This is a genomic window from Xanthomonas hortorum (assembly GCF_024339125.1).
Classification (GTDB): domain Bacteria; phylum Pseudomonadota; class Gammaproteobacteria; order Xanthomonadales; family Xanthomonadaceae; genus Xanthomonas; species Xanthomonas hortorum.
This window is the reverse complement of sequence record NZ_CP101417.1, coordinates 5089596-5147266: the sequence shown is the minus strand read 5'-3', so window position 1 is coordinate 5147266 and position 57671 is coordinate 5089596. Positions and strand designations below refer to the sequence as shown.

General features: G+C 63.8%; 47 protein-coding genes and 1 pseudogene (2 of these 48 cut by a window edge). 23 read left to right on the top strand and 25 right to left on the bottom strand.

The features are described 5' to 3' along the window. On the bottom strand, positions 1-638 hold the 5' portion of the coding sequence (locus NMB96_RS22190) for an IS5 family transposase (protein WP_183086593.1). Its footprint begins 343 nt before the window's first position; only the first 638 of its 981 coding nucleotides appear in the window; it begins with the start codon at positions 636-638; its stop codon lies off the left edge, out of view. A gap of 2 nt (positions 639-640) precedes the next feature. Here NMB96_RS22190 and NMB96_RS22185 point away from each other — a divergent pair, with 2 nt between their 5' ends. Together NMB96_RS22185 and NMB96_RS22180 are read left to right on the top strand one after the other, a co-directional pair. After that, the gene (locus tag NMB96_RS22185; protein WP_255087006.1) at positions 641-3580 is read left to right on the top strand and encodes a hybrid sensor histidine kinase/response regulator; all 2940 of its coding nucleotides are present in this window, start codon (positions 641-643) and stop codon (positions 3578-3580) included. A 411-nt stretch (positions 3581-3991) separates the two neighbouring features. After that, positions 3992-7474 (top strand): hybrid sensor histidine kinase/response regulator, encoded by a 3483-nt coding sequence (locus NMB96_RS22180; protein ID WP_225970200.1) that lies wholly within the window; start codon positions 3992-3994, stop codon positions 7472-7474. A 75-nt stretch (positions 7475-7549) separates the two neighbouring features. Here NMB96_RS22180 and mdtD read toward each other — a convergent pair. From mdtD to NMB96_RS22155, 5 genes and pseudogenes are all read right to left on the bottom strand, one after another. After that, positions 7550-8971 (bottom strand): annotated as a pseudogene (mdtD, locus tag NMB96_RS22175) (multidrug transporter subunit MdtD). Positions 8972-9531: 560 nt separating this feature from the next. Beyond that, positions 9532-10596, bottom strand: a complete 1065-nt coding sequence (gene hemE, locus NMB96_RS22170) for a uroporphyrinogen decarboxylase (protein WP_115040620.1) — start codon at positions 10594-10596, stop codon at positions 9532-9534. Positions 10597-10605: 9 nt separating this feature from the next. Then, positions 10606-10857 (bottom strand): WGR domain-containing protein, encoded by a 252-nt coding sequence (locus NMB96_RS22165; RefSeq protein WP_006449079.1) that lies wholly within the window; start codon positions 10855-10857, stop codon positions 10606-10608. Between the two features lie 192 nt (positions 10858-11049). Continuing rightward, positions 11050-12162 (bottom strand): 3-dehydroquinate synthase, encoded by a 1113-nt coding sequence (aroB, locus tag NMB96_RS22160; protein WP_255085736.1) that lies wholly within the window; start codon positions 12160-12162, stop codon positions 11050-11052. Beyond that, on the bottom strand, positions 12159-12701 hold the full coding sequence (locus tag NMB96_RS22155) for a shikimate kinase (protein ID WP_043889342.1): 543 nt from the start codon (positions 12699-12701) through the stop codon (positions 12159-12161). Before NMB96_RS22155 ends, aroB begins: the two co-directional genes overlap by 4 nt. A 206-nt stretch (positions 12702-12907) precedes the next feature. On the opposite strand from NMB96_RS22155, the gene pdxH reads away from it, so the two are divergent. From pdxH to NMB96_RS22110, 8 genes are all read left to right on the top strand, one after another. Further along, entirely contained in the window at positions 12908-13507 is a 600-nt protein-coding gene (gene pdxH / locus NMB96_RS22150) for a pyridoxamine 5'-phosphate oxidase (RefSeq protein WP_023904673.1), read from the top strand. Positions 13508-13779: 272 nt separating this feature from the next. Further along, entirely contained in the window at positions 13780-14196 is a 417-nt protein-coding gene (locus NMB96_RS22140) for a YjfI family protein (RefSeq protein WP_006449074.1), read from the top strand. Between the two features lie 12 nt (positions 14197-14208). Continuing rightward, entirely contained in the window at positions 14209-14979 is a 771-nt protein-coding gene (locus tag NMB96_RS22135) for a PspA/IM30 family protein (protein WP_255085733.1), read from the top strand. Positions 14980-15004: 25 nt separating this feature from the next. Next, a complete protein-coding gene (locus NMB96_RS22130) occupies positions 15005-16087 on the top strand; it encodes a potassium channel family protein (RefSeq protein WP_023904669.1) in 1083 nt (360 codons plus the stop codon). Next, on the top strand, positions 16084-16761 hold the full coding sequence (locus NMB96_RS22125) for a YjfK family protein (RefSeq protein ID WP_043889341.1): 678 nt from the start codon (positions 16084-16086) through the stop codon (positions 16759-16761). The genes NMB96_RS22130 and NMB96_RS22125 overlap by 4 nt, the downstream gene beginning before the upstream one ends. Before the next feature lie 37 nt (positions 16762-16798). After that, positions 16799-17203, top strand: a complete 405-nt coding sequence (locus tag NMB96_RS22120) for a DUF350 domain-containing protein (protein ID WP_023904667.1) — start codon at positions 16799-16801, stop codon at positions 17201-17203. 12 nt (positions 17204-17215) lie between these two features. Then, positions 17216-17791: a DUF1190 domain-containing protein gene (locus NMB96_RS22115; RefSeq protein WP_023904666.1), complete on the top strand. Its 576-nt coding sequence runs from the start codon at positions 17216-17218 to the stop codon at positions 17789-17791. 1 nt (position 17792) lies between these two features. Beyond that, a complete protein-coding gene (locus NMB96_RS22110) occupies positions 17793-18959 on the top strand; it encodes a glutathionylspermidine synthase family protein (protein ID WP_255085729.1) in 1167 nt (388 codons plus the stop codon). 383 nt (positions 18960-19342) lie between these two features. Here NMB96_RS22110 and NMB96_RS22105 read toward each other — a convergent pair whose 3' ends face one another. Next, positions 19343-20713 (bottom strand): MFS transporter, encoded by a 1371-nt coding sequence (locus tag NMB96_RS22105; RefSeq protein ID WP_255087005.1) that lies wholly within the window; start codon positions 20711-20713, stop codon positions 19343-19345. Between the two features lie 112 nt (positions 20714-20825). On the opposite strand from NMB96_RS22105, the gene soxR reads away from it, so the two are divergent. Then, on the top strand, positions 20826-21272 hold the full coding sequence (gene soxR, locus NMB96_RS22100) for a redox-sensitive transcriptional activator SoxR (RefSeq protein ID WP_255087003.1): 447 nt from the start codon (positions 20826-20828) through the stop codon (positions 21270-21272). Between the two features lie 592 nt (positions 21273-21864). Further along, positions 21865-23871, top strand: a complete 2007-nt coding sequence (locus NMB96_RS22095) for a M1 family metallopeptidase (RefSeq protein ID WP_255085728.1) — start codon at positions 21865-21867, stop codon at positions 23869-23871. Here NMB96_RS22095 and NMB96_RS22090 read toward each other — a convergent pair. Beyond that, the gene (locus NMB96_RS22090) at positions 23868-24221 is read right to left on the bottom strand and encodes a hypothetical protein (RefSeq protein WP_152025570.1); all 354 of its coding nucleotides are present in this window, start codon (positions 24219-24221) and stop codon (positions 23868-23870) included. The genes NMB96_RS22095 and NMB96_RS22090 overlap by 4 nt on opposite strands. Before the next feature lie 445 nt (positions 24222-24666). On the opposite strand from NMB96_RS22090, the gene NMB96_RS22085 reads away from it, so the two are divergent. The 4 genes from NMB96_RS22085 to NMB96_RS22070 all read left to right on the top strand — a co-directional run bounded on the left by NMB96_RS22085 (position 24667) and on the right by NMB96_RS22070 (position 31661). Beyond that, positions 24667-27825, top strand: a complete 3159-nt coding sequence (locus NMB96_RS22085) for a TonB-dependent receptor (RefSeq protein WP_255085727.1) — start codon at positions 24667-24669, stop codon at positions 27823-27825. Positions 27826-28287: 462 nt separating this feature from the next. Continuing rightward, complete coding sequence (locus NMB96_RS22080; protein WP_255085725.1) at positions 28288-29049, top strand: SapC family protein; 762 nt, start codon at positions 28288-28290, stop codon at positions 29047-29049. A gap of 4 nt (positions 29050-29053) precedes the next feature. Next, positions 29054-30103 (top strand): cupin-like domain-containing protein, encoded by a 1050-nt coding sequence (locus NMB96_RS22075; protein WP_255085724.1) that lies wholly within the window; start codon positions 29054-29056, stop codon positions 30101-30103. Positions 30104-30143: 40 nt separating this feature from the next. Next, positions 30144-31661, top strand: coding sequence for a tryptophan halogenase family protein (locus NMB96_RS22070; RefSeq protein ID WP_255085723.1), 1518 nt, complete (start codon positions 30144-30146; stop codon positions 31659-31661). 15 nt (positions 31662-31676) lie between these two features. On the opposite strand, the gene NMB96_RS22065 is transcribed toward NMB96_RS22070, so the two are convergent. The 5 genes from NMB96_RS22065 to NMB96_RS22045 all read right to left on the bottom strand — a co-directional run bounded on the left by NMB96_RS22065 (position 31677) and on the right by NMB96_RS22045 (position 37294). Next, on the bottom strand, positions 31677-32684 hold the full coding sequence (locus tag NMB96_RS22065; RefSeq protein WP_255085722.1) for an MBL fold metallo-hydrolase: 1008 nt from the start codon (positions 32682-32684) through the stop codon (positions 31677-31679). Positions 32685-32742: 58 nt separating this feature from the next. Then, positions 32743-33506 (bottom strand): IS5 family transposase gene (locus NMB96_RS22060; protein ID WP_095574585.1). Its coding sequence is split into 2 segments (ribosomal slippage): positions 32743-33191 and positions 33191-33506, totalling 765 coding nucleotides; the frame shifts between segments, so codons are not numbered across the junction. 82 nt (positions 33507-33588) lie between these two features. Then, on the bottom strand, positions 33589-33993 hold the full coding sequence (locus tag NMB96_RS22055; protein WP_023904652.1) for a hypothetical protein: 405 nt from the start codon (positions 33991-33993) through the stop codon (positions 33589-33591). Between the two features lie 127 nt (positions 33994-34120). Beyond that, positions 34121-35518: a trypsin-like serine peptidase gene (locus NMB96_RS22050; RefSeq protein WP_023904651.1), complete on the bottom strand. Its 1398-nt coding sequence runs from the start codon at positions 35516-35518 to the stop codon at positions 34121-34123. Between the two features lie 390 nt (positions 35519-35908). Continuing rightward, positions 35909-37294 (bottom strand): APC family permease, encoded by a 1386-nt coding sequence (locus tag NMB96_RS22045; RefSeq protein ID WP_023904650.1) that lies wholly within the window; start codon positions 37292-37294, stop codon positions 35909-35911. A 194-nt stretch (positions 37295-37488) separates the two neighbouring features. Between NMB96_RS22045 and NMB96_RS22040 the strand changes: the two genes are divergently transcribed. The 7 genes from NMB96_RS22040 to cydB all read left to right on the top strand — a co-directional run bounded on the left by NMB96_RS22040 (position 37489) and on the right by cydB (position 47144). Beyond that, positions 37489-38253 carry a LuxR family transcriptional regulator gene (locus NMB96_RS22040; RefSeq protein ID WP_006449226.1) on the top strand — a complete coding sequence of 255 codons (765 nt, stop codon included), beginning with the start codon at positions 37489-37491 and terminating at the stop codon, positions 38251-38253. 185 nt (positions 38254-38438) lie between these two features. Then, on the top strand, positions 38439-39380 hold the full coding sequence (locus NMB96_RS22035) for a proline iminopeptidase-family hydrolase (RefSeq protein ID WP_255085721.1): 942 nt from the start codon (positions 38439-38441) through the stop codon (positions 39378-39380). 620 nt (positions 39381-40000) lie between these two features. Then, positions 40001-41062, top strand: a complete 1062-nt coding sequence (locus NMB96_RS22030) for a pectate lyase family protein (RefSeq protein WP_255085719.1) — start codon at positions 40001-40003, stop codon at positions 41060-41062. A gap of 277 nt (positions 41063-41339) precedes the next feature. Further along, complete coding sequence (locus NMB96_RS22025) at positions 41340-42728, top strand: amino acid permease (RefSeq protein ID WP_046932764.1); 1389 nt, start codon at positions 41340-41342, stop codon at positions 42726-42728. 333 nt (positions 42729-43061) lie between these two features. Beyond that, the gene (locus tag NMB96_RS22020) at positions 43062-44291 is read left to right on the top strand and encodes a membrane dipeptidase (RefSeq protein WP_255085716.1); all 1230 of its coding nucleotides are present in this window, start codon (positions 43062-43064) and stop codon (positions 44289-44291) included. A gap of 439 nt (positions 44292-44730) precedes the next feature. Continuing rightward, entirely contained in the window at positions 44731-46128 is a 1398-nt protein-coding gene (locus tag NMB96_RS22015; protein ID WP_255085714.1) for a cytochrome ubiquinol oxidase subunit I, read from the top strand. After that, a complete protein-coding gene (cydB, locus tag NMB96_RS22010; RefSeq protein ID WP_023904641.1) occupies positions 46128-47144 on the top strand; it encodes a cytochrome d ubiquinol oxidase subunit II in 1017 nt (338 codons plus the stop codon). Before NMB96_RS22015 ends, cydB begins: the two co-directional genes overlap by 1 nt. Positions 47145-47178: 34 nt before the next feature. On the opposite strand, the gene NMB96_RS22005 is transcribed toward cydB, so the two are convergent. From NMB96_RS22005 to lptA, 12 genes are all read right to left on the bottom strand, one after another. After that, on the bottom strand, positions 47179-48039 hold the full coding sequence (locus NMB96_RS22005) for a carboxylesterase family protein (RefSeq protein WP_183086694.1): 861 nt from the start codon (positions 48037-48039) through the stop codon (positions 47179-47181). 54 nt (positions 48040-48093) lie between these two features. After that, positions 48094-49455, bottom strand: a complete 1362-nt coding sequence (gene mgtE, locus NMB96_RS22000; protein WP_023904639.1) for a magnesium transporter — start codon at positions 49453-49455, stop codon at positions 48094-48096. 291 nt (positions 49456-49746) lie between these two features. Continuing rightward, the gene (ptsP, locus tag NMB96_RS21995) at positions 49747-51477 is read right to left on the bottom strand and encodes a phosphoenolpyruvate--protein phosphotransferase (protein ID WP_023904638.1); all 1731 of its coding nucleotides are present in this window, start codon (positions 51475-51477) and stop codon (positions 49747-49749) included. A 58-nt stretch (positions 51478-51535) separates the two neighbouring features. After that, the gene (locus tag NMB96_RS21990) at positions 51536-51805 is read right to left on the bottom strand and encodes an HPr family phosphocarrier protein (protein ID WP_005913389.1); all 270 of its coding nucleotides are present in this window, start codon (positions 51803-51805) and stop codon (positions 51536-51538) included. Further along, positions 51798-52190: a PTS sugar transporter subunit IIA gene (locus NMB96_RS21985; protein WP_006451266.1), complete on the bottom strand. Its 393-nt coding sequence runs from the start codon at positions 52188-52190 to the stop codon at positions 51798-51800. The genes NMB96_RS21990 and NMB96_RS21985 overlap by 8 nt, the downstream gene beginning before the upstream one ends. A gap of 250 nt (positions 52191-52440) precedes the next feature. Then, positions 52441-53313: an RNase adapter RapZ gene (gene rapZ, locus NMB96_RS21980; RefSeq protein ID WP_023904637.1), complete on the bottom strand. Its 873-nt coding sequence runs from the start codon at positions 53311-53313 to the stop codon at positions 52441-52443. Further along, positions 53310-54260, bottom strand: coding sequence for an HPr(Ser) kinase/phosphatase (gene hprK / locus NMB96_RS21975; protein ID WP_006451268.1), 951 nt, complete (start codon positions 54258-54260; stop codon positions 53310-53312). Before hprK ends, rapZ begins: the two co-directional genes overlap by 4 nt. After that, complete coding sequence (locus NMB96_RS21970; RefSeq protein WP_006451269.1) at positions 54257-54715, bottom strand: PTS sugar transporter subunit IIA; 459 nt, start codon at positions 54713-54715, stop codon at positions 54257-54259. The genes hprK and NMB96_RS21970 overlap by 4 nt, the downstream gene beginning before the upstream one ends. A 21-nt stretch (positions 54716-54736) precedes the next feature. After that, positions 54737-55054 (bottom strand): ribosome hibernation-promoting factor, HPF/YfiA family, encoded by a 318-nt coding sequence (gene hpf, locus NMB96_RS21965; RefSeq protein WP_006451270.1) that lies wholly within the window; start codon positions 55052-55054, stop codon positions 54737-54739. Between the two features lie 87 nt (positions 55055-55141). Then, the gene (locus NMB96_RS21960; protein WP_349775759.1) at positions 55142-56581 is read right to left on the bottom strand and encodes an RNA polymerase factor sigma-54; all 1440 of its coding nucleotides are present in this window, start codon (positions 56579-56581) and stop codon (positions 55142-55144) included. A 40-nt stretch (positions 56582-56621) separates the two neighbouring features. Next, positions 56622-57341 (bottom strand): LPS export ABC transporter ATP-binding protein, encoded by a 720-nt coding sequence (lptB, locus tag NMB96_RS21955; protein WP_023904635.1) that lies wholly within the window; start codon positions 57339-57341, stop codon positions 56622-56624. Beyond that, on the bottom strand, positions 57341-57671 hold the 3' portion of the coding sequence (gene lptA / locus NMB96_RS21950; RefSeq protein WP_255085708.1) for a lipopolysaccharide transport periplasmic protein LptA. 218 nt of this gene lie beyond the right edge of the window; the window shows 331 of its 549 coding nt (coding positions 219-549); its start codon lies beyond the right edge, outside the window; it ends in the stop codon at positions 57341-57343. The genes lptB and lptA overlap by 1 nt, the downstream gene beginning before the upstream one ends.

Below are 57671 nucleotides of genomic sequence, written 5' to 3'. Positions count from 1 at the left end.
TCTTTGCCATGCAGCAACGTGTGCATCACCGTGACATCGGCGACGTTGGCGGCTGTGCAATGGACGTGGTGCACCAACCCGGAAAATTCATCCACGCCGATGTGCGCCTTCATCCCGAAATACCACTGATTGCCCTTCTTGGTCTGATGCATCTCAGGGTCGCGCGCGTTGTCGGCATTCTTGGTCGAACTGGGCGCCGCGATCAGCGTCGCATCGACGATCGTGCCCGACCGCAGGCTCTGGCCCTTGCGCGCCAGATGCGCGTTGACCGCTTCCAGCATCCGCGCGGCAAGGCCATGGGTCTCCAGCAGGCGCCGAAAGTTGAGAATCGTGGTCTCGTCCGGAACGTTGTCCAAGCCACCGAGCTGGGCAAACCGCCGCAAGGTCGGGATCTCGTGCAGTGCTTCTTCCATCGCCGGATCGCTCAGCGCATACCACTGCTGCAGCAGATGAATCCGCAACATCGTCGCCAGTGCGTACGGCTGCCGACCTGGCCGGCCCGATACCGGATAGTGCGGCGCGATCAGACCGAGCAGTTGCTGCCACGGAACCACCTGCTCCATCTCGGCCAGAAAGATCTCGCGCCGGGTCTGCTTGCGCTTGCCCAGGCCCTCAGCGTCACCGAACGTCAGTTGCATGGATCACTCCTCAACATCAGGCGGGTAGTGTCGCGTATCTGTGGTGCGTTGTTCAGAGGTTCCCTAGTGGAACTTTATGGGTAACTGACGGTAACTATAACCTCTATCGGCTCGACTCCAACGGGAAATTCATAGCGCAGCCTTGGCAGGAACGTGACGGAGATAAGCGTGTTATAGGTATGCTTTTGCGCGATCGCGCGGGGCGTTATTGGCTGGATACGATGTCCGGTTTGGGCATCTCAAATGGAAATGAAGTTCGTAACGTGCCAGTTTACAGTCTATCCGTTCGCGGACTGGTTAAGCCAAACTGGGCCAGTGCATACGAGGATCGTGAGGGCGGCCTTTGGTTCGCAGGCCTTAATGGTGGTCTATGGCATTTGCGGCCTAATTGGGACACTTTCGCGGTTCTTTCGTATCAAATTGATGATCCGCAGTCGATGGCCAATCCATCCTTAAAGGTTGCAGCAGCTTCATCATCCGGTGGATTTTGGATTGCAGGAACCCGTGGTGCACTGGAGCGTTTGGATCCCGCCAGCGGCAAGCTGGAACGTCATATGCGGCCGATTTATGAATTGCGCTGGCCAACATCCTTGATCGAAAGCCAAAGTGGCTACGTTTGGATAGGTCTTCCTAAATCGCTGGTCCGCTACGATCCTCGTACAGCACAAAGTAAACGCTGGCCTCTCTCTACCGGAGCCTCTCCTGACGGTTACGACACACCTGAGCGCATCGCACTGGATACGCTGAATCAGTTGTGGATTTACATGACAAAAGCAGGTTTTCAGATTAGGGATGGCAATGGCCGGTTTATTCGGCAGATAGCACATGGCAGCCACGGCTTGGATACTTCAAACGTGTATGACCTGAGGTTGGGACCGGATGGGCAGATGTGGCTCGCCAGCTCAACTGGTCTGAGACGCTGGGACGCGCAAATGGATAGTTTTGTGCCTATCCCGGGTGCACCGTCTTCAACCAATTATGTTTTTCGCTTTACCGACGCTGGCATCGTATGGATCGGGTTAATGGGTGAGCTAAGGCGTTATCTATGGGATGGTACGCAGCTAAAACATCTGGATACCATCGACGGTAAACAAGAGTTTCCGATGGTGGCTCCAAATGGACTTGTAGTGGATGCTGACGGGGTTGCTTGGGTTTCGAGTTCTCGTGGTTTAATTAGAGTGGATCCAGCCAGCAGGATGGTGCGGGTTTATGGAATGCATGACGGGCTTCCCAATCAGCAATTTCAGGAAAATACACTGGTACAAGCAATTGGAGGGCAGATCCTAGGCGGGACGCCGGATGGTGCGGTGCTGTTTGATCCAAATATCATGCGTCCAAACACGCGCCGGCCGCCACTGCTGATTGAACGCGTGGGGCTGCGTCGTGGCGAGCGCGGGCTGGATGTCACTGGCATGGAGCCATTGCAGATGCAGGACGACGATCGTGATCTGCACATCGTTGCACGCCTGCTCAGCCTTTCCGACTCCGACTCCAACAGCTACCGCTTTCGTTTGAGCGGCTACGACCCGGACTGGATCGATGTCGGACCAAGCGGGGAGCGGCTGTTTTCGCGGTTGCCGGCCGGAAAGTACACCCTGGAGGTACAGGGGCGCACCGGAGATGGAATCTGGTCCCAGAGTCAATCCCTACGCTTTCAGGTGCTACCGCCATGGTGGTTGGCGCCATGGGGACTGGTCTTTCTGGGTCTGCTCACACTATGCGTCATCGCCGCGGCGGTGCTGTTGTATCGCCGTCGCCTGCGTCGTTTGAATGCCTGGCAATTGGCCGTGCACAAGCAGGAACTGGCCGAGCAGGCGTCACTTGCGAAGACCCGTTTCCTGGCCACGCTCGGCCACGAAGTGCGCACGCCGATGACCGGTGTGCTGGGCATGAGCGAGTTGTTGCTCAAGACTTCGCTGGACAACAAACAGCGTAGCTACACCGAATCGATTCGCCGCGCCGGTGCGCATCTGTTGCGGCTGGTCAACGATGCGCTGGACTTGGCGCGGATCGAGTCGGGGCGTCTTGAGCTGGATCTGCAGCCGTTCTCGGTACGCCAACTCGTGGCCGAAGTAGAAGGCTTGATGGCGCCACTGGCGCAGGAGCGCGGCCTGCGTTTCAGCCTGGAAGTGGGCATGCTCGGTGATATCACGGCCAGCGGCGATGTCACCCGCATCCGCCAGATTCTGCTCAATCTGCTCAGCAACGCGATCAAGTTCACCGAGCGCGGCGTTGTCGGGCTCAAGCTGACCACGCTTGGCTCGTATCAAGGTCTGCGTTTCGAGGTGGCCGATACCGGGCCGGGCATCAATGCCGAGCAAAAGGCGCGTCTGTTCCAGCGTTTCGAACAAGGCGACGGCGCCAGGACCACCTCGCGCTATGGCGGCAGTGGCCTGGGCCTGGCGATCTGCCAGGAGCTGGCGCTGGCGATGGGGGGGCATGTCGAAGTGATCAGTCGCCTCGGCGCCGGCACGCGCTTCGTGGTCGATCTGCCGCTGCGCTGGGTCGCCTCCAATGCCACGCTCGACAGCGAGGTGGAGCGCGTTAGCGCTGCAATCGATCCGCTGCGCATCCTGCTGGTGGAAGACGACCCGACCATCGCCGAGGTCATCGTTGGCCTGCTGCGTTCGCAAGGCCACTCGGTAGTACATGCGCCGCACGGGCTGGCCGCGTTGACCGAAGCGGCCGACAACACCTTCGACCTGGCGTTGCTCGATCTGGATCTGCCTGGCCTCGATGGCTTCGCGCTGGCGCGTCAGCTGCGCGTGTTCGGCTACGACATGCCGCTGGTTGCAGTGACCGCGCGCGCCGACGAAGCGGCCGAACCGACCGCCGAGCAAGCGGGATTCGACAGTTTCCTGCGCAAGCCACTCACCGGCGAGATGCTGGCTAACACCATTGCCGATACGTTGCGACGCAAGCTTCCGCGCGAGGACGGATAGAGCGGGTGCCCAGTCAGCGCAGTCAAGCGGGATTCGGGCGTCGTGCGGCGCCTTCGTCGGGTAACGGGCAGCTTGAACAGCGATGCGTAATGCCGGCGATCTTGCGGGGCATCCGGATCCTTTCGGCTGGACGCAGTCCTGTGCGCTGTGTTCGTGACCACTGCGGCAGACAGCGGATTGGTCTGTGACGCTGCCCTACGCGTCGTAGGCATGGGAAAGATGAGCGGCAGTAGCGGTACGAGCGGGCTCGGGCTTGCCCGCACAGCGCGCGGCCCGCACTATGCGCCGACTTGTCGTGAAGCTGATCCAGTGCGCTTTCTATCTCGCTTCGCCCATTGGCCGCTTGTTGCTCTCTGGGTGTGCCTCTGTTTGGTAGTGCTTCCTGTGCGGGCGCGTACGCCAGTGACACCGGTGCCCATCCAGCTGACGATTGCCGACGGACTTCCGTCCGACACGATCAATGAATTGGCCGAGGACAAGCAGGGCTATCTGTGGCTTGCCAGCGATGACGGATTGGCCAGATTCGATGGCCGCAACTACCGCATCTGGCGGATGGAAGATGGCCTGACGAGCAACGTGGTCTGGACCATCTGTGTCGATGCCAACGACCGGGTGTGGATGGGTTTCGAGGATGGCGGCGTTGGCTATCTGGAAGCGAACACGCGCACATTCAAGCGGCTGGAAGATCCGCACTTTCCGGAACTGCGCGACGCCACGTTGTGGGCATTGGCACAGACGCCCGACGGCGATGTCTGGATCGGGACCGCGAAGCAGGGTGTGTATCGGTATCGTCCCGACGGGAGCATGCAGCACTTCTCTGCCACGGCCGGTGATCCCGCTAGTTTGCCGTCCGACAACATCGTCGGTTTCGAAGTTGCGCCTGACGGCTCCTTGTGGATCGGCACCTGGGGCGGGCTTGTGCACTGGGATGGCCGACGCCTGGAGCGGGTGCCGCTCCCGGGTCCGTCACAAGCAGTCAACAGGCTGTATATGGAACCGGACGGCAAGGTGCTATGGGTTGCCGATATCGAGGGCAATACGTTCCAGTTCAGCGCTGTTGGGCGGTCCGTGCCTCGCCCCTGGCAAAGCGTCACGGCCACGCCGCAGGTCAAAGGTGTGCTGCTGCGCGATCGACTCGGGCGCTACTGGCTGGATACCGATGTCGGCCTTGGCATGAGCGCCGGCGGCGCGCCCATCAAACGCGTGCCGATCTACAGTTTTTCAGCGCACGGCCTGGTCAACCGGAACTGGATCACCTCCTACCAGGACCGCGAAGGAGGGCTGTGGTTTGCCAGCCTGGAGGGCGGGTTGTGGCATCTGCCCCCGCGTTGGGACACCTTCGCGCTGTTCTCGCGCCGCGCAGATGATACGCAGTCCCTCGCCAACCCATCGGTCGTTGCGACAGCGCCTTCGATCTCGGGCGGGATCTGGCTGGTCGGTACACGAAGTGCGCTTGAGTACTTCGATCCAGTCACCGGCCGAGTGAAGCAACATCTGGCGCCGGTCGATCCAGAGCGCATTCCCGAGACCATGATCGAAAGCAGACAGGGAATTGTCTGGATCGGCGTACAGGAAACGCTGGTGCGATACGACCCGCGGACGCGGGAAGTCAGGCGTTGGCCGCTGCTCCAGCACAGGGATCCGGCAGCCGATCCGGAAAATGTGGGCAGACCCGGCAGGATGGCCGAAGATGCGCAGGGACGCATCTGGGTCGCGCTGCTGACGCATGGGGTGCAGCTCTGGAGCAGCGAAGGGCAGCTGCTCAGGACGATCGACTATGGAAGCCATGGACTGAAGGCGCTGACCGTCCTGGACATGCGTATTGGGCCAGATGGACAGATCTGGCTGAGCAACAATGCCGGACTATGGCGATGGGACCCGGCTGCCGACCGCTTCGTTCCGGTACCTGGCGCGCCGTCCCTGCCAACCTACGTGTTTCGACTGGGAGAGGGCGGCATTGTCTGGGTTGGATTGGCAGGAGAGTTGCGGCGGTATCTTTGGAACGGTACGCAGCTTACGCATCTGGATACGGTGGGGAAGGATCAGGAGTTTCCGAGGGTGTCGCCGACCGGCCTGGTGGTCGATGCTGCCGGCGTGGCCTGGGTCTCCAGTCATCGTGGGCTGATTCGAGTCGACCCCGGCAGCAAGCTGGTGCGTGTGTACGACGTGCATGACGGGCTTCCCAGCTCGCCCATGCAGGTGGCCACGCTGGTGCAGGCAAGCACGGGACAGATCCTGGGTGGTACATCCGACGGAATCGTGGTGTTCGATCCGGCCATGATGCGTCCGAATTTACGCCGGCCGCAGCTGTTGATCGAGCGTGTCAGTGTGCGACGCGGTGAGCATGAACTGGATGTCACCGGCAGAGCACCGCTACAGATGCAGGACGGCGATCGTGACCTGCATATCGTCGCGCGCATGCCCACTTTCACCAGTCCCGAGTCCACCAGTTACCGCTTCCGTCTCAGTGACTACGACCCGGACTGGATCGATGTGGGCGCCACGGGCGAGCGCTTGTTTTCGCGCCTGCCACCGGGTCATTACACGCTGGAAGTGCAGGGGCGCACTGCAGACGGCATCTGGTCGGCGAGCCAGACCCTGCGCTTCCAGGTATTGCCGCCGTGGTGGCTGTCCCCGTGGGGTCTGGTGGCGCTCGGTCTGCTGGCAGTGTGTCTGTTCGCCGCAGCGGTCTTGCTTTATCGCCGTCGCCTGCGCCGCTTGAACGCATTGCAATTGGCGGTGCACAAGCAGGAAATTGCCGAGCAGGCATCGCTCGCCAAGACACGTTTCCTGGCCACGCTCGGCCACGAAGTACGCACGCCGATGACTGGTGTGCTGGGCATGAGCGAGTTATTGCTCAAGACCTCGTTGGACAACAAACAGCGCAGCTATACCGAATCGATCCGGCGTGCCGGCGCGCATCTGCTGCGGTTGGTCAACGATGCGCTGGATCTGGCGCGGATCGAATCCGGGCGCCTGGAACTGGATCTGGAGCCCTTTTCGGTGCGCCAACTGGTAGCCGAAGTGGAAGGCTTGATGGCGCCACTGGCGCAGGAGCGTGGTCTGCGTTTCAGCCTGGAAGTGGGCCTGCTCGGCGACATCACCGCCAGCGGCGATGTCACCCGTATCCGGCAGATTCTGCTCAATCTGCTCAGCAACGCGATCAAGTTCACCGAGCGCGGCGTGGTCGGCCTCAAGCTGACCACGCTTGGCTCGTATCAAGGTCTGCGTTTCGAGGTGGCCGATACCGGGCCGGGCATCAATGCCGAGCAAAAAGCGCGTCTGTTCCAGCGTTTCGAACAAGGCGACGGTGCCAGGACCACCTCGCGCTACGGTGGCAGCGGCCTGGGTCTGGCGATCTGCCAGGAACTGGCAATGGCGATGGGGGGGCATATCGAAGTGATCAGTCGCCTCGGCGCCGGCACGCGCTTTGTCGTCGATCTACCGCTGCGTTGGGTCGCCTCCAACGCCACGCTCGGCGGCGAGGTGGCGCGTGCCGGTGGAGCGGTCGCCCCGCAGCGCATCCTGCTGGTGGAAGACGACCCCACCATCGCCGAGGTCATCGTTGGCCTGCTGCGTTCGCAAGGCCACTCGGTGGTGCACGCACCGCACGGGCTGGCCGCACTGACCGAAGCGGCCGACAACACTTTCGACCTGGCGTTGCTCGATCTGGATCTGCCGGGCCTGGATGGCTTTGCGCTGGCGCGGCAGCTGCGCGTGTTCGGCTACGACATGCCGCTGATTGCAGTAACCGCGCGTTCTGATGAAGCAGCCGAGCCTACTGCGGAGCAAGCCGGATTCGACAGCTTCCTGCGCAAGCCACTCACCGGCGACATGCTCGCCGACACCATCGCAGAGGCGTTGCGAAGCAAGCGCCCGCGCGAGGAGATTTAAGAACTATTGCCGCGCTTGAAATCCCGGGTGGTGATTCGCTCACGTACTGCACCAGGTACTGCCGCACACGCATGGCTACTCGGCAACTTCTTCCACATGTTTGGGGTGCGGCCGCGTCTCGGCCAGCTGCCAGAAGATCAATGTCGACGACAAGGTGATGCCGCCGACGCACAGGAAGGTGGCATGCAGCGCCGCAGTGGCGCCGTGGCTGTCGCCCAGATGCGTGTTGAAGGCGGCCAGCAGACTGCCCGCCGCCGCCGCGCCGAAGCCGGTGGCCAACATCATCACCATCGACAGCAGGCTATTGCCGGGGCTGGCCTGGTCGCGGTCCAGATCACGTAAGGTGACGGTATTCATGACGGTAAATTGCAGCGAATTCACCGCGCCAAAGCACGCCAGCTGCACCAGCCGCAGCCATAGCGGTTGACCGACATCGATCAAGGCGAAGCTGGCCATCGCCAGTCCCACCAATACGGTGTTGAGCATCAGGATGCGGCGGTAACCGAAGCGGCCGACCAACTTGACTGCGGCGCGTTTGGCGGCCATGCCGGCCAGCGCCACCGGCACCATCATCAGCCCCGCATGCATCGGGCTCATGCCCAGGCCCACCTGCAATAACAGCGGAATCAGGAACGGCATCGAGCCGCTGCCCACGCGCGCAAACAGGTTGCCCAAAATACCGATGCGAAAGCTGGCGACCTAGAACAAGGCCAGCGGAAACAACGCCGCCGGCGCGCTGGCCGCATGCAGCCAGTAACCGGCCAACGCCGCCAGCCCGCCGATCGCCAGCAGCATCACGAAGGCGTGGCGCAGGCCGAGTTCGGAGATGCCGTCCAAGGCCAACGACAGCGCCACCATGCCGAACGCCAGCATCAGATAGCCGATCAGATCGAAGCGTTTGCGCGCATCGCCATAGTGATCCGGCATGATCTTGAGTGCAGCGATAAACCCGATCACGCCGATCGGCAGATTGATCAAGAACACCCAATGCCAGGAGGCGACTTCGACCAGGTAGCCACCCAAAGTCGGGCCGATCAGCGGACCGATCAGTGCCGGAATTGCGATGAAACTCATCGCACGCAGGAAGTCGGCGCGCGCCACCGTCTTGAGCACCGCCAGGCGGCCCACCGGCAGCAACATCGCGCCGCCGATGCCCTGCACCACGCGTGCGGCCACCAGCTGCGGCAACTGCTGTGCGGCCGCGCACAGCAACGAGCCCAGCGTGAACACGATGATTGCAGCCAGGAAGGTGCGCCGGGTGCCGAAGCGGTCCGCAATCCAGCCCGATGCGGGGATGAACATCGCCACCGCAAGCGCATAACTGAAAACCACCGACTGCATCTGCAGCGGGCTTTCATGCAGGCTCGCTGCCATCGACGGCAACGCGGTGTTGACGATGGTCGCATCCAGCATCTGCATGAAGATTGCCAGCGACACCAGCCACAGCAACGGCTTGATGCTGTCGTAGGCACGTAAGACGGGAACGGGCTGAGACATGGTGATCGCTGTCGAAGGGACAACGCATTATCCCCGCGCTGATGTGCACGAACTCAGAAAACGTACGCGTTTGATTTAGCCACTGAGCGCGTGCACGCGTGCCAGGTTTTACTTTGGAATCCGCAGGCGTGATGCCGGTTGAATGCATCGCTTTTCGAGCAGCGGCCGCGAATATTGAAGGCGCGGTGCCGTATCCGGGGGCGGGACCATGTAGCGGCATGGATGCCTCTACTGAGCCTCCACGGACGGATTCACGGCGTGTCCCGACACCGGATACGGCACCGCGCTCCGATCGACCGCGCACATGAAGTCTGCCGGTTTTGTGCGAAATGCTCGGTCACTGAGGGCGCTTGCACGCGTGCCGGCGTGGGACACGCCGCAAGTACGTCCGTGTAGCTCTTCTGCGGCATCCATGCCGCATAAGGTCCCACGCCGGTACGCATGAGAGCACCACCGGTTGTTGCCGGTGGCTGTAGGAAAGAGAGCGGCGTCTGGTTGACTGATCGGCTTCTGAGCGAGCCATCGACAGCGCTACTCGCGCGCTGTCGATCGCACCTGGATCAGCGCTTGCTCAACGTCTGCACCGCTTCCACCAACACCCCAACATGTTCGGGATTCATGTCCGGCGACATGCCGTGGCCGAGGTTGAAGACGTGGCCTTCGCGCGAGCCGCCGTTGCCTTGGGCGTAGCTGTCCAGGGTCTTGCCGACCTCGGCGCGGATCGCCTCGGGCGAGCCGTACAGGGTGGCCGGGTCCAGGTTGCCTTGCAGGGCGACGCGGCCACCAGCGCGCTGTGCGGCGTCGGCCAGCGAGATGGTCCAGTCCACGCCCACCGCTTCGGCGCCGCTGGCGGCCAGTTCGCTCACGTAGGCGCCGTTGCCCTTGCCGAACAACACCAGCGGGGTGCGCTCGGCGCCGTCGCCACGCTCCAGCTCACGCGCGATGCGGGTGAGGTAGGGCAGCGAGAACTCGCGGTACATCGCCGGCGACAACACGCCGCCCCAGGTGTCGAACACCTGCAGTGCCTGCGCACCAGCCGCGCGTTGTGCCGACAGGTAGGCGATCACTGCATCGGTGACGGTGCTGAGCAGGTGATGCAGCACCTCCGGCGCGTTGAAGGCCATTGCCTTGATGCGCGCGTATTCCTTGCTGCCGCCGCCTTCGATCATGTAGCAGGCCAGCGTCCACGGGCTGCCGGAGAAACCGATCAGCGGCACCGCACCATCCAGCTCGCGGCGGATCAGGCGCACCGCATCCATCACGTAACGCAGCTCGGTTTCCATGTCTGGCACGCCCAGCCGATGGATCGCGGCGGCATCGCGCACCGGATGGCGGAACTTGGGACCTTCGCCTTCGACGAAGTACAGCTCCAGGCCCATCGCGTCGGGGATGGTCAGGATGTCGGAGAACAGGATCGCCGCGTCCAATGGAAAGCGCTGCAGCGGCTGCAGCGTCACCTCGCAGGCGATCTCGGGGTTCTTGGCCATGCCTAAAAAGCTGCCGGCGCGCGCGCGGGTGGCGCGGTATTCCGGCAGATACCGGCCGGCCTGGCGCATCAGCCACACGGGGGTGCGGTCGACGGGCTGGCGGTTCAGGGCACGCAACAGGCGATCGTTCTTGAGCATGGGTGTTCCTCAGCGCGGCGCGTCGGCGCCGCCGGTGATGAGTTGGAAGCCGCGTTTGAGGTGGGTGTCGCGCGCCTTGTCGAAGGCCCGGTCCGCCTCATCCTGCAGCAGATATTGGTCGCGTCGCAGCTGCGAGCGTCCACCGATCTCGCCGCTCTCGCGCAGCAGCTCCCAGCCACCGAACAGATCCGGTTGCAGGGTCAGCTGGACATAACGCAACGGCGCATTGCCGCCGGGATCGTGTTGCAAGTGGATACGCATGGCGCCGATTGTAGCCGGGCGGTGCTGAAGGCTGGGAGCAGTGGGCGCGCCGGGTTGCTCCGCTTGCGAAGGGAGCGTTGGCAGGCAGTGCATAGGAGCGCACCTGGGCGCGATGGGATTTATCGGGAAGGCCCTGTCGCGCCCGGGGGCGCTCCTACGAATGCGCCGGAGACTAGTGAGTGATGGCGTTGCTCAGCTCGCCAGAATCTCCAGCACCGCGGCCTCGTCCACATCGGGCACCACCTCGGCCTTGCCGATGCCGCGCCACAACACCAGGCGCAGGCGGCCGGCGATGTTCTTCTTGTCCAGACGCATACGCCCCAGCAGCGCTTCCGGCGACAGACCGGCCGGGATCTCGGTGGGCAGGTCGAAGTCGTGCAGCAGGGCGCGCAGCGCCTCGGTGTCCTGCGCAGTGCTCATGCCCAGCGCGGCCGAGAGCCGTGCGGCCAGCACCATGCCCACCGCCACGGCTTCGCCATGGTTGAGGTTGTCGTTGCCGGGCGCGCCGTAGCCTTGTTCGGTCTCGATCGCGTGGCCGAAGGTGTGGCCCAGGTTGAGCAGAGCGCGCTCGCCTTTTTCCAGCGGATCGCGCGCCACGATCTCGGCCTTGTGCTCGCAGCTGCGCGCAATGGCCTGGGCCAGCGCTGCGGCGTCGCTGTCCAGCAGCGCGCGGCGTTCGGCATGCAGCCACTGGAAGAACAACGGGTCGCGGATGGCGCCGTACTTGATCACCTCGGCCAGACCCGCACGTAGCTCGCGCGGTGGCAGGGTGCGCAGGGTGTCTGTGTCGGCGATCACCGCGCGTGGCGGATGAAACGCGCCGACCAGGTTCTTGCCCTGCGGGATATCCACCGCAGTCTTGCCGCCGACCGACGAATCCACCATCGCCAGCAGGCTGGTGGGCAGCTGCACGCAATCCACCCCGCGCATCCAGCAGGCCGCTGCGAAGCCGGCCAGGTCGCCGACCACGCCGCCGCCGAGTGCGAACACGCAGGCGTCGCGGGTGGCGCCCAACTCGGCCAGCGCGGCGATCGCAGCGCCGAAGTTATCCAGCGTCTTGGAGGCTTCGCCGGCGGCGATCACCAGCTCGCCGAGCTGCAGGTCGGGGCGCGCCTGCAACAGTGCGCTGCGCACCGTGGCTGCGTAATGCGGGGCCACCTGCGAGTCGCTGAGCAGCAGCACGTGGCGGCCGCGCACATGACTGGCCAGGCGCGCGCCATCGGCCAGCAGGCCGGGCGCAATGGTGATGGTGTAGGGCTGCGCACCGTCGACATCGACGCTGCGCGAGGAACGGGGAAGTGTCATGCGGGGGTACTCGACATGCGCCATTGCGCGGCCAGGCGCAGCACCAGCTGCGCGGTGGCCTCGGCGGGGGAGAAATGATCGGTTTCCAGGCTGAGGTCGGCGACCTCCTGGTACAGCGGGGTGCGCTGCGCGGCCATCGCGTGCAGCACCTGCTCGCGGTCAGCGCGTTGCAACAGCGGGCGATTGCGGTCGCGAGCCAGCCGCGTCAACTGCGCCGGCACGCTCACATGCAGATAGACCACAAAGCCGCGCTCGCGGATGCGCTGGCGGTTGAGCGGATCCAGCACTGCGCCACCACCGGTGGAAATCAACTTGTTGTCCTGCTCCAGCAGTGCCTGCAGGGTCTCGAGTTCGTGCTGGCGAAACCGTGCTTCGCCGTGCTGTTCGAAAATGGCGGGGATGCTCTTGCCCGCCTGCTCGACGATGGCCTGATCCACATCGACGAACTCCAGCCCGAAGCGCTCGGCCAGACGACGGCCGATGCAGCTTTTTCCGGCGCCCATCGGGCCGACCATCACGAGATTGGGAGCGGGGTTCATGCGCAGGGATCGTAGCATTCACGCCCGCGCGCCGGGCCGATCGACGCGGCCTGAAACCATTCGTGCGGTGTGACTTGCGACTGCGTGGCTCGGCATCGACACCTACCGCCGCCGCAGGCAGATCGATGGCTGCGACAGTGCGGACATAGGCGAAGCACACGCGATGCGCCCACAATAGGCGCCAATCTTGCTGCCCACGCACCGTCATGACCGATCTGTACGCAGAAGCCCTTGCCACCTTCACCGCGCTGTACGCCGAGGCACAGAACAGCGCCGAACTGGAAGCCAGCGCGATGACCGTGGCCACCGCCAGCGTGGATGGCCGGCCGAGCGCGCGCACCGTGTTGCTCAAGGCCTTCGATGCGCGCGGCTTCGTGTTCTACACCCATCTGGACAGCGCAAAGGGCCGCGATTTGCAGACCCATCCGCAGGCGGCATTGCTGTTTCTGTGGCGCAGCCTGCGCGAGGCCGGCATCCAGGTGCGTATCGAAGGTGGCGTGCAGTTGGTGAGTGCGGACGAATCCGATGCCTATTTCGCCTCGCGCCCGCGCATGAGCCAGATCGGCGCCTGGGCCTCGCTGCAATCGCAGACGCTGGGCTCGCGCGAGGAGTTCGACGCGGCCATCGCCAAGGTCGAGGCCACCTTCGAAAGCCGCGAGGTGCCGCGCCCGGATGGCTGGGGCGGGTTCCGGGTGGTGCCGCAGGCGTTCGAGTTCTGGTACGGCGCCAACTTCCGCCTGCACGAGCGCTGGCGCTACGAGGCCGATGCGGCCAGCCGCTGGAGCAAGCGGATGCTGTATCCGTGAGCGCGCCGGCCGGGTGGCGAGATCAGGGTTGCACGGAGCTGGCCTCCGATGCGCGGCTGGAAGACAGCGGCGCCCAGGCAGCGCATGCGGCGTGCGGCTTCGAGCCAACTGAACGGGTGGTCTGCTTCCGCCTGCAGCTGGCCTGACCAGCTGACTTCCGGCCCTTTCTGCCGGTCGCGGACAGTCTGTAGTATGTCCGCCCATTGCATGAGCATTGCTGCATCACCGCAGCTGCTCGACCACCGCTGCATGACCAAAGGACAGGACATCGTATGACGCAGTACACCACTGTCGAATTGCACGGCCTGCTGGCCGAGCGCTACCGCGACCAGCCGATCGAGGTCGAGCTGATCGACGGGCTGGAACCGGCCATCAATCTCACCCTGGCCGACCACGGCGACATGCAGATCCAGGTCGCCGCCTCCGGCTCGCAGGTGTTCGTTTCCACGCTGCTGGCCAATGCCGACCAGGTCAGCGACCGCGCCGCCTTCAACGATGCCTGCCTGCGGCTCAATCCGCTCAACCCCTTGTCCAACCTGGGTCTGGTGCAGGTCGACGGCAAGGACAGCTACGTGGTCTTTGGCGAACTGTCGGCGTCGTCCACGCTCGACCAGATCGACGAGGAAATCCAGACCCTGGCGGCCAATACGCTGGATGCCGCCGAATCTCTCAAGCCGTACTTTTCCTAAAGGCGTGTTGTCATGAGTATCTTTTCAAAGCTGATCACGCTGCTGCGTGGCACTGCACACGAAACCGGCCAGAAGGCGGTCGACGCCAATGCGCTGCGCATCCTGGACCAGGAAATGCGCGATGCCGGCGCCCAGCTCACGCGTTCGCGCGAAGAGCTGACCAAGCTGATGGCACAGAGCAAGCTGGCCCAGCAGAAGATCGACGCGCGTGCCGGCAAGATGGCCGAATACACGCGTTATATCGAAGGTGCGCTGGCCAAGGGCGACGAATCGCTGGCCCACGATGTGGCGACCAAGCTCGCCGCGCTGGAAAGCGAGGACGCCGGCGACAAGGTCTCCAAGACCTCGCTGGACCAGTCGGTGGTGACGCTCAAGGCCACCATCCAGAAGACCGAAAACCAGCTGCGTGGCATGCGCCAGCAGATCGACACGGTCAAGGCCACCGACGCGGTGCAAAAGGCGCAGGCGGCGATTGCCGCGCGGCATTCCGGTGCCAGCAGCAAGATGGGCTCGGCACTGGAATCGCTGGAGCGCATCAAGGCGCGTCAGGCCGAGACTTCCGCACGCATCGAATCGGCCGAAGAACTCGAATCGTCCAGCGGCGACGGCGATCTGAACCGGCGTCTGGCCGCGGCCGGCCTGATGGAAGGCGAGTCCAACGCTGCCGCGGTGCTGGCACGCTTCAAGAAGCCGGCCCAACTCGGCCACGACAGCGCCAGCGGCACCGCGCCGCTGATCGGCCAGGTGCGCGACGTGCAGCAGGTTCCGCGCAGCGACAGCTGATCCACCGCACGGCACAGGACGCGCCATGATCATTGTCGGACGGTTGTTCCGGGTACTGCGGCGCCATGTGCGCCGCGTCAGCTGGGGCCTGGTGGCGCTGGCGCTGCTGGCCCACATGGGCGTGAGTTGGGCGTTGTTGTTGATGGCTGGCGAGCACAAGCTCGTCGGCCTGGACGCGTTTCCGTACTACTACATGACCACCGCCACCACCATCGGCTATGGCGACCTGTCGCCGGGCTCGGTGGCCGGGCGCTATATCGCCGCGTTCGTGTTGATGCCGGGCGCGGTGGCGCTGTTCGCCACGGTGCTGGCCAAGACCAGCGGCGTGCTCATCACTTTCTGGAGGCGCCACTACATGGGCAAGATGGCTTACGCCGATCTGCGCGGGCACACCATCCTGATCGGCTGGCAGGGCGCCGCCTCCGCGCGTTTGCTGGAACTGTTGCTCTCGGACACCGCCACCGACGACGAAGGCGTGGTGCTGATCGCCGAGGGCGTGGCCGAGAACCCGATGCCAGACCACATGCGCTTCATCGCCGCCGAGTCGTATACGCACACGGACGTGTATCTGCGTGCGGGCATCGCGGGCGCGGCGCGGGTGATCGTCAATCCGCCATCCGACGATCAGACCCTGGCGGCAGTGTTCGCGCTGATGGCGCATGCGCCGCGTGCGCACATCGTGGCGCACTTCGATTCGGGCAGCGCCGCGCGGCTGGTCAATTGCCACTATCCGGCCATCGAATGCACCCGCCCGATGACCGCCGAGATCCTGGCGCGCGCTGCGCAAGATCCCGGCAGCGCTGCGATCACTGCCGAATTGTTGTCGGTGGACGATGGCCCCACCCAGTTCAGTCTTGCGGTTCCGGCCGATGTAGGCCCGCTGGATTACCGCGTCGTGGCGGCCGACTTCAGCCAGCGCGGCGCCTTGTTACTGGGTCTGCGCGCGCCCGATGGTGCGTTGCGGTTGAACCCGCCCGCACACACCGCTGTGGCGGCCGGTGCCATGCTGTATTACCTGGCCGAGCAGCGCGTGCCTGCGCACGCCATCGCATGGCACGCCCTGCGCACTGCCGCCGTTCCCCATTCCCCATCGCCACAAGGTGCATGACGATGAGTTTTTTCAGCAAGTTGTTCGGTCAACCACAACCGCCAGCGGCGCCCACCTCCGGCACCGGCGCGATCGGCCACACGCTGCCGCTGGGCTTGCGTGTGGGTGGCCAGGTGGAGATCGACACCACCCTGTATCGCATGGCGCCGGAGGTCATGACCGCCGAGCTGCCGGGCGGGCATCAAGGCATCCCGTGCTATGGCCACGTCAATCTGGGCGATGGCTATTCCCTGCATCGGTTCTACCTGGACGATGATGCGTTCTTGCAGGTCACCACCGTGGGCGGCGATCTGGAAGCGATGAAGGCGTTTGTGTATTGCGAGACGGTCAATCCGCCCAGCAAGCAGGCGTTTCAGGAGTTCGTGATGCAGCATCCGCATCTGGGTGCGGCGCAGATCGACTACGCCGGCAAACGTTGGGAGCGCGCCACCCAGTCCACCGACGATGCCGCGCGGATCCCCCCGATCGCCTACGACGAAGTGCTGTACCGCTATCAGCCGCCGCGTCGCGATGGCGATCTGACCCATTACGCCATGCTCTACAGCCGTGATGTGCCGGAGCTGCAGCGCGAGGAATTCCTGCTGGTCACCGGCGAGGATTCCGGCCCCAACGAATTCTGCGTCACCTACGCGGTCGGCATCGATGTCACCGTCGCCGATCTGGATATCACCTGAGCGTGCGCGCTCGTCTTCCACTTACCTTGGTCCTGTCATGAACCCGATCAACCTGCAGAGTTTTCTCGCGTTTGTTTCCTACTTCGGCACCGGCCTGGGCGTGTTGATCGTCGCGGTGGTGCTGGTGACCCTGGTCACCCCGCACAAGGATTTCACCTTGCTGCGGCAGGGCAACGTGGCTGCGGCCACCGCACTGGCCGGCAACTTCATCGGTGTGGCATTGCCGCTGCATTCGGCCATCACCCATTCGGTGAGCCTGGTCGATGCGCTGATCTGGGGCGCGGTCGCCTGCGGGATTCAGATCGTGGCGTATCTGCTGGCCAACGTGGTGGCCGGGCGCATCTCGCGGCAGATCACCGACAACGTTGCTGCGGCGGGCATCTTTTCGGCTGGCGTGTCGATCGCGGTCGGGCTGATCAATGCTGCGGCGATCACGCCGTAACGGAGTACAGGCATGAAGCGCTCACGCAATCTCAAGCTCACCTTGATGGCCGCCTTGCCGGCCGCCCTCGTCACCGGTTGTGGTTCTGAACCAGAGACAGGTGTGGTGCTGCAGTCGGCCTCCGACTGCTACCAGATCAAGCAGGAACAGACCGACATCCAGCAATGCCTCAAGGCCTATGACGAGGCGGTGGCCAAGCATCAGCAGGCTGCGCCGCGCTTCAATTCGCGCTACGAGTGCGATGCGCAGTTCGGCAGCTGCACCGAAGTGCAGGGTCAGACCCAGGGCCAGCACAGCTGGATTCCGCCGATGGGCGGCTTCCTGCTCGGCTACGCGCTGGGCAACATGAGCGGCGGCGGTTACCGCTACGGCGGCGCGATGCCGCTGTATCGCGATTACCGCAGCGGCGGTTACTACAAACCCAATGGCGATCTGGCCAGCAACCGTATCGGCACCGTGCGCGGGCGCAGTGGCGCCATCGACATGCCGTCGCGTGCGATCACCGTCTCGCGCTCGGGTTTCGGGTCCAGTGCGGCGGCGCGCAGTTCGTTCGGCAGCGGCGGGCGCAGCTCCGGGTACGGCGGCTGACATGCAACGGATCGAAATTGCAGAACGTACCGATTGGCGCGACCAGGCCGAGTCGCTTGGCTTCCATTTCCACACCATCGACGGCGAACCGTATTGGGACGAAAGCGCGTATTACGCGTTCTCGCTGCGCCAGATCGAGGACGACATCGAGGCGCCCACCCAGGACCTGCACGATATGGCGATGCAGCTGGTGGACGAGGTGGTGGGCTCGGAACAACTGATGACGCAGCTGGCGATCCCGCCGTTCTACTGGGACTGGATCGCCAACTCGTGGAAGAACCGTGACCCGCATCTGTACGGCCGCATGGATCTGGCGTATGCCGGCGACGGCCCGGCCAAGTTGTACGAACTCAATTACGACACGCCGACCTCGCTGTACGAATCGGCGTATTTCCAGTGGTTGTGGCTGGAGCAACAGATCGCCGCCGGCGTGCTGCCCAAGGGCACCGACCAGTACAACCTGATCCAGGACCTGCTGTGCGAAACCCTGGGCGCGCTGGCGGTGGAGGGTGCAATCGGGCCGCAGATGCATTTTTCGGCAGTGCGCGATTCGCTGGAGGATCGCGCCACGGTGCGGTATCTGCGCGATTGCGCGCACCAGGTGGGCATCAGCACCGAGGAAGTGGCCATCGAAGATATCGGCCTGAGCGCCGATGGCTGGTTCACCGATGAGCAGGACCGGGTGATACACACGCTGTTCAAGCTCTACCCGCTGGAATTCATGATGGAAGAGCGCTTCGGGCCGGCATTGATTGCCAACCGCGTGCGCCTGATCGAGCCGGCATGGAAATCGGTGCTGAGCAACAAGGGCATCCTGCCGCTGCTGTGGGAGCGGCATCAAGGCCATCCCAACCTGCTGCCTGCACGCTTTGCGCAAGCCGGCGAAGCACCGGCTGCAGGTTGGGTGCGCAAGCCGCTGCTCTCGCGCGAGGGCGCCAATATCTCTCTGGTCACCGCACAGGGCGATGCTGCGCAGACCGATGGGCCGTATGTGGATGGGCCGGCGATTTTGCAGGCGCACCATCCGTTACCGGTGTTCGATGGGCGGCATGCGCTGGTGGGCAGTTGGGTGGTGGCCGATCGCCCCGCCGGGCTGGGCATGCGCGACGACGATGGCCCGATCACCCGCGATACCTCGCGCTTCGTACCGCACGTGATCGTGGATTGATGCAGTAGTGAGTGCGCATCGCCACCGCAAGGTGGCGGTGTTGCGTGTTGCGATTGCCTCACCTGTGGCCGTTGGTGAGGTTCGCCGGTTACGTGGCTGCACGTTGCGCAATGGTCCCGCCCTGCACAGCGCAGACAACGCGCTTCATCGCCTTACACACGCCTTGGTTGCGCGCAAGCCCTTCACTGCAGGCCGAGCAGTGCAAGTTTTCCACACCCCCTGTGGATGGAAGTTGCACAAGGTTGTGGACAAGTGAGCGCAGGCCCCGGCCTGCAACGCTGTCAAGATGGGTGGCGAAAAAATGACCAGCCGATGGCGGCGATGGTTTTCCAGTCGAGATTTGAACGATCCCGACAGGATCGGCAAAGCCGGCTGCACAGCCATCACACCCGCCGCGCCACGAAAAAGCTCGCCACCGCCAGCAGCCACGCCAACGCGAACACGCTCAGGTATGCGGCCAACGTCGCGGAAGCCAGCAGCGCGGCGAACAACGCGCCTGCCAGCGCCAGCATGCCGGCCACCGCAATGGCTTCGCTCAATTGCAGCGCCGAGCTGTTGGCGCCTTGTTGTGCCGGTGGCGACAACGACAATGTCAACACCGACAGGCTGGGATACAGCAGGCCCATGCCCAGGCCTGCCAGCGCCCAGCCGGAAATCGCCACCGGCACCGGGATGACCGGCCACACCGCCCCCGCACTGATCACGATGCCCAGCGACATGAAGGACGCACCGGTCTTGAGCAGGCGTGGGCGCGACCAGCCGGCGCGGCTATGGCCCTGATACCACGAGCCACTGAACCACCCTAGAGCACCCACGCTGAGCGCCACGCCGGCCAGCAGCGGCGAGAGGCCGCGTTCGCGCGATAGTAGCAACGGCAGAAACGCCTCGAATCCGAAGAAGGCCGCCGCCGCAATGCCGCGCAGCGCGATCACGCTGGGCAGGCCACGCGCCAGCCGCAGCGTGCCGGCCGGTAACAGGTGCCAGGCGCAGAACAGCGTGAGCAATAGCGCTGGCGTCATCGCAAGCAACGCCAGCGCGCCGTGCAGCTGCCCGCCCAGATACACGCCGAGCACGCCCAAGGCCGCACCGATCGCCCAGCCGAACGCGGCGTTGGAGTCGACGGACGGTTCGCCCGACCATGCGCGCCCGCGGATGGCCGGCCACAACATCAGCCCGGCCGGAATCGCCAGCAACGGCACCGACAGAAACACCCAGCGCCAACCGACATGCTGCACGATCAGCCCGCTGATGCCTGGCCCGATCAACGAGGGCACCACCCAGCCGGCCGAAAACGCGGCAAACACGCGCGGCCGCAACGCTTCCGGATACAGCCGCCCGACGATGACATACAGCGCCACCGAATACGCGCCGGCACCCAGGCCTTGCAGCAAGCGCCCTGCGATGAGTAGCGGCATGCTCGGCGCCAACCCGGCGATCAACAGCCCGATCACAAAGCACAGCAGTCCCACACCCAGCGCGCCGCCCGGGCCGCGTCGGTCGCTCCAGCGCCCGGCGGCGGTCATGCCGACCACGCTGGTCGCCAAGGTGCCGCCGAAGGCCAGCGCGTACAGCGGCAGCCCGTTCAATTCGCGCGCCACGGTCGGCATGGCGGCGGCAACCGCCAGCGATTCGAAGGCATTGAGCGATACCAGCGCGACCATGCCCAGCGTTGCGGCGCGATACGGCGCGGCGAGAATGGAAGTGGGTTGCGTGGCGCCGAGTGGCGTGGCGGGCGTGGTGATTGCGGTAGGCATGTCGGTGGGCATCGAAGATCCAGGAACGAGCGTGAGCACAGCCATGACATCGGTACTTGCACCGGTCATGGCCGCGCAGCATCCTGCCTCAACCAAGGTTGAGGTCAAGGCAATGCAGCGTGAGTTGTCCGTGGGCGAAGTGGCCAAGCGCAGTGGCGTGGCGGTGTCGGCATTGCATTTCTACGAGCGCAAGGGCTTGATCCGCAGCCTGCGCACCACAGGCAACCAACGCCGTTATGCGCGCGATGTGTTGCGGCGGATTGCGGTGATCCGCGTGGCGCAGCGGCTTGGCGTGCCCTTGCAGCAGGTGCTGGAGGCGTTCTCGGTGTTGCCGGAGCAGCGCACGCCCACACGTGCGGAGTGGGCGCTTATGTCGGCGCGCTGGCGCGGGCAACTGGATGCGCGCATTAGCGAACTACAGGCGCTGCGCGACCAGCTTACCGACTGCATCGGCTGCGGGTGTCTGTCGTTGCGCCGCTGCCGGCTGAGCAATCCGGGCGACACCCTGGGCCACGACGGTGAGGGGGCTTTGCGACTGGGCAGCTTGATTGCGGAATAAGAGTGGCTAACAAAACGTAGCGAGCGGGCGCCTGGCGGTGAGTCTGGTGTTGTCGGCCGCGTCTTGGTGGATGCCGTCAGAAGTCCAGGTCAAACGCTGAGTGGATCGAGGGCGCGGCGCCCTCGCCGCTCGCGGGACAAGCCGTGAACCCGTCCCTGGGTGCTCGGTGGCGGCATCCATGCCGCCACACGGTCCCGCAATCGGTGAGGACACCGCACCAGAGAGTGAGTCGGCTGCTTTGTTGAAAACATGCACACCGACCATCTCCCCTGGTCCTTGCCCGCCCACTGTCGCGGGACCTTACGCGGCATGGATGCCGCGTAAGAGCCTACATGGACGTACTTGCGGCGTGTCCCGCGATGGTGGGCGGGCAAGGGCCCTGCAGCTAATCACCAGACCAGCCGCTCTGCGGTAGGCAGGCGTGGGTTGGTTTTGGTAGCCGCTCTCAGCATCACCGGCATGGCCGTCGCGCAGATCGTCGAGCGGAGCGCTGCTGCCGCGGAATCGTGTAGCGCCATCCGGGACCAATGGCATTCCCGCGCGCGGCGAGGCGCGCCGTAGGATGGGAGTCCCCCACGCCGCAGGATTTCGCATGACCCCCACCGTGCGCCGATCACTTACCGTTGCACTGTCACTGGCGTGCGTTGCCGCGCCCGCACTTGCCGCTCCCGCACCAGCCAGTTCCGCAACCGCAGCACCCGCTCCGGCCAGCCCTTTCGATCCGCTGGCCTTGTTCGCGCCACTGCAATTGCCCGATGCACCCAACGCCTACCGCAGCGGCAGCGGCGTACCCGGCCCGCTGTTCTGGCAGAACCGTGCGGATTACGACCTAAAGGCCAGCATCGACCCGGCGACCCACACGCTCACCGGCGAGGCGGCGATTCGCTACACCAACCGCAGCCCCGACACGCTGGGCGTGCTGTGGCTGCAGCTGGACCAGAACATCTACCGCGCCGATGCACGCGCTGCCGCCAGCCGGCCATCGCGCCGCACCCAGTTCACCGACGGCATGCAGATCGCCAGCATCGAGATCGACGATGGCGGGCGCCGCCAGCCGGCCCACTTCGTCGTCGACGACACCCGTCTGCGCGTGGACCTGCCGCAGCCGCTGGCCGGGCAGGGCAAGGCGCTGACCGTGCATATCCGCTACCGCTACACGATTCCCGGTACCTGGGGCGGGCGTACCGCGTTCAGTGCCAGCAAGCAGGGCGAGATCTACGAGATTGCGCAGTGGTATCCGCGAATGGCGGTGTATGACGATCTGCGCGGCTGGGACACGCAGCCGTATCTGGGCTCGGAGTTCTATCTGGAATACGGCAACTTCGACTACGCGGTGACCGTGCCGGAAGGCTTTCTGGTCGCCGGCTCTGGCGCGCTGACCAATCCGGCCGAGGTGCTCAGCCGCACCGAGCAGCAACGTTTGGAGCAGGCCCGCGGCAGCGATCGCACTGTGCTGATCCGCACGCCTGCCGAGGTGACTGCACGTGCGGCCAAGCCGACGGGTAAGGGCACCCAGACCTGGCGCTTCCATATGGACAACACACGTGACGTGGCATTTGCTGCATCGCTTGCGTTCGTCTGGGATGCCGCACGCATCAAGCTGCCGGGCGGCAAACAATCGCTGGCGATGTCGGTGTATCCGCTGGAAGGTGTGGGCGCGGACAAGTGGAACCGCTCCACCGAATACGTCAAAGGTGCGATTGAACATTTCTCGCAGTGGTACCCGTATCCGTGGCCGGCCGCGATCAATCTGGGCGGTTATGGCGCGGGTATGGAGTATCCGGGCATCGTTTTCGATGGTTTCGAAGACAGCGGCAAGGAGTTGTTCTGGATCACCGCGCACGAGATCGGCCACACCTGGTTCCCGATGATCGTCGGCTCCAACGAGCGGCGGCATGCGTTCATGGATGAAGGCTTCAATACCTTTATCGACGTCTATGCATCGGATGCCTTCAACAAGGGCGAATACGCGCCCAAGCGCGATTCGGAATATGCGCCCAAGGGTGGCAACCCGGTCGACGAAATCCTGCCGTTGCTGGCCGACACCAGCGCGCCAACGCTGATGGACAACGCCGATTCCACCAGCGAGACCTACCGCCATTCGTTGACCTACTTCAAAGGTGCGTTGGGGTTGGTGCTGTTGCGCGAGCAGATCCTGGGGCCGGAACGGTTCGATCCGGCTTTTCGCAAGTACATCGCCACCTGGGCCTACAAGCATCCCACGCCGTCGGATTTCTTCCGGCTGATGGAAAGCGAGAGCGGCGAAGATCTGGCCTGGTGGTGGCGCGGTTGGTATCTCAACAACTGGCAGCTGGATATGGGCATCAGCGAGGCGCATTACGTGGATCACGATCCTGCCAAGGGCGTACAACTCACACTGCGCAGCAGCCAGAAACTGGTGATGCCGGCCACCGTGCGCGTGGAGCTGGCCGACGGCAGCCACCTCGACCGTCGCGTGCCGGTGGAAACCTGGCTGCAGAACACCGCGCCCACGCTGACGCTGCCGACCACACAGAAAGTGCTGCATGTGAGACTGGATCCGGATCACGTGTTGCCCGATGCACAGCGGGGCGACAACCAGCTGGACGTGATCGGCTAGCGGCGCCGACGCAATCGTCCGCGCTGCAACGGCGCGGATGAGCGAAGTGCAGCACACGACAGAGGCATGCCGAATAACGGCGCAATCGATTTCAGCGATTGCGCCGTTTTTTGTATCTGCTTGCATGGCCATCGACGCTGCGCATTGCTGTAGCGGATGTGCTCGCATGGTTGCGCGATGGTGTCGCCTTGCAGCGTCAACAAGGCTGTTTTTCCGCGCTTGCGTAGTGCGATCGCAATAACACTTTGCGCAACTTCTGACAGCGGCGTTGTGGCGATCATCGCCCCGGCCTGAAGCGCGAATATCAAAGCGCAATCACTGCAGCCGCTGCTGATAACGCTTACAGCCACGGCAGGTCTGCGTATGCCGTACGGGCTCAAGCGCGCGTGTTGTTGAGTGTCTGGATGTGTCACCACGTGTTTGTTGCAACGCAGGGTGACAAGCACCGACACGCATGACTAGTCTGCGCCGCGTGGTAGCGCTATCACGCTTGATGGAGCGGTAGCAGCCGATTGAACGCCGTGGCGCACAGGGGCTGCGGCGGCAATAGATCCAAGGGTAGGGAAGGCAGTCGCACGTGCTGTACAGATCGTCGCAGGCAGCGTCCGTCATGGACGTGGCACGCGCACGGTTGGCATCAGGGGGATCCGCCGTTGGTTCGATGCGGGGGATCAGATGACGTTCTGCAACGGAAGGTATGTCGCGTGCCGTACAAGGCGCGTGGCCAGACAATCGCCGCGTCGCATTCCGCGACTACGGCCGTGGGTGTTGGACTCCAGACCCGAGGATAGATCGATGCGTCGTACGTTGAGCAATTTCAAGTCCAAGGCCATGTTTACCTTCGTCGGTGGCCTGTTGGTCATCAATCCGGCCTTTGCGCAGGACGTTCCCGCGCCGCCAGTGCCGCCGCCGCAATCCAGCGCGCAAACCGCCACCACGCTCGATGCGGTCAACGTGACCGGCATTCGCAGCAGCCTGGATCAATCGATGGGCATCAAGCGCGATGCCGCCGGCGTGGTGGATGCGATCAGTGCCGAAGACATCGGCAAATTTCCCGATACCAATCTGGCCGAGTCGTTGCAACGCATCACCGGTATCTCGATCGAACGCCGCGATGGCGAAGGCGCGCAGGTCACCGCGCGCGGCTTCGGCCCGCAGTTCAATACGGTCACGCTCAACGGCCGGCTGATTCCCGGTGCCGACGCATTCGGCGCGCCGGGGCAGACGCCGATCGGCGGCGTGGATGTGGGCACGCGCGCCTTCAACTTCGCCCAGCTCGCCTCCGAAGCCATCACCGGGATCGAGGTCTACAAGACCAGCCGCGCCACCGCGCCCAGCGGCGGTATCGGCGCCACCATCAATATCCAGACCGACAAGCCGTTCAATCACTCCGGTGTGGTGGCCAATGCCGGCGCCAAGATGGTGTCCGACCGTTCGCAGCCGTTCGGCGATTCGTTGACACCGGAAGTGTCGGGTATTTTCAGCTATACCAATCCCGACAAGACCTTCGGGATCGGCTTGAGCGGTAGTTATCAAAAGCGCCATGGCGGCTCGGTGCAGGCCACCGAAAACACCTGGAACATCCAGCGCTGGACCGGGACCGACCCGGCGCTGCGCCCGGATGCGGTGGTGACCAACGCACCGGCGATCGGCCAGCTGTACGGCATGCCCAACGACCTGCGTTATGCGTTCGCCGACTTCCAGCGCGAGCGCACGAACGGCCAGGCAGTGGTGCAGTTCGCACCCAGCGACAGCCTGACCTTGACCCTGGATTACACCTATTCGTCCAACGAGATCCGCGAAGAGCGCGGCGAGCAGGGCATCTGGTTGCAACGCGCCAACAGCTTCACCGATCTGACCTTCGATACCGGCCAGGCGGTGGCAACGCCGATCTATCTGCGCGATGTGCCCAACGGTGCCAAGGACTTCGGCATGGAGCAGCAGCGCAACGAGCAGAAGTACACGCTGGGTTCGCTGGGGTTCAATGCCGATTGGCAGGTGAGCGACCGCTTCCAGTTGTCGTTCGATGCGCATAACTCGAAAACCAAGAGCATGCCCAACGACCCGGTCACCGGCGGCAGTGCCACCTACTTCAGCTTCGCCGGCACCAACAACTGCGTCAACGGCCCGTCCTGCGGCGGTCAATGGGGGCAGGAGCTGTCGTTCAACAATTCCTTGCCGATCGGCGCACGCACCTGGTATCCCACCGCTGCCGATTCCCTGGCTGGCACCAACGGTGTGGTCAACCCCGATTTCACCCCCGCCGAGCTCGGCTCGCAGGTGCTGCGTATCTACTATCAATCGCAGGTGACCGAGATCAAGGAAGGGCGCATGGATGGCACCTTCGACTTCGACGACGGCCGCTTTCAGTTCGGCGTGAGCAGCGCCAACACCACCATGAACCGGCTCACCAGCGACACCAACTCCACGCTTGGCGACTGGAGTGTGGCCAATGCCGGCAACGAGCCCGGCATGCAGGCGTTGCTGCGGCCGGTGAGCATCACCGGCATGTTCAAGGATTTCAACGCCAACGGTGCGGCGCCCAATGCCTGGCGGGGCGATGCCGATCAGCTGGCCCTGTGGGGTGGCAGCCAGTACGGCGCCACCACCCGCTACAACCCGAACTACAGCGCCGACAACCAGGTGGAGGAGAAGACCCGCGCCGCCTACGTGCAGCTGGAACTGAAGGGCGATATCTCCGGCATGACCACCAACACACGGCTGGGCTTGCGTTACGAGCGCACCGATGTGGAATCCACCTCGCAGGTGGCCACGCCCACTGCATTGCTCTGGCAGGCCAACAACGACTTCCAGTTGTTGCGCTCCACCGAGCTGCAGCCCTTCAGCGAAAAGACCAGCTACAACTACATCCTGCCCAATCTCGACTTCAGCATCGACATCACCGATCAGCTGAAAGGACGCGCCTCGTTTGGCCAGACCATCGCGCGTGCGCCCTACAACAATCTGATCGCCGGGCCAACGCCGAATACACCGAGCGGTTCGATCCTGATCAACCCCTCCACCCGTGCCTCCGGCAGCTCGCAGAGCCCGACGCTGGATCCGCTGGAATCGGACAACCTGGATCTGGCGCTGGAATGGTATTTCGCCGACGCCAGCTATGTGTCGGCCACATTCTGGAACAAGCGCGTCAGCAACTTCATCGGCAACACGGTGTCGCGCGAATCCCTGTACGGATTGACTGATCCCACCTCGGGGCCGGATGCGCAATCGGCCCTGGCCTTCCTGCAGAGCGGTGCCTGCGCTGCACAGGTTGGCGCCTCCGGCAACGACGTTGCGGCCGCCTGCTCGGCCAACGACACCTCGCTGTTCGCGGCGATGGCGTTGTTGCGCAACGCCGCGGCCACCGGTGGATTGGCCGCCTATAACGGCAGCTCCGCGCAGAGCCTGGCCCTGGAGAATGCGTACGACATTGTCGGCAATGCCTCCGATCCGTTGTATCAATTCGATGTGTCGCGGCCAGTCAACCAGAACAAGGCCAACATCCATGGCTGGGAGCTGGGCGGGCAGTACTTCTTCGGCAGCAGCGGTTTTGGTATCTACGCCAACTACACCATCGTCGAAGGCGATGTGGGCTTCGACAACACCGTGATCGATCGCGACCAGTTCGCCTTGCTCGGTTTGAGCGACACTGCCAACGCCATGCTGATGTACGAAAAGTACGGTTGGAGCGCGCGTCTAGCCTGGAACTGGCGTGACGAGTATCTGATCGCGGCAAACCAGGATGGCGCCAACCGCAATCCTTACTACGTCGAGGCCTACCAGCAATGGGACCTGAGCCTGAGTTACAGCTTCAGCAAGCAGCTGTCGGTGGGCTTTGAGGCGATCAACCTGACCGGCGAAGACGTGCGTTGGCATGGGCGTTCGGACAAGCAGATGATCCGCCTGATCGACCAGCAACCGCGTTACACGCTGGGTGTGCGTTATGCGTTTTGAGAGCCACTGACAAGCGGCTGCGCACACCTTCAGGTGGGCGCGGGCCGGTGTGCGGCGGGTGGCAGATACCCACCTAGATGCTGCTCAGGGCGCGCCTTTCGTGCGCTCTGATAGCCGCCGCGCATTGGCGTCGGTTGGCTGCTCCGCGCAGGTGGGTTGAGTCGTGATGTCTGCGCAGCCACTGATCCGGCTGGCGGCCGCGACCGCACTGCCAGGCTGGATGCCCAGACGCATCCGCTGCGATCGCCGATACGCAAACTGCCGCCAGCACGATGATGTCCGTGTCATCGCCGCGACGCTGGTTGTGCAGACCTGCTACCAATGCTGCTGTGCTGCTGTGCCGCTTGCCGGTCTGCTGCTTTTTGGCAATGCTCGACACCAGCAGGCACGATATGTCGCCGCATGACCGACTCATGTCCCCGTAATGCGGTGATCCATTGCGGATGGCCGCTGGAGTTCTAGATGACGCGATACGCAGTGCTCAACAACGTGGCGCATCACGACATCCGCGTCATCCTGCGCTTTGGCGCCGAGTTCGGCGACGCGCTCGGTCTGGTGCCGGCCTTCGTCACCGAATTCGCCGAGCTGCAACGCGAATATCCGCTGTTTTTTCGCAAGGATCCTGCCACCGGCGCCTACCAAGCGGTGGCGCTGCTGGGCTTTGCACAGGACGAGAATCTGTTTCTGCAGGACGGGCGCTGGACTGCCAGTTACCTGCCGGGCATCGTCGCCAAGGGGCCGTTCCTGATCGGTTTCCAGGAGCAACGCATCGACGGTGCCCTGGTGCAGGAGCCGGTGATCCATATCGACCTGGAGCACCCGCGCGTCAGCCGCGACGAGGGCGAAGCAGTGTTTCTGCCGCAGGGCGGTCATAGCCCGTATCTGGAGCACATCATCAGCGTGCTGCGTGGCATTCGCGACGGCGTGGACGCGGGCCAGGCGATGGCGGCCGCCTTCGATGCGCTGGGTCTGATCCAGCCGGTGCAGCTGGACGTGACGCTGGATGCCAACCACGCCACCCATCTGCAAGGTCTGTTCGCCATCGACCGCGAGCGGCTCGCCGCGCTCGATGCGCAAGCGCTGCATCAACTGCATCAGGCCGGTTATCTGGAAGGCGCATTCTTGATGCTGGCATCGCTACATAACGTGCGTCGGCTGATGGCAGAGAAGCAACGTCGCCTGCAACACATGCAGGCCGCGCCCGCTGCTGAAGCGTATGCCTGAGCGCATGGCTGTGAGCGCCTCCATCATGTCGTCAACTGCCGCAATCGCGCCCATCGCAGAGCGTACAGACTGCCGACCTGACACATTGCCACTTACTGCACTTTGCGCCGCCGCCGAACCAGTGGTAGTGCGTGGCATCGCACGCGACTGGTCACTGGTGCAAGCCGGGCTGCGCAGCCCCCACGAGGCGATGGCGGTGCTGCGCGCGCACGACAGCGGACATGTCTTGCAGTATTCCCATGGCGGCCCGGAAATCGCCAGCCGGCCGTTTTACACCGACGACTGCAGTGCGCTGAATTTCGACGTGCAACGTGGCACGCTGAGCACCTTGCTGGAGGCCATCGCCGCGCATCGCGATGACCCACAGCCGCCCACGTATTATCTGGCGTCGTTGCCGGTCGACAACCACTTGCCTGGCCTGCGCGCCAGCAACGATCTGGATTTCGCCGCCAGCGGCATCGCCGTGCAGCCCAGCATCTGGATCGGCAATCGCGTCATCGCTTCGTGTCATTACGATGCGCCCAACAACCTGGCGTGCTGCGCGGTGGGGCAGCGCCGCTTTACGCTGTTTCCGCCGGAGCAGGTGGCCAATCTGTATCCCGGCCCGCTGGATCCCACGCCGGGCGGGCAGGTGGTGAGCATGGTGGATATCGCCAACCCGGATCTGCAGCGTTATCCGCGATTTGCCGCTGCGCTGGCGCATGCGCGCACCACCGTGCTGGAACCGGGCGATGCGTTGTTCATTCCCAGCATGTGGTGGCACCACGTGCAATCGCTGCAGCCGTTCAACGTGCTGGTCAACTACTGGTGGAGCAACGCACCCGCGCAGTTGCCGGCGCCGATGCCTGCGCTGTATCACGCGCTATGGGCGATTCGCGACCGGCCCGCGTCCGAAAAAGACGCCTGGCGCGCATTGTTCGATTACTACGTATTCGGTCCTGCCGAGCTTGCTGGCGAACACCTGCCCGAACAGGCGCGACACGCGTTGGGCCCGATCGACCCGATCCTCGCGCGACAGCTACGCGCGATGCTGATCGGCAAGCTCAATCGCTGATGGTCCATACCGCCTCAAATCCATCCCACAGGAGTGCGCAGTGACCCAGGCCCCGATTCGCAAGGTCGTTATCGTCGGTGGCGGCACTGCCGGCTGGATCGCTGCCTGCGCGCTATCGCACCAGTTCCGCGAGCTGCTCGAGATCACCCTGGTCGAGTCCGAGCAGATCGGCACCGTGGGCGTGGGCGAGTCCACGGTGCCGCCGATCCGTACCTTTCATCGCTTCCTGCAGATCGACGAGCAGGAGTTTCTGCGCGCAGTGGCCGGCACCTTCAAATTGTCGATCTCCTTCGAGCATTGGCGTCGCCAGGGCGAGCGCTATATCCATCCGTTCGGCATCACCGGGCAAAGTACGCTGGTGTGCGCCTTTCACCATCTATGGCTGGAAAGTCAGCGGCGTGGCATGCCTGGCACGTTCGGCGATTACTGTCTGGAAACCGTGGCCTCGCGTGTGGATCGCTTCGCACTGTTGCGCGAGCCTGCGGTCAATTACGCCTACCATCTCGACGCGGCGTTGTATGCCAAGTTTCTGCGCGCACGCAGCGAAGCGTTTGGCGTCAAGCGCATCGAAGGCAAGATCCAGCAAGTGACCCTGCAACCGGACAGCGGGGACGTCGCCACGCTGGTGCTGGAAGACGGGCAGGTCCTCGATGGCGATCTGTTTATCGATTGCAGCGGTTTTCGCGGCTTGCTGATCGAGCAGGCGTTGCACACCGGTTACGAAGACTGGAGCCACTGGTTGCCGTGCGACCGCGCGGTGGCGGTGCAGACAGAAGCCGTCGGTCCGCCGGTGCCATACACCCGCGCCATCGCGCACGAGGCCGGCTGGCGCTGGCATATCCCGCTGCAGCATCGTGTCGGCAACGGCCTGGTGTTTTCAAGCCGCCATCTCTCCGATGACGAAGCCCACGCCAAGCTGCTGCGCGACGCCGCCGCGCCTGCGCTCAAGGATCCCTGGCTGGTGCCGTTCCGCACCGGCCGCCGGCGCAAGGCCTGGAACAAGAATGTGGTGTCGCTGGGCCTGGCCAGCGGCTTTATCGAACCGCTGGAATCCACCAGCATCCATCTCACCATCGCCGCCGTGGTGCGCCTGATCACCTTGTTCCCCGCAGACGGCATCGCACCCTCGCAGGTGCAACTGTTCAACGACATCAGCCGCGCCGAAATGGAACACGTGCGCGACTTCATCATCCTGCATTACCACGCCACCCAGCGCGACGAACCGCTATGGCGCCAATGCCGTGAGATGGAACTGCCCGAATCGCTTGCCTTGCGCCTACGCGCCTGGCGCGAACGCGCGCATGCCTGGCAAGGCGCCGATGAATTGTTTCGCGTCGACTCCTGGACCCACGTGTTGATGGGGCAGGGCATCATCCCTGCGCAGCATCACCCGCTGGCGCGCGCAATGTCCGATCGCGATCTGCATCGCCTGCTGGACGGCATCGCGCAGCCGATCCAGCGCGCTGTGGAACAGATGCCATCGCAGCAGGCGTTTATCGATGCGTACTGCAAAGCTGGCGCAAGCGCGTGGGGGCTGCGCAGCCCGGTGGTGGCGTAGTGCCCATCTGGCCAGCTACAACCGCATCAAATCCTTGCCGACCACGATCGGCCCCGCATAGTGCTTGCGCGCGCCCTCGCTCCACATCGCATCGGTGATTGTCGGGTCGCCGCCGGGGACGAAGTGATTGAGCACGAGCATCTTTGCGCCGGCCGCTGATGCGATCTTGCCCACTTCCTCGCTGGTGGAATGGCTCTTGAGCAGATGGTCGAGCAAGGTCGGCGCGTTATCGTTGGTCTTGAGCATCTTTTCCAGCGCCGGCAGATACATCACCTCATGCACCAGGATGTTGGTGTCTTTTGCGAACTCGGCCAACGCGGGCAGATAGCGCGTATCGCCGGAGAACACCACCGTGCGGTCGCGCGCCGCGAAGCGGTACGCAAATGCAGGCTTGAGCGTGTAGTGATCCACCAGTGTGGCGGTGACGGTCACCTGTTCGTTCTGCAGCACCGTGCCGGGTTGGTCGAACTCGTGCACCTGGATCAGCTGCTTGAACGGTGGGCGGCCTTCCTCACGAATGCGCGCATCGATGTCGATGGCATTCATCTCGACAAACGCATCCACCATCCTCGCGATACCGGGCGGGCCATACAGATGCACCGGCGTCTGCAGTCCGCTTGCCCATGCCAGCCAAACCACATTGAGCAGGTCGGCGTTGTGATCGGAGTGGTGATGGGTCAGGAAAATGTCGCGCAACGCAGGCAGGCGGATGCCGGCTTTGGCCAGTTGCTGCGCAACCCCGTTGCCACAATCGATCAGGTAGGGCTGCCCGTCGATGACCAGCGCATTGGCAGCTGCCGCGCGCAGAGGGGAGGGCGTCGGGCCGCCCTTGGTGCCGAGCAGGACCAGCACGCTGCCGCTGGCCGGGAACGGCGCTGGCGAGAGCGGATCCGATGACAAATCTGCATCCTTCTGCCCGCCGCGGATTGCAGCACCCAGCTGGCTTGCCATGCTCAGCGTGCCCGCAGCCAGCGCGATGCGCAGCACCTGGCGACGGGAACGGCGTGTAGAAGGTGCGGGCATTGCGGCTCCTGTCGACGCATCGAGTAAGTGTGTTGGCGCCGTATCAGACTAGGGCCTGTTAACACATCCGAAGCCCATCAACGACTAGGACGAAGCTGAGGAATCCAAGGAACATGACATCTAGCTTCTCGAAGCGCGAGAAAATCCGGCGGTAGCCTTTCAAGCGACGGAACAGTCTCTCTACTTCGTTGCGCCGCTTGTACATCTCCCGGTTGTATTCCCAAGGCTCGACCCGATTGGATTTCGGTGGAACCACCGGAACGAAGCCAAGATCGAGCGCCAACTGGCGGGTTTCGTTGCCTTCATAAGCACGGTCCATCAACAAATGAATCGGCCGCTCCACTGGCCCGAGGTGTTCAAGCAACGCGCGGCCTGCAGGTGCGTCATGCACGTTGCCAGGCGTCAATCCAAAGGTGATGGCTGTTCGAGCATCTGCGGCAACCATATGAATCTTGGTGTTCCATCCACCGCGGGACTTGCCGACGGCCTGCGGGCCGTTTTTTTTAATGCACCCGTGCCATCGGGATGGACCTTGACGCTGGTGGAGTCCAGCGAGACTGCTTCGATTTTGATGCGCACGATCTGGGACTTCTGCAATTGGGCGAACATCCGGTCCAGCACACCCGCCTTGGCCCAACGGTTCATGCGTGTGTAGACCGTATGCCAGTTGCCAAAGCGCTTGGGTAGGCCGCGCCATTTGCAGCCATGCTCGGCAACGTAAAGGATGGCGTTGACCACTTGCAGGTTGGTCATGCTGACATTGCCGCGCTGCGCCGGCAGGCAGTGTTCGATCAGAGAAAATTGTGCTGGCGTGATCTCCATGCTCAATAGTTTAATCGCTCGGGCCATTAGTGTTAACAGGCCCTAGCGCGAGCCCGTCAGGCGTGCGACGACGCAAGACAAGTCAGAGTGTTTGCGCAATGAACTCGCTCAGTGCAGGCGAACGATAGAAGCCCATGCATTGCGCAAAGATCCTGTTGAACGGGCCTCGCCGCGCTTCGTCCTTCATCGGCACTTCGGCGCGATAGAAGTCCGCCGTCTGCTCGGCGACATAGCGATGCAGGCGGTCGGTGGCGCCGGCCTTGGCATTGTCCAGCGCATAGGTCGTCAGCAGATACGAGCGATCGCGGAGCTGATCGGAAGCATATTTGCCGCTACGCGCATAGTTGTTGTCCAGGCACAGCTGCAGCGCGTATGCCTTGACCTCTTCACGATTGGCGGGCTTGCCGGCTGCGCTGGCGGTGACCTGCAGCGACAAGGTCGCCAGTGCAAGTGCGGCGATGAGAGAACGATTGCGTTGAACGGGCATGCCGATCCAGGTGAAGGACGAGCTGCCAAGTCTGCATCATCAAGCCGATGCAGATGAAGTGCTGCACGCACGCCAAGCGCAGTTGCACGTGGCAGGCGAGACACCGCCTGCCACGTGCAGCAACCGCTTACGGGCCGAAGTAGGTGGAGATGCTGGAATACACGTCCGAGAAGCGCGAGTAGTAGTCGGGATCGGTCTGCGCGCTGCAGAACGAGTAGCCGCCATACAGGCCGCCGCGCAGCTGGTACGCACCACCGCTGGCGACGGTGAACAGGCCCGAGCCGGACGAGCCGCCTTCGGTCACGCCATCGTTCCAGACCACGCGGTACAGCGGGCTCTTGCCGTCGATGGAGGTGCTCAGCCCATTCACGCTGCCCAGCGAATACTTCTTGACGTCGCCGGCTGGGTGATGGATGCCGACAATCGCGGTACCGGTCGCACCGATCGCCGCGCTGTTCCAGGCCGCGTAGAACGCGCCGCTCGGCGGTGCGGTCTTCAGTTCCAGCAACGCGGTGTCACGGGTGGTATTGGCGTGCCGCAGGAACGCACCGCCGGTCAATGTGGTCGCCTGCGAGCTGGCGGTGTTGCCGTTGCAGCTGGCCGCATCGTAGAACCAGTAAGTCTGCAGCGAGTTGGCAACGGTCTGCGTGCTGATGCAGTGCGCCGCAGTCCAGAACAGATTGCGCTTGGGCGAGTTGGTGTTATTGAGCAGGGTGCCGGTGCAGTAGAACGAGCCTTCGCTGGTGGTGAACACCATCCGCGCCACCGCTTTTGCCGCACTGGTGAAGCCGGCGGTGGGGTTGGCACGGCAGACGATATCGTTCTGGCAGGAATCGCTCTCGCCAATGGCAATGGTCATCATGTCGCGCGCGCTGGCGGTGGGGCTGATATCCAGATGCGACAGCTGCGGAATGCTCAGGCTGAAGTTCTCCGGATACTGGCCGGCCGGCAGCGAAAGTTCAACCAACAGGTTTTCGCCACTGACGGTCGGCGACCAGCCGATGTCGCTACCGCTGGTAACGAAGCTTGCACCGGATTGCTCGAACACGCGGCCGTCGTCGCCGGCAAAGCGCAGCGTCACCTTGGACGGATCGCCAGGCGTTGCGCCGGCACCGCGCAGGGTCAACGATGCACGCAGGGACGCCGCCTGTGCAGAGCTGACCTTCAGGGTTGCAACACGCGATCCATCATTGGCCATCTGCCAATCGAGGGTACGCAGATTCACCAAAGGCTTGGCAACCGCGCGCGAAAAACCGATCTGCAAAGGCTGCCCATGTTTGACCTGTGCAATGCGGCGCTCACGCACGCGGCCGATCTCGGTGCTGGTGGGCGCAGTGAGTTGCACCACGCGCGTGGGCAGGATCCCGCCACGCAGACTTGCCGATTGCAATGTTGCCGCGCCAAGTTTGGCCGCTTGCGGCGCAGTGCTCACCGGCGCTGCGTCCATCTCGGTCGGCGGCGCTGCCAGTGCGGAGCCGGAAAGGGCAGAAAACAGCGCCAGGTACAACGCATTCTTGCGATTCATGGGTAGTCCTTACTCGTCAGGGAACGACAGGCTGCGGCGGGGGCCGCAGCGTGCGGGCGCCATCAGTGGCGCCGAACGAGACTAGAGAATGTTTACATCTGAATATGTGCTGAAAATCTCGTTCAGAGGTCGACAATCGAGAAAAATATGATCGCTTTCGGGAGCGTCGCTCCGTTTCATCACGCACGCACCGTGTGACGCGACGCGCCTGAAAGGTGTCATCGACCTGGTGTGGTAAACGAGGCATGCACAAGCATCCAGCGCGGCGCGGCAGCGCAAGGCAAATAGCGTGCAGACCCATGCGCGCTGCACGACCCGATGCTCAAGGTCGATTGCCGACGAGCAACTGCACAGCAACGCATTGCTGCACAGCGACGCCGGCAGCAGCGCTTATTCCAACGCGTCGCTGGCGCGAAACTCGGTGGAACGACCGCTGACTTTCAGGAATGCCAACACCAACAGACCCACCGCCATCCACGCGGTGCCGCCGAGCTGCGCGTGCCGGTCGGCATTGATCAACACGTAGCCAAGGATCACGATGCCGATCAACGGCGTCGCACCATGCAATAGCAGGCTGCGGCCGTGCCCACGGAAGTGCCATAACACCGCAACGTGCAGCAAGATGAAGGCGGTGAGCGCGCCGACGTTGCACAACGAGGACAGCAACGCGATCTGGCCCACGAACACTTCGCCCAGCAGCATGCTCAAACCCGCCACCAGCAGGATGGCGCGCTGCGGCACGCCGGTACGCGGATGGATGTAGCGCAAGAACCCCGGCAGCTGACGGTCGCGTGCCATGGCGAACAACAGGCGCGAGGTGGCCGCCTGCGCAACCAGCGAATTGGCGATCGCGGCGCTGATCGCCACTGTGAGCGCGATGACGATCTGCAGCCACGGCCCGGCAATAAGCCGGCCGATCTCGAAGAACGCATCGTTGGAGGCCTGCGCACTGGGGTAGCGCTGCAGGTTCGGCTGCAGCAATGCGGCCAGCCAGGTCTGCAGCACGAACAGGCCGGCCACCATCAGCAGCGCCATCAAGGTGGCGCGCCCGACCACACGGTTACCGCCACGGGTTTCTTCCGACAGCGTGGAGATCGCGTCGAAGCCCAGAAACGACACCACCGCCACCGACAACGCACTGAAGATCAGTTGCGGCGAAAACGCCTGCGGGTTGTAGAACGGACGCAGGTTCCAGTGCGCACCGTTGACGCCGCGCTGGATCGCCAGGCTCGCCAGCACCACAAACACCGCCAGCACCAGCAACTGCGCATACAGAAAGAAACGATTGGCCCGCGCAGTGGTTTCGATACCGCGCAGATTGACCACGGTATTGAGCACCACGAAAAACGCGATCCACGCCGGCTGCGGTACCGCCGGCAACACGTTGTGCATCGCATTGGCGCCAACCACGTACAGCAGCGTCGGTACCAACAGATAGTCGAGCAGAATCGCCCAGCCGGCGAGAAACCCCATGCCGCTGCTCAATCCGCGCCCCACGTACGCATACACCGAACCGGCCACCGGAAACGCCTGCGACATCTGCTGGTAGCTCAAGGCGGTGAACAGCATCGCCACGAAGCCGACCAGGTAGGTCAGCGGCACCATCCCGGCGCTGATATCGAATACGCCGCCGAAGATGGAGAACGGCGCGGTCGGCACCATGAACACCAGCCCGTAGATCAGCAGATCCTTGAGCGTGAGCTGTCGCTTGAGCTCCTGGGTGTAGCCAAAGCGTTCCAGCGTGGCCGCGTCGTCGCGGCGTGGTGTGTCGGTCATGCAGGTATCCGCTGAAAGGAAGGCCGGGTCGCACGACAGGCGCGGTGGGGCGCTTGTCCATGAATGCTGCGTTGCAGCTAGCTGACCGGCATTGTGACGATAATGTGGCCGGCAAGCCCATCCATTGGTAAAAGTGCTAGGTTTTCCATGCTGGATGTCGTCCAGCGGCACCTGCTGTCATCGAAGGACCCACCATGTTCGACACGCTGGCCAGCCTGGGCCGAGATTTGCAGGCGCTGCATACGCTCAATGCCTGCCTGGATCGAGTGTTTCGCGACGTCTGTGCGTTTGGTTTCAAGTCGCTGGTCTACGACTACGCGCCGGTTCCGCTGAGTATGGAGGGCGCGCTGATCACGCCATCGGTGTTCATGCAGCGCAACGCGCCGGGCGACATGCGGCATGTCTGGTGCGAGCATGGTTACTACCAACATGACCCTGTTCAGCAGCGTGCGACGCGGCGCATGACGCCATTCGTGTGGTCGTACCGTACCGACGGCAATCAGGAAGGTGTGGAATATGTTGGCGGCCAGCATCGGCAGGTGACGCGTTATCTGTGCGATAGCGGCATGGGAACCGGTGTCACCGTGCCCCTGCATTTGCCTGGCGGTGCATTCGCGACCTTCAGTGGCGCGGTCGATGCGGTTGCGGCCGAGGCACCACGGCTGGCAGAGGCGCAGCTGTCGCCATTCTTGTTACTGGCACACGCGTTTCAGGCCCGCGCGCAGGAACTGCTGGATCCGCAGGAACGCCGCTGTCACCACATCGCATTGACCCGCCGCGAGCGCGAGTGCCTGCAGTACTCGGCCAAGGGGCTGACCGCCAAAAGCATCGCGGCCGCGCTCAATCGCTCCACCGCCACGGTGAATCTGCATCTGAATTCGGCCGCACGCAAACTGGGTGCGCGCAATCGCGTCGAGGCAGTGGTGCGCGGGATGCATTATCGATTGCTGGAGCCGTAAACCAAGCCTGCGGCTATCGATCGCAGCGTGCGATCGGCGTGCTGGATGCGTCGCCCGGCTCATACACCATGGCGCGCGCAACCGCGCGTCTGAAACTGCTGCGAACCTGAGAGTTTTACCAGTTAGCGCGCGCAGGCCGGGGCGCTAGGCTGAGCGCTCACCATTGCCGTAGGCAGGCGCAGGTCATGCAGTCCACTGAGGGTTACGTCGAATTCCGTGGGTACCGTACCTGGTACCGCATCACCGGCGACCTGCGCAGTGACGCCTGCCCGCTGATCGTCCTGCACGGCGGCCCCGGCTGCACCCACGACTATGTGGACAGCTTCAAGGACCTGGCTGCCAATGGCCGCGCGGTCATCCATTACGACCAGCTCGGCAACGGCAAGTCCACCCATCTTCCCAATGCCGACTCCGGCTTCTGGACGGTGGGGCTGTTTCTGGATGAGCTGCAGACCCTGATCACCCAGCTTGGGCTGTCGCAGTACGCGTTGCTGGGGCAATCCTGGGGCGGGATGCTGGCGGCCGAACATGCGGTGCGCCGGCCGGCCGGTCTGCGTGCGTTGGTGATCGCCAACTCGCCGGCGTCGATGGGCTTGTGGCGCGCTGCCGCATTGCGCTTGCGTGCGCGGCTGCCCGAAGACATCCAGGCGGCACTGGACGAGCACGAGGCCGCCGGCACGCTGGATCACCCGGCCTACCGCGCTGCAAGCCAGGCGTTCTATGCGCAGCATGTGTGTCGCCTGCTGCCGTGGCCTGCAGAAGTGGCGCGCACCTTCGCCGCCATCGATGCCGACCCCACCGTCTACCACGCCATGAACGGCCCGACCGAATTCCATGTGGTGGGCAGCCTGCGCAACTGGAGCATCATCGAACGCCTGCACCGCATCACCGCGCCGGCGCTGGTGCTATCGGGCAAATACGATGAGGCCACGCCGGAAACCGTCGAGCCTTACGCACGCCTGATCCCGGACGCCCAGTGGCATGTGTTCGCCAATTCCAGCCACATGCCGCACGTGGAAGAGCGCGCAGCCTGCATGCGGCTGGTTGGCAACTTCCTCGACGATCACACCCCATGGCCCGGCGAGCAGCTGGTGCACGCGTCGGTGTTGGCCAACCGCGCTGTGTGAGTTGATGGCGAGTGTGCGTGTGCGGGCCTGCATGCGAGCTTGAGCGTGCTCGGCATGGCACTCCCTAGCGTTTCGCGTGTCGACTGCGCGTTAGCTGCGTTGCTTTCGCTTCGTATGCCTTATCACGCACCATCACCAGCAAGGCGGCGCGTCATAGCGCCCAATCTGCACGCATGACCGTGCGGTAGCGCTTTGCTGCTGCGCGTAGATGTCGCCAACAACTTCTCGCCGACAACTTTGCCAACAACTTCGACAGCGCGGTCGTGTGCTGCTTCCCACGCACAGCACCTTGTTATCCGCGTGCATGCTTGAAAAACGCATTTGCCATTACCACGCGTAGTCGAACACGCGTGTGAGCAACCACAGCATCGGCATGCGTTTGCATACATAGAAAAAACATCGCGCACATCACCGCAGTGTCCTGTCCTGCGTGTCTCTCGTTGTCTCTTTTGCATGTCCTGCGAGGAGAACACCGTGCTGCGTCAAAGTTTCAGAGATGGATAATTGTTTTATGTTTTAAACCGCGCGAAGAATGCGGCCCCCACGCACCGCTTTGCCACCGTCGATGCAATCGCGCCGACGCCACGCATCGCTTTTCGATTTCATTTGGGAGAGGCTGCATGATCATCAAGACACTTAACGGCGCGCTCGCGCTTGCACTGTCCGCTTGCGCCGCAAGTGCCATCGCCGGCCCGGTCGGGTACGGTGCCGCTACCACCGGCGGCGGCAACAAGACCCCGGTCAACGTCGCCACCTTCGAAGCGATGCAGGCCGCCATTGACAGCTATTCCGGCAGTGGCGGGCTGGTGCTCAATTACACCGGCAAGTTCGACTTCAGCACCATCAAGGACGTCTGCGCGCAGTGGAAGTTGCCGGCCAAGACCGTGCAGATCAAGAACAAGAGCGATGTCACCATCAAGGGCGCGAATGGCTCGGCGGCCAACTTCGGTGTGTGGGTGGTGGGCAACGCCAACAACATCATCATCCAGAACATGACCATCGGCTTGCTGCAAGGCGGCGAAGATGCGGATTCGATTTCGTTGGAAGGTAATTCCAGCGGCTCACCGTCCAAGATCTGGGTCGATCACAACACCGTGTTCGCCTCGTTGACCAAGTGCTCCGGTGCCGGCGATGCGTCCTTCGATGGCGGCATCGACATGAAGAAGGGCGTGCACCACGTCACCGTGTCCTACAACCACGTCTACAACTATCAAAAGGTCGCGCTCAACGGTTACAGCGATAGCGACACCAAGAACTCGGCCGCGCGCACCACCTATCATCACAACCGCTTCGAGAACGTCGAATCGCGCGTGCCGCTGCAGCGGCGCGGGCTGAGCCATATCTACAACAACTACTTCAACAACGTCACCACCTCCGGCATCAACGTGCGCATGGGCGGCGTGGCGAAGATCGAATCCAACTACTTCGAGAACATCAAGAACCCGGTGACCTCGCGCGACAGCAGCGAGATCGGCTACTGGGACCTGATCAACAACTACGTCGGCAGCGGCATCACCTGGGGCACGCCGGATGGCAGCAAGCCCTACGCCAACGCCACCAACTGGATCACCACCAAGGTGTTCCCGGAACCGCTGGGCTACACCTACAGCGTCACCCCGGCCGCGCAGGTCAAGGCCAAGGTGATCGCCACTGCAGGTGCCGGCAAGAACCTGGCGGAATGATCGGCCACAAGACGTTGCAGTGACACCGATCCCCGGCTTGCCCGGGGATCTTTGTGTGCGGCATGCAGCGTGCGGCGGATTTGCCCACCAGCTGCGTGCAGTGAAGCGGGTCTGGAGCGTGTCACGCACTTGGAGGCCAGTGCGAACGACCTGCTGATACGATGAGGCAAGGCGCGATTGCATGGCTTGTCCACTCTTTCGCCAGGCCCGCGTCAAGAGGCGCGGCAAGCGCCGCGACGCGGTATCGTGTCGCGATTCCATCTCTTCAAGCCCGTCCATGCCGCTTCCGACCGATCCCGTTGCTGAGAACGCTCCGTCCGCCGCGCCCGCGTTGCGCCATGCGCTGAAACCGCGGCAATTGATGATGATGGGCCTGGGCACGGCAATCGGTGCCGGGCTGTTTCTGGGCTCGGGCGTGGGCATCCACGCGGCGGGGCCGGCGGTGCTGGTGTCGTATCTGATCGCCGGGGCCCTGGTGATCATCGTGATGAATGCGCTGGGAGAAATGGCCGCGTCCAAGCCGACCAGCGGTGCGTTCTCGGTATATGCGGCCGATGCGATGGGGCCGACCGCCGGTGCGACGGTGGGCTGGTTGTGGTGGCTGCAGATCGTGGTGGTGATCGCCGCCGAAGCGGTCGGCGCGGCAGGCTTGCTCGCCTCGGTGTGGCCGGCGTTGCCGGTGCCGCTGCTGGCGGTGGTGTTCATGGCCACCTTCACGGCGATCAATCTGCTGGGCGTGCGCAACTTCGGCGAGTTCGAATTCTGGTTCGCCATCCTCAAGGTTGTTGCGATCGTGGTGTTCCTGCTGATCGGCGTGGCCTTGCTGGCGGGCTGGTTGCCGGGTGTGGTGTCGCCGGGGCTGTCCAACTTTACCCAGCACGGCGGATTCGCCCCGAAGGGTCTGGTGGGCGTCGGCTCGGCGTTGCTGGTGGTGGTGTTCGCCTTCGGTGGCACCGAGATCGTGGCGGTGGCCGCCGCGGAAACCGCCGATCCGGGCCGCAGCCTGGCACGCACCATTCGCACCGTGGCCTGGCGCATCCTGGTGTTCTACATCGGCTCGATCAGCGTGATCGTGGCGGTGGTGCCGTGGACCAGTGCAGCGCTCAGCTCGCCGTTTGCCGCGGTGCTGGAAGTGGCGCGCATCCCCGGCGCGGCCACCGCCATCACCCTGGTCGCCGTGGTGGCCTTGTTGTCGGCGCTCAACGCCAATCTGTATGGCGCCTCGCGGATGATCTTTTCGCTGGCACAACGCGGCGAAGCCCCGCGCCTGCTCGGCAGGACCAGTGGCGAGCAGGTGCCGCTGGTGGCGGTGATCGCCAGCGTGTTGTTCGGCTTCGCGGCGGCGGCGCTGGAATTGCTGTATCCCAACAAGGTGTTGCCGATGCTGCTCAACATCGTCGGCGCCACCTGCCTGCTGGTGTGGACGATCTCGTTGCTGTCGCAGCTGATCCTGCGCGCACGCGCCGACCGCGCCGGCATCACGTTGCCGTTCCGTATGCGTGGGTATCCGTTTCTGACCCTGCTGGCGCTGGCGATCCTGGCGGTGATCTTCGTGCTGCTGGCCTCGTCGGCAGACACCCGTGCGCAGTTCCTGTCGATGGTCGGTTTGACTGCGGTCATTGCGGTGGTCAGCGAAGTGGCGCGACGCGTCCGTGGCCGGACGTGACCATCCGGGTCCACGTGCGGAGCGCATGATCGTGCCGCAGCGGAAACAGGCGGCAGTGCGCTCGTGCACACCGTCGAAACGAGAAACACGCTAGCAATCTTGCGGTTTGCTTGCTGTCAGACAGGCGATCTTCTGGATCTGCTGATCCAGTTCAGTTACTGTCCTTTGGTCGCTGCTGTCCGTTGCATTACGTTGATTAGAGAATATCTAATTACTAATCAATAACGATAAAAATGCATCGTTTTAAAGTGGCTAACAAAACGTAACCGCTAGTAGTTTTGATGGCCGCTTTTATTCTTTGATTGTTTCAGGAGTCATTGCCGGGGTTCGTGCATGAATGCCGTTTCGTCCGAGAATTCTGCTGCCTTGCCTGCCGCCCACACGCTGGATGCAGTGCATGCGCTGGCCTATCCAGTCGACACGCATCTGGACTCCCTGTATCTGTCGCGCGTGGCCGGCTACGATTTCTGGAAAGGCGACTGGAAAGCGCATCGGCGCTCGCTGATCATCTGGCTGATGTTCAAAACCTCGCCGAGAGGTCGCAATCAACCGCTGATGCACCACGTGAGTGGTCCGGACTTTCTCGCGGGCGGTTATGGCGGCGCCTGTTTCAGCGCCCACGCGTTATGGGAAAACCTCATCGGCGCGCCTTTTCTCGACCCTTGGAAGCACTGGGTGGATCACCAGCGCTATGTCGAGGCAGTGGTGGCGGCAAGTAACGGTCGGATGCGGCTGGCACGCAGCGCCGCTGAGCTACGCGCGATTCGGGCCGAGGGTCTTTGCTGCGCCATCTTGTCGCTGGAAGGCGCGCATATGCTTGGTCCACGCGGCATCCGCACCCAGGCGCTGCGATTGGAGCGCCTGGGCCTTGCTGCCAAGGCCGGCGCTGCCTATGTGACGCTCAATCATTTCAGCCATACCGACATCTCCCAGTCCGGCTATGCGCCGCTCAATCCGTGGCGCGGGATCGAGGGCGCGGGGCTGTCGGCGTTCGGCAGGGACGTCGTGGAGCGCTGTATCGAGGTGGGACTGCTGGTGGATCTTTCGCATACGTCGAGCCAGGGAATACTCGATGCGTGCGCCATCTGCGCGCGCCGCAACGTGCCGGCCTTCGCCTCGCATGGCGCATCGCGCAGCATCACCCGTGGTGCGCAGACGCGGCCGTCGCGCCATCTCGACCGCGGGCTCGACGACGCGGCCATCCGCGCCATCGTGCAGACCGGCGGCTGCATCAGCGTCATTCTGGCGCCTTACTTTTTGCAGCATTCCTATCTGGCGGACGGCAAGCCGAACATGGATGCCGATCTGGCGTTTGTCATCGGCTATTACGAAGCCTTCGCCCAACAGATCGCCGACATGGGGATTGTCGAAGATCCGTGGAAACACTTGAGTTTCGGCAGCGATTTCGATGGCGGCATTTCCAGCTTGCCGACCGGGATGCGCAGCGGTGCGGATCTGCCCAGGCTCACGCAGGCGATGATGGATGCCGGCTGGCCCACCCAACGCATCGTCGATGTGTATAGCGGCAATTTCCTGCGGGTCTGGGAGCGGGCGCGGCCGTAGCGTTTTCCAGTACACCTGCATTCGGATGGGAAAGTAAGAGGGTAGGCCTGCGGTGTTGCGTGCCTTACGGCGACGGCCGTCGGGACGCGGCGGCGCTGCCGGCGTCGTTGGCAGGCACCTGCGCGCGGTTGCTGTCGACGGTCGGCTCGATTGCGCTCGGTGCACTGGTCAACGAGCTAGCGGCTTGCTGCAACAGCCTTGCTGCGATCCCATTCGCGCCCAGGAAATCCGTGCTGCATCGCACGCCGGGCGTAGCATGCGTTGCAGCGCAAGCGCGGCAATTTGCCGCAGATGCGACGCCGTGTCGCATCGGGAACGAGCACGACCGTCCTTATGATGATCCCGTAGCGCAGACGTCGCGATCGAACACCGCACTGTCTTGTGGCGATTGACCTGCCGTCTGCGCGCGGATGCTTCTCACTTTCCAGGAGGGCTCTCCATGGATGCCTTGCTGTTATCGCGGATCCAGTTCGGGTTCGTCATCGCATTCCACGTGTTGTTTCCGGCATTCACCATCGGGCTGTCCAGCCTGCTGGCCTTTCTGGAATGGCGCTGGCTGCGCACGCGTCTGCCGGTGTGGCGCGAGCTGTATTTCTTCTGGCAGAAGATCTTCGCGGTGTCGTTCGGCATGGGCGTGGTCAGCGGCATCGTGATGGCCTTCCAGTTCGGCGCCAACTGGCCGGAGCTGAGCCGGATCGCCGGCAGCGTGATCGGCCCGTTGCTCAGCTACGAAGTGCTCACCGCGTTCTTTCTGGAAGCCAGTTTCCTGGGCGTGATGATGTTCGGCTGGGGGCGCATTTCCGAGCGTCTGCATTTCTTCGCCACTTGCATGGTGGCGCTGGGCACGTTGTTTTCCACGTTCTGGATCCTGTCGTCCAACAGCTGGCTGCAGACCCCGGCCGGCTATGAAGTGGTCGACGGCATCGTGCATCCGCAGGACTGGCTGCAGATCATTTTCAACCCTTCGTTCCCGTACCGGCTGACGCACATGGCGCTGGGCTCGTTCATCACCACCTGCTTTGTGGTGGGTGCGGTGGGTGCGTGGTACCTGCATCGCGGCGTGCATCGTGAGTCCGGCCTGCGCATGCTCAAGCTGGCGGTGGCCTTCGCGGCGATCACCGTGCCGCTGCAGATCTTCGTCGGCGACATGCATGGCTTGAACACGCTCAAGCACCAGCCGATGAAGATCGCGGCGATCGAAGCGCATTGGCATGACGAAGCGCAGGGCAAGGGGTTCCCGCTGGTGCTGTTTGCGCTGCCCAATGCGCAGGCAGAGCATAACGATTACGAGGTGGCGATTCCGCGCCTGGGCAGTGTGCTCCTGACCCATAGCCTGGAAGGCAGCATCGCGCCATTGACTTCGGTACCGGCGGCCGATCGCCCGCCGGTGACGCCGGTGTTCTTCGCCTTCCGCATCATGGTGGGGATCGGCTCGTTGATGTTGCTGGTGGCCTGGGTGTCGGCGTTCGCGTGGTGGCGCGGCAGGTTGCTGCAGTGGCGCTGGCTGCTGGCGACCTGGCGCTGGATGTTGCCGAGCGGCTTCATTGCCCTGGTGTCGGGCTGGTTCGTCACCGAGATGGGTCGGCAGCCTTACGTGGTCTATGGGCTGTTGCGTACCGCCGACGCGGTGGGCCCGCAGTCGGCGCTGATGACCGCGATCTCGCTGACGGTGTACGTCGCCGGTTATGCGTTCGTGTTCGGCTGGGGCATCTGGTACCTGGTCAAGATCGGCAAGATCGGGCCGACCCCGCACGACGCGCCGCAGCTGGACCACGGCGAGCACACGCCTGCACGGCCGCTGTCGGCGGCCGATGAACCGATCGACGGAGCCGCATGATGGACATGACGAGTGTTTTGCCGGTGGCGTGGTTCGCGGTGATCGGCTTCGGGGTGCTGATGTACGTGGTGCTGGATGGCTTCGTGCTCGGCATCGGCATCCTGGCGCCGTTTCGCAAGGACGAGGCGCAACTGGATCTGATGATGAATACCGCCGCGCCGATCTGGGACGGCAACGAAACCTGGCTGGTGTTGGGCGGGGCAGGGCTGCTGGCCGCGTTTCCCAAGGCGTATGCGGTGATTCTGTCGGCGCTGTATCTGCCGGTATTGTTGATGGTGATGGCGCTGGTATTCCGCGGGGTGGCGTTCGAGTTCCGCTTCAAGGCGCAGCGCTCGCGGCGACTGTGGAGCAATGCCTTCGCCGCCGGCTCGATCCTGACCACCTTTGCGCAAGGGGTGATCCTGGGCGCGCTGGTGCAGGGCTTGCCGATCGAGAACGACCGCTATGTCGGCGGTATCTGGGGCTGGTTCAGTCCGTTCGCAATGCTCACCGGTGCGGCGCTGGTATTCGGCTACGCTTTGCTCGGCAGCACCTGGCTGATCCTCAAGACCGAAGGCCATGTGCAACAGCTCGCGCGTCAGTTGAGCCGGCCGCTGACCATCAGCGTGTTGATCTTCATTGCCTTGGTCAGCGCATGGCTGCCGTCGCTGCAATCGCATGTGATGGAGCGCTGGTTCAGCGGCTCGCATTATCTGTGGCTGATGCCGGTGCCGGTGCTGGTCGCCCTCGTGGGGTTCGCGCTCTGGCGTTCGACCGAGGTGGGGCGGCCGGATACGCCGCCCTTCCTGCTGGCGATGGGCTTGTTCGTGCTCGGTTTTGCGGGCCTGGTGCTGGGCATGTGGCCGTATCTGGTGCCGCCGGTCTACACGATCTGGCAGGCCGCTGCGCCGCCGTCTTCGCAGTTGTTCGCGCTGGTCGGCTTGGTGGTGTTGCTGCCGCTGATCCTGGGCTACACGGTGTGGTCGTATCGCGTGTTCCGCGGCAAGGTCACGGCGGACACCGGGTATCACCATTGATGGGAGATGCGGCGGCGTTGCGCCGCGTCATGCTTCAACGCAGGCGCTGCTTGAACATCCATTCCCACATCGCCGGATCCGCGTACGTCGCGTCCCAGGCGTTGTGGTTACCTTCGGGATATTCGCTGTAACGCACATTGGCGCCGATGCCTTTGGCGGCGCGATACAGCGCGCGGTCGTCGTGCGGCGGTACCGAATCGTCCCTGGCGCCATGAAACATCCAAATCGGCACGTGCTTGAGCTGGGTGACCGCGGCGGTGTACGGGTCGGCTTCCTTTGCCACCAGGCTGACGTACAGCGTGCGGCGCTCATCGCGCGGTGCCTTGAGCGCGCCGCAGATCGGCACGATCGCCGCGAAACGCTGCGGCTGCATCAGCCCGATTTCCCAGGCGCCGTAGCCGCCCATCGAGATGCCGGTGAGATAGGTGCGCTGCGGGTCCGCAGCGAACTCGGCGCTGGTCGCATCCAATGCAGCGATTGCCATGCGTGCGTTGACGCCCAGCCACTCTTCGTCGTCGGGCACCTGCGGCAGCACCACCAATGCGGGAAACTCGGCTGTGTGTTCGCTCAGGTAAGGGCCAACGCCCACTTCGGCCTGATCCCGCCCGTTGTCGCCGCGCTCGCCCGAGCCATGCAGAAACAGCACGATGGGCAGCGGTTGCGGCATCTTCGAGGCCGGCACGAACACCTGATAGCGGTACAGCCGTCCTTCGATCTCCAGCGTACGGGTGACGAAGTGGCCGCGGCGCGCATCGTGGTGGCGCTCACCCATGCTGGAGCAGCCGGCAAGCACCAGCGCGAAGACCACAAGAACAAGGCAGCGACGAATCACGCAGCACTCCTGACCGAACCGATGACATGCCTGCAGTATCGCCGCACGCAGGTGCGCTGGCATGTCGCGGTGCGGCGATTTTGTGTTGCAGTGTCATCCCAACGTGCACAGCACGCGCTACGGCAGCAGAATCAGCGTGGCCAGGCCGAGGAAACTCAAGAAGCCCATCACATCGGTCAGCGTGGTCAGAATCACGCCGCCGGCCAGCGCCGGGTCGAAGCCCAAACGTTTCAACGTCACCGGTACCAGCACCCCGCCGAACGCTGCGGTGAGCATGTTCAAGGTCAGCGCAGTGCCGATCACCAGCGACAGCATCGGTTGTTGGAACCAGGCCAGCACGATCAGCCCCAGGCTCACGCCCAGCACCACACCGTTGATCAGCGCCACGGTCAGCTCTTTCTTGAGCAGCGTCATCACGTTGGATGAGCCGATCTGGCCCAACGCCAGGCCGCGCACCATCAAGGCCAACACCTGCGTGCCGGCGTTGCCGCCCATGCCGGCCACGATCGGCATCAGCGCCGCCAGCGCCACCAGTTTTTCGATGGTGCCTTCGAACTTGCTGACCACGCTGGAGGCCAGAAACGCAGTGCACAGGTTGATGCCCAGCCAGATCAGGCGGCGGCGGAATGCGCGCCGCGCCGGGCTGAACATGTCCTCGTCTTCGTCCAGGCCGGCCGCGCTCATGGCCTGGTGCTCGGCCTGCTCGCGGATGATGTCGACCACGTCATCGATGGTGATACGGCCGAGCAGGATGTTGTTGTCGTCCACCACCGGAGCGGAGATCCAGTCGTGATCCGAGAAGCGCCGTGCGACCTCGTCAGAGCCATCGCCCACATCGATCGCCGGTTGTTCGTCGTCGATCAGGCGATTGACCGGTGTGTTGTCCTCATGCGTGACCAACGCGGCCAGCGACACGCGGCCCAGGTATTGATGGCGCCGGCTCACCACGTACAGATGATCGGTGTGGTCGGGCAGCTCGCCGCGCAGGCGCAAGTAACGCAGCACCACATCCACATTGACGTCGGCGCGCACCGTCACCACGTCCGGGTTCATCAATCGCCCGGCGGTGTACTCCGGGTACGACAGCACCTGTTCGAGCCGCTCGCGGTTCTCGCGGTCCATCGACTTGAGCACTTCGTCGATGACGGTGTCGGGCAGGTCTTCGACCAGATTGGCCAGATCGTCGATGTCGAGGTCTTCGACCGCGGCCACGATCTCGTCGGTGTCCATGTCGGCCAGCAGGCTTTCGCGCACTTCGTCGCCGACATGCAGCAGCACTTCGCCGTCGTCTTCCGGGTCGACCAGTCCCCACACTACTTCGCGCTTGCCGGGCGGCAGCGACTCGAGCAGGTTGCCGATCTCCGCCGGCGCCAGCGTGTTGACCAGCCGGCGCACCGGCCCGAGGCGCCCGCTATCCAGTGCATCGGACAGCAATCGGAGCTGGCGCGCGGTCTTGTCGTGGCGGACGGCTTCGGCCATGCGCAGCTCCCTTGAAAAGTAGACACGTCCCTAGTGCAGGACGCGGTGCTGAGTCAGCACGGCATTATCGCTTGCGCATGGTGACGAAACATACAGTGCCGCGCGCAACGCGCTTGAACATCGCCTGCGTGATGCAGCCGCCAAGCCGGAGCGGCTGAAAAAACCTGGCGAGCGGTCGTCAGTTGGAGAAGGGACGGCGCGCTCGGAGATTGCGTCTATCCGCGATACATGAGGATGCCGAGCATCGGCTGCACCCGTCTGGCGGTGAGCGCAGCAGGTTTGCTAGTGCTCTCAGCGCAGCAAACCCTGCGCAACGGCCGCCAACCACTTCTCGATGCCCTTGCGGTCGCGTGCGCGCAGCAGTTTTTCGCCCTGCACGCGCAACTCGCCCAGGTGGGTGTCGCGCACTGCACGGCGCACTTCCAGCAACGTGGCCGGATGCAGGCTGAACTCGGTGAGCCCCAACGCCAATAACATCGGCACGAAGCGCGGGTCGCCGGCAATCTCGCCGCACACCGCCACCGGTTTGCCGTACGCGCGCCCGGTGGCGATCACCTGCGCGATCAGGCGCAGCACCGCCGGATGCAATGGCGAATACAACTCGCCCAAGGCTTCGTTGTTGCGATCCACCGCCAGCAGGTATTGCACCAGATCGTTGGTGCCGATCGACAAAAAATCGATATCGTCGATAAAGCAGTCCAGCGCCAGGGCCGCAGCCGGCACCTCGATCATCGCGCCCAGCGGAATGTGCTCGGCGATCTCGTGGCCTTGTTCGCGCAGTTGCATGGCCAGCTTCTTGATCTGTCGCCGCAGCAGCTGGATTTCCTCGCGGCCACTGACCATTGGCACCAGAATGCGCACCGGCCCGTAGCCGGAGGCCCGCAGGATCGCGCGCAACTGCGCCTGCGCCACCGCAGGGCGGGCCAGCGACAGCCGCACGCCGCGCAAGCCCAGCGCCGGGTTGTCTTCGTCGCTCAGGGTCAACCCGGTGCGGTCGGCCTTGTCGGCGCCCAGATCCAGCGTGCGGATAGTGACCGGGCGGCCGCTCATGCCCAGCACGGTGTCGCGATAGGTGTGGAACTGTTCGTCTTCATCCGGCAGCTCGTTGCGCTGCAGGAACAGGAATTCGGTGCGATACAGCCCAAGGCCGCTGGCGCCGAGCGCATGCGCTTTTGCCACGTCTTCCAGCGATTCGGCATTGGCCAGCAGCGTGATATCGACGTTGTCGCGCGTGCGCGTGGGTTTGGAGCGTAGCCGGCCCAGCTCGCGCTGCTCTTTTGCCAGCGCGCGCAGACGCTCGCGGTAGTCGCGCAGATGTTCGGGTTTGGGATCGACGATCACCTGGCCCGAACCGGCATCGACGATCAATACATCGCCATCGTCGATCCGTTGCAACGCATCGCTCACGCCCACCACCAACGGCAGATGCAGGCTGCGCGCCAGGATCGCGCTGTGCGACAGCGTGTTGCCGGCGGTGGTGACGATGCCGACCACGCCCTGCGATTGCAGCTGCGCCAGTTCGGACGGCGCCACGTTGTCGCAGACCAGGATTTCGCCGGCCACGCCCTTGAGGTCGGGCGCGCGCTTGTGCAAGAACGCGTGGATGCGGCCGATCACATGATCCAGATCGTCCATGCGGCTTTTGAGGTAGGCATCCTCCATGCCGTCGAACACCGCCGCCAGCCGGTCGCGCTGCACGCGCAAGGCGTAGTCGGCGCTGTAGCGATGGGTGCGGATCAACTCGTCCAGACCTTGCAGCAGCTCCGGGTCGTCGAGCAGCAATGCATGCAGCTCGAGGAATTCGCCGACCTCGCGCGCCAGCGCGCCATGCAGGCGGTCGCGCAGTTGCTGCATTTCGGTGCGCGCCGCTTCGATGGCCACATGCAGGCGCTGCAGCTGCGTTTCCACCTGGTTGGCGGGCACGCGCTGCTCGGCGATTTCCAGCATGTGGCTCTGGCGCACGCGTGCGCGCCCGAGTGCGTTGCCGCGCGAGGCACCGTGTCCGCGCAAGCGCAGACTCATGCGCGACCTTGGCGCGGCCGTGGTGTGTCAGTCGGCACAGCCGCGAGGTGGCGCATGCTCAGCTGTCCTCGTCGAAGCGACGCTCGAACAGGTCCACCAGCGCCTGCAAGGCCTCGGCTTCGTCCTCGCCATCCAGCCGCACCACCACGCTGGTGCCTTGGCCGGCGGCCAGCAACATCACGCCCATGATGCTCTTGGCATTCACCTCGCGGCCCTTGGCCGCCAGGGTGGCGTTGCTGCGATAGGACGACAGCGTCTGCACCAGCTTGGCGGTTGCCCGCGCATGCAGTCCGAGTCGGTTGGAAACTATGAGTTCGCGTTCAAGCATCGTCGATGATCGCTCCGTTGCGGGTGCCTGCCGCCGCAGTGGCGGGCAGCTCCTGCAAACCTTGTTCGGGGTAGTTCATCACCCGCAGCAGCATCGGCAGGCTCAGCGCGGACACCCGGCGAACCGGCGTGCCCAGCTTGGCCAACCGGTTGGCGAGATTGCTGGGGCTGGCGCCATACAGGTCGGTCATGACCAACACGCCGTCGCCGCTGTCGACCCGACGCATCGCCGATGACGCCTGGGGCAGCAAGGCGTCCAGGTCTGCATCCAGCGGTACATCGAATGCTTCGGTCTTCAGCGGCAAATGCCGCAACAGCCCCGTCGCCACGTTCAATAACGCCGCGCCGATGCCGGGATGAGTAATGAGGAGAATGCCACAGGCCATGCCGAAACGTTAACAGGTCGGCATGACTGCGCGATAGCGTTTGCCGGCACCGATGTGTTGCGAGATGAATAGCCGTTTAGGCGAGCGCTGCAATGCGTTGCCTGCAACGAGCGCTGCAGTCCGCATCTGTTGGGCACCTGCACCAGCATGCGCTGCGAAGTTGTAGCGACGACTTACTTTTTGCAGACTTGCAGAATTGCGGGGCACCGCTTTGACGATTCCCGAATCCCCATTCTCGATTCCCGGGATTTCAATCCTGCTCGCGATGAAACGTCGCCACTTCCGGCCATCCCTGTTCGCGTGCATGCCGCGCCATGCGCTCGGCCAGATACACCGAGCGGTGCTTGCCGCCGGTGCAGCCGAAGGCGATGGTCACGTAACTGCGGGTATCGTTGCGCAGCCGCGGCAGCCAGGTATCGAGCAGGTCCACGATCTGCGCGCTGTAGCGCACCACATCGGGCTCCTTGTCCAGATACTCGCGCACGCCGGCATCGCGTCCGGTGAGCGGGCGCAGCTCCGGGTCCCAATGTGGATTGGGCAACACGCGCGCATCGAATACGAAGTCGGCCTCGGCCGGTACGCCGCGTTTGTAGGCGAACGATTCGAACAGCAGCGACAGCCGGTCGCTGGTGCCGAGGGCGAACTCGGTGACCACGCGGCGACGCAGCTGGTGCACATTGAGCGCGCTGGTGTCGATGATGGCATCGGCTTGCGCGCGCAGCGGTTCGGTCAACTGACGCTCGCGGGTGATCGCTTCCGGCAATGCCAGGCCGAGGTGGCTGAGCGGATGGCGGCGGCGGGTGTCGGCGTAGCGCTTGATCAGCGCCTCGTCGCTGGCTTCGAAAAACAGCAGCCGTGCTTCGATGCCGTATTCCTGCGCGGCCTGGCGCCATTGCGCCAGCTGGGTCAGATCGCTGCGGCTGCGCACATCGATGCCTACCGCCAGTCGCTGATCGCCGAGCGGGTTGCCACGCAGGCGGCTGCGCACGAAATCCGGCAGCAGTTCCACCGGCAGATTGTCCGAGCAGTAGTAGTCCAGATCTTCGAAGGTCTTCAACGCGACCGATTTGCCCGAGCCGGACAGCCCGCTCACGATCATCAACGTGGAGGGCGCGGTACTCATGGCGTGCGTCGCTCCAACAGGTTGCTATGGCGGGCGATGAACATCGCCGCCGGGTCGATGCCCTTGGTGCGCAGGATATGCAGCCGCGTCGCTGCCTCGGTCAGCACCGCCAGGTTGCGGCCGGGCATCACCGGCAGGGTGATCAGCGGTACGTCCAGATCCAACACATGGCGGCTGCCGGAATCGCCGGTCAGACGCTCGTAACCGGACGGGGTGGGCTCGGTCATCGGGCGGGTCAGGTGCACGATCAGGCGCAGGTACTTGTTCTTCTTCACCGCGGTGTCGCCGAACATGTCGCGCACGTTCAACACGCCCAGGCCGCGCACTTCCAGCAGATCCTGCAGCAATTCGGGGCAGGTGCCATCGAGCACGTCGGGGGCGATCTGGGTGAACTCCGGCGCGTCATCGGCCACCAGGCGGTGGCCGCGGCTGAGCAGTTCCAGTGCCAGCTCGCTCTTGCCCGACCCCGCCTCGCCGGTGATCAGCACGCCGATCGAATAGATCTCCATGAACACGCCGTGCAACGTAACCCGTGGCGCCAGCGTGCGCGCCAGGTGGTAGGACAGATGATTGAGCAGTTCGTGGCCGCGCTTGGGCGAGATCCACAATGGCGTACCGGATTCGTCCGCGGCCGCGCGCAGGTCTTCCGGGCACGACTGATTCTTGCTGAGCGCCAGCGCCAGCGGCTGCACCTGGATGATCTTCTCGATCGTCTCCCAGCGCTGGCGTGCATCCAGCGAGTCCAGCCAAGCCAGCTCTTCGGTGCCCAGAATCTGCACCTTGTTGGGGTAGATCACATTGAGATAGCCGGCCAGCGACGGGCGCCGCGCATTGTTGCTGCCAGCCTCGATCTCGCGGTGTTCGCCTTTCTGGCCGGCCACCCAGCGCAGCGCCAGCTTGTCGCGCTGCTGGTCGAACAGTTCGCGTGCGGTGATGCTGGTATTCATGCGGCGCTGGCCTGTGGTGGCGGTGCGTCGATGAGCAACGCCATCAAGGCGTCCGCATTGGGTGCGGCGCGCAATTGCAGACGAAATTCCGCATCCGAGAAGCGCTCGGCCAGTTCCGACAGCAGCATCAGATGTTGATGGGTGTAATGCGCAGGCACTGCCATCGCGAAGATCAGATCCACCGGTTCATCGCCGCCGAAGGCCACCGGCGTGTTCAGTCGCAGCAGCGCGCCGCGTGGCTCGGTGAGGTTGGGGCAGCGCCCATGCGGAATGGCGATGCCGTGGCCGATGGCGGTGCTGCCCAGCGCCTCGCGTTCGCACAGGTTGGCGTAGAGCTCGTCGGCGCCGGCCTGACGACAGGACAGCAGATCGGCAGCGGTATGCAGGACAGTGTCGCGATCGGCGGCCGGCGACACCACGGTGCGCACGGCCGCCATCAGATCGGTTAAAGGCATGAGGGCATCAAGCGAGAAGCGTCATGCGAGATTGTCGCGCACCTCGCGTGCGTGGTGGTTACATTTCTTTTCTTTGTGCTTGAGCACCAGGCGGTCGAGCTTGTCGACCAGCAGGTCGATCGCCGCATACATGGTGGAGCCGCTGGCATCTGCGTGCAGGGTGCGACCGGGAAGGTTGACGGTGGCGACCACATGGTGGTCTGGCTTGCGAACGGCCAGCTGCGTTCGAACTTCACAGTGCTGGTCGAAATGGCGCTGCAGTCGCTGCAGCTTGCTTGCCACGTACTCCCGCAGGGCGGGGGTCACTTCAAGCTGGTGGCCATACGTCTCGATACGCATCGGATACCTCCATTGGTTGGTGGGCCAATGAACCTTTCCGGTGGTCCGACAAACCCGGCACAGGCCGGCGTTGCGGTGGTTGCAACGTCAGGCGATGCGCACGCGTTCGTGGGAGGCGGAAATGTTCATGGCTTCACGATACTTCGCAACGGTGCGCCGAGCTACAGGTACGCCGGAAGTTTTCAGCAGATCTGCCAACTTGGCATCGGATAACGGCTTGCGCGGGTTTTCCGCATCGATCAGGCGCCGGATCATCGCCTGAATGGCGGTGCTGGAGGCCTCGCCGCCGCTGTCGGTATCGATGCCGGAGGCGAAGAACGAGCGCAGCGCGATGGTGACGCGCGGGGTGCGCACGTATTTGCGCGCGATCGCGCGGGAAATGGTCGATTCGTGCAGGCCGAGCTCGCCGGCGATCTCGCGCAGGGTCAACGGACGCAAGGCCTGCGCGCCGAATTCCAGAAACCCGGACTGGTGCTTCAGCAGGCAGCGCACCACCCGCAGCAGGGTTTCGCCGCGCGCTTCCAGGCTCTTGAGCAGCCAGCGCGCCTCCTGCAACTGCCCACGCAGATAGCCGGCATCGGACTCGCCACAACTGCGGATCAGGTTCTCGTAGCCGCGGTGGATGGTGACCTTGGGCTGCGCGCGGCCGGCCAGCGAGGCCCGCCACACGCCGCGCTGGCGCCAGATCACGCAGTCCGGCACCACGTAGGTGTCCTGCGACAGGTCGCCGATCTGCTTGCCCGGGCGCGGGTCCAGTGAGCGCACCAGCTGAACTGCCTGGTCGACATCGGCGGTGGAACGCTTGAGTTCGTGGGCCAGCCCGGCCACACCGCTGCGCGGCAGACGCTCCAGCGGGCCGGCGACGATCTGCAACGCCAACTCGCGGCCCGGGGTGGCGGGGTCGAGCACGGCCAGTTGCAGCGCCAGGCATTCGCCCAGCGTGCGCGCGCCCACGCCGACCGGGTCGAAGCGCTGGATCTGGTGCAGCACGGTGAGCACTTCGGCCTCGTCCACCGCCGCGCCGAGCGCGAGCGTTTCGAGAATGGCCGACAGCGGTTCGCGCAGATAGCCGTCTTCGTCCAGCGCGTCGATCAGCATCGCGCCGATCTGGCGGTCGCGTGGCGACAGTGGCGACAGATGCAACTGCCACAGCAGGTGATCGGCCAGTGTTTCCGACTCGGCCACCCGCTCGGCGGCATCGCCGGACTCGTCGTCGTCGAAGCTGCCACCGCTGCCCGAGCCGGTCCACTGCAGTTCGTCCTGCGACCAGTCGTCGTCGCGCTCTGCAGGCGTCGGGTCTTCGCGTGGGGTGTCGTCGGTGGAGGAGGCCGACGATGATGCGATCGGTGATTCGCTGGCCGCATGCGCGGCCTCATCGGCCCACTCCAGCAGCGGATTGGTCTCCACCGCTTCGGCGATTTCCAGTTCCAGCTCGGTGGTGGACATCTGCAATAGCTTGATCGCCTGACGCAATTGCGGCGTCATGACCAACTGTTGTCCTAGCGATGTCTGAAGCCGGGCTTTCATGCAGGCACTGACTGAGAAAATCGATGGCGCGGCGACGCGCTCAAAGGCGGAAAGTTTCCCCCAGATACACGCGACGGACGTCGGGATTGGCTAGCAATGCATCTGGTGCCCCCTGCGCCAGCACGCCCCCCTCAGCGAGAATATACGCGCGATCGCAGATTCCCAAGGTTTCGCGCACGTTGTGATCGGTGATCAACACGCCGATGCCGCGTTCCTTGAGGTGGATGATGATGCGCTGGATCTCGCCGACCGAAATCGGATCCACACCGGCGAAGGGTTCGTCGAGCAGCATCATGCGCGGCTTGGCGGCCAACGCGCGCGCGATTTCGCAACGGCGTCGCTCGCCACCGGACAGGCTGGCGCCCAACTGGTCGGACACATGGGTGATCTGCAGTTCTTCCAGCAGCGAGGTCAGTTCCTTCTCGCGCCCCGCACTGTCCAGGTCTTCGCGCAGCTCCAGCACCAGGCGGATGTTGTCGGCCACGGTGAGCTTGCGGAAGATCGAGGGCTCCTGCGGCAGATAACCGACGCCCAGCTTGGCGCGCGCGTACATCGGCTCGGCGGTGAGGTCGCGGCCGTCCAGCTCGATACGCCCGGCATCGGCCTCGACCAGGCCGACGATCATGTAGAAGCAGGTGGTCTTGCCGGCGCCGTTGGGGCCGAGCAGGCCGACCACTTCGCCGGCCTCGAGCGTGAGGCCGAATTCCTTGACCACTTCGCGTTGCTTGTACTTCTTGCGCAGACCGGTGGCGACCAGCATTACTTCTTCCCCTGCGGCTTGGCGGCGGGTGCCGGAGCAGGCGTCGCCGCCGCAGGCGCCGCATTCTTCGGCTGGATGATGGTGCGCACGCGGCTGCCGTCGCCGCCGCTCTGCATGTTGCCGGTCTTGGTGTTGTAGACCATGCGCTGGCCGGCGTTGGTGCCCTTGGGCGAGTCGACCTTGTAATTGCCGGTCAGCACGATGACTTCGTTGGCGACCTGGTATTCGATGTTGTCGGCCTGGCCGTTCATCATCGCGCCGTCGTCCATCTGCTGCTTGAGCGTGGCCTGCTTGCCGACCAGCACCACACGGTCGGTCTGGCCGTTATTC

Coding starts and splice junctions, on each gene's coding strand:
- lptB (WP_023904635.1), bottom strand. CDS start 57,341: ATGCTGGTCGCCACCGGTCTGCGCAAGAAGTACAAGCAACGCGAAGTG.
- aroB (WP_255085736.1), bottom strand. CDS start 12,162: ATGACACTTCCCCGTTCCTCGCGCAGCGTCGATGTCGACGGTGCGCAG.
- cydB (WP_023904641.1), top strand. CDS start 46,128: ATGGACATGACGAGTGTTTTGCCGGTGGCGTGGTTCGCGGTGATCGGC.
- NMB96_RS22110 (WP_255085729.1), top strand. CDS start 17,793: ATGCAACGGATCGAAATTGCAGAACGTACCGATTGGCGCGACCAGGCC.
- NMB96_RS22120 (WP_023904667.1), top strand. CDS start 16,799: ATGAACCCGATCAACCTGCAGAGTTTTCTCGCGTTTGTTTCCTACTTC.
- NMB96_RS22075 (WP_255085724.1), top strand. CDS start 29,054: ATGGCTGTGAGCGCCTCCATCATGTCGTCAACTGCCGCAATCGCGCCC.
- NMB96_RS22125 (WP_043889341.1), top strand. CDS start 16,084: ATGACGATGAGTTTTTTCAGCAAGTTGTTCGGTCAACCACAACCGCCA.
- NMB96_RS21990 (WP_005913389.1), bottom strand. CDS start 51,805: ATGCTTGAACGCGAACTCATAGTTTCCAACCGACTCGGACTGCATGCG.
- NMB96_RS21985 (WP_006451266.1), bottom strand. CDS start 52,190: ATGGCCTGTGGCATTCTCCTCATTACTCATCCCGGCATCGGCGCGGCG.
- NMB96_RS22115 (WP_023904666.1), top strand. CDS start 17,216: ATGAAGCGCTCACGCAATCTCAAGCTCACCTTGATGGCCGCCTTGCCG.
- hemE (WP_115040620.1), bottom strand. CDS start 10,596: ATGCTCAAGAACGATCGCCTGTTGCGTGCCCTGAACCGCCAGCCCGTC.
- NMB96_RS21970 (WP_006451269.1), bottom strand. CDS start 54,715: ATGCCTTTAACCGATCTGATGGCGGCCGTGCGCACCGTGGTGTCGCCG.
- mgtE (WP_023904639.1), bottom strand. CDS start 49,455: ATGGCCGAAGCCGTCCGCCACGACAAGACCGCGCGCCAGCTCCGATTG.
- NMB96_RS22055 (WP_023904652.1), bottom strand. CDS start 33,993: ATGCCCGTTCAACGCAATCGTTCTCTCATCGCCGCACTTGCACTGGCG.
- ptsP (WP_023904638.1), bottom strand. CDS start 51,477: ATGAGTCTGCGCTTGCGCGGACACGGTGCCTCGCGCGGCAACGCACTC.
- NMB96_RS22035 (WP_255085721.1), top strand. CDS start 38,439: ATGCAGTCCACTGAGGGTTACGTCGAATTCCGTGGGTACCGTACCTGG.
- pdxH (WP_023904673.1), top strand. CDS start 12,908: ATGACCGATCTGTACGCAGAAGCCCTTGCCACCTTCACCGCGCTGTAC.
- NMB96_RS22085 (WP_255085727.1), top strand. CDS start 24,667: ATGCGTCGTACGTTGAGCAATTTCAAGTCCAAGGCCATGTTTACCTTC.
- NMB96_RS22165 (WP_006449079.1), bottom strand. CDS start 10,857: ATGCGTATCCACTTGCAACACGATCCCGGCGGCAATGCGCCGTTGCGT.
- NMB96_RS22135 (WP_255085733.1), top strand. CDS start 14,209: ATGAGTATCTTTTCAAAGCTGATCACGCTGCTGCGTGGCACTGCACAC.
- NMB96_RS22050 (WP_023904651.1), bottom strand. CDS start 35,518: ATGAATCGCAAGAATGCGTTGTACCTGGCGCTGTTTTCTGCCCTTTCC.
- rapZ (WP_023904637.1), bottom strand. CDS start 53,313: ATGAGTACCGCGCCCTCCACGTTGATGATCGTGAGCGGGCTGTCCGGC.
- NMB96_RS22015 (WP_255085714.1), top strand. CDS start 44,731: ATGGATGCCTTGCTGTTATCGCGGATCCAGTTCGGGTTCGTCATCGCA.
- NMB96_RS22040 (WP_006449226.1), top strand. CDS start 37,489: ATGTTCGACACGCTGGCCAGCCTGGGCCGAGATTTGCAGGCGCTGCAT.
- soxR (WP_255087003.1), top strand. CDS start 20,826: ATGCAGCGTGAGTTGTCCGTGGGCGAAGTGGCCAAGCGCAGTGGCGTG.
- NMB96_RS22030 (WP_255085719.1), top strand. CDS start 40,001: ATGATCATCAAGACACTTAACGGCGCGCTCGCGCTTGCACTGTCCGCT.
- NMB96_RS21960 (WP_349775759.1), bottom strand. CDS start 56,581: ATGAAAGCCCGGCTTCAGACATCGCTAGGACAACAGTTGGTCATGACG.
- NMB96_RS22105 (WP_255087005.1), bottom strand. CDS start 20,713: ATGCCTACCGCAATCACCACGCCCGCCACGCCACTCGGCGCCACGCAA.
- NMB96_RS22140 (WP_006449074.1), top strand. CDS start 13,780: ATGACGCAGTACACCACTGTCGAATTGCACGGCCTGCTGGCCGAGCGC.
- NMB96_RS22005 (WP_183086694.1), bottom strand. CDS start 48,039: ATGCCAGCGCACCTGCGTGCGGCGATACTGCAGGCATGTCATCGGTTC.
- NMB96_RS22080 (WP_255085725.1), top strand. CDS start 28,288: ATGACGCGATACGCAGTGCTCAACAACGTGGCGCATCACGACATCCGC.
- NMB96_RS22065 (WP_255085722.1), bottom strand. CDS start 32,684: ATGCCCGCACCTTCTACACGCCGTTCCCGTCGCCAGGTGCTGCGCATC.
- NMB96_RS22155 (WP_043889342.1), bottom strand. CDS start 12,701: ATGAACCCCGCTCCCAATCTCGTGATGGTCGGCCCGATGGGCGCCGGA.
- NMB96_RS22025 (WP_046932764.1), top strand. CDS start 41,340: ATGCCGCTTCCGACCGATCCCGTTGCTGAGAACGCTCCGTCCGCCGCG.
- hpf (WP_006451270.1), bottom strand. CDS start 55,054: ATGCGTATCGAGACGTATGGCCACCAGCTTGAAGTGACCCCCGCCCTG.
- NMB96_RS22130 (WP_023904669.1), top strand. CDS start 15,005: ATGATCATTGTCGGACGGTTGTTCCGGGTACTGCGGCGCCATGTGCGC.
- hprK (WP_006451268.1), bottom strand. CDS start 54,260: ATGAATACCAGCATCACCGCACGCGAACTGTTCGACCAGCAGCGCGAC.
- NMB96_RS22095 (WP_255085728.1), top strand. CDS start 21,865: ATGACCCCCACCGTGCGCCGATCACTTACCGTTGCACTGTCACTGGCG.
- NMB96_RS22020 (WP_255085716.1), top strand. CDS start 43,062: ATGAATGCCGTTTCGTCCGAGAATTCTGCTGCCTTGCCTGCCGCCCAC.
- NMB96_RS22045 (WP_023904650.1), bottom strand. CDS start 37,294: ATGACCGACACACCACGCCGCGACGACGCGGCCACGCTGGAACGCTTT.